This window comes from Cupriavidus sp. GW822-FHT02D05, from assembly GCF_058802485.1.
In genome coordinates, this window is sequence record NZ_JBXAOE010000018.1 from 1 (window position 1) to 57671 (window position 57671).

Sequence of the window (57671 nt, forward strand, 5' to 3'; positions counted from 1 at the left end):
TTATGTGATGGAACACGGCACGATCGTCGAGCGCTTCGCGGCTGCGGAGCTGCAGGCCAAGATGCCGGTGCTGAACGAGTTGCTTGGGGTCTGATTCGAATCGGCGCGCGGCGCTGTCATGAATCGCAGGCATTGTTTTAGGGCAGGAACGGGTGGCGTCAGGTGCCGCCGAAACTAAGGAGACAGGCAATGAAGATGACTCGGCTGGCGGTCGCTCTGGCGGCTATCGTAACGGGCGTGGCAATGGGTTCGGCATCGGCGCAGGTCTCGGGCGATACCGTCAAGATCGGCTACATCACCGACATGTCTGGCTTGTACGCCGACATCGACGGCCCGGGCGGCCTCGAAGCCATCAAGATGGCAATCGAGGACAACGGTGGCAAGGTGCTGGGCAAGCCGATCGAGCTGGTCTCGGCCGATCACCAGAACAAGGCCGACATCGCCGCCTCGAAGGCGCGCGAGTGGATGGACCAGCAGGGCCTGGACGTGCTGATCGGCGGCACCAATTCCGCCACCGGCCTGGCCATGAACAAGGTGGCCTCGGAGAAGAAGAAGGTCTACTTCAATATCGGTGCCGGCTCGGCGCGCCTGACCAACGAAGAGTGCTCGCCGTACACCGTGCACTATGCATATGACACGGTGGCGCTCGCCAAGGGTACCGGCAGCGCGGTGGTCAAGCAGGGTGGCAAGTCGTGGTTCTTCCTGACCGCCGACTATGCCTTCGGCCACTCGCTGGAAAACGATACCGCGGCCGTGGTGAAGGCCAACGGCGGCACGGTGGTGGGCTCGGTGCGCCATCCGCTGTCGGCATCGGATTTCTCGTCGTTCCTGCTGCAGGCGCAATCGTCCAAGGCGCAGATCCTCGGCCTGGCCAATGCCGGCGGCGACACCATCAACTCGATCAAGGCGGCCAAGGAATTCGGCATCACCAAGACGATGAAGATCGCCGGCCTGCTGATGTTCATCAACGACATCCACAGCCTGGGCCTGAAGAACACCGAAGGCCTGCTGATGACCGACAGCTGGTACTGGGACATGAACGACGATACGCGCAAGTTCGCCGCGCGCTTCTTCACCAAGATGAAGAAGATGCCGAGCAGCTTGCAGGCCGCCGACTACTCTGCCGCGCATACGTACCTGAAGGCGGTCGAGGCAGCCAAGACGGATGATCCGGACAAGGTCATGGCCGAGCTCAAGAAGATGAAGATCAACGACTTCTACACCAAGGGCTACATCCGCCAGGATGGCCGCGGCATCCACGACATGTACCTGATGCAGGTGAAGTCGCCGGCCGAATCGAAGAAGCCGTGGGACTACCTGAAGGTGGTGGCCACGATCCCGGGTGAGCAGGCTTTCACCACGGTGGCGGAATCGAAGTGCGCGATGATGAAGAAGTAAGCGTTTGAACTGAGTTGAGTTGCGTAGAGTTGATTGAGGTATGACGCCCCCGCCCGGGACCGTTGCATGTTGACCGGGTTCGGGAGTGGGGGCCAGTGTCTTTCTTCGCTTCATTTTGACAGCGCCTGCCTGGCGGGGAACGACGAATCCCGGCTGGTGCGCAAACGGTAACGCCTGCGATGGACATCTTCGGTATTCCTCTGCCCGCCATGCTGTCCCAGTTACTGCTGGGACTGGTCAACGGTGCCTTCTATGCGATGTTGAGCCTTGGCCTTGCGGTCATCTTCGGGCTGCTCAACGTCATCAATTTTGCCCACGGGGCGCTGTTCATGCTCGGCGCGGTCCTGGCCTGGATGGGCATGGAGTACGCCGGGCTCAACTACTGGGTGATGCTGGTGCTGTCGCCGCTGGCGGTGGCGCTGATCGGCATCGTGATCGAGCGCACCATGCTGCGCTGGATCTACAAGCTCGACCATATCTACGGCCTGCTGCTGACGCTCGGCATCACGCTGGTGATCGAAGGCATCTTCCGCTCGATCTATGGGGTGTCGGGGTTGCCGTACTCGGCGCCCGAGGCGCTGAGCGGCGCCACGGATCTGGGCTTCATGATCCTGCCGAACTACCGGGCCTGGGTGGTGGCTGCCTCGCTGGTGGTGTGCTTCTCCACCTGGTACCTGATCGAGAAGACCAAGCTGGGCGCTTATTTGCGCGCTGGCACCGAGAACCCCAAGCTGGTTGAAGCCTTTGGCGTCAACGTGCCGCTGATGGTGACGCTGACCTACGGGTTCGGCGTGGCGCTGGCGGCGTTTGCCGGCGTGCTCGCGGCACCGGTGATCCAGATCTCGCCGCTGATGGGGCAGAACCTGATCATCATCGTGTTCGCGGTGGTGGTGATCGGCGGGATGGGCTCGATCATGGGCTCGATCCTGACCGGCCTCGGCCTGGGCGTGATCGAGGGCCTGACCAAGGTGTTCTATCCCGAGGCCTCGTCCACGGTCGTGTTCTTCATCATGGTGATCGTGCTGATGCTGCGCCCGGCCGGACTGTTCGGGAGGGAGAAGTGATGAACCAACCAACCGGCGCGGCAGTGGCCGCGGGGCAGACAAGACAGGGGCGGGGCGTGCAGAAGAAACTGTTGTACGGATTGTTGCTGGCAGCGCTGGTCCTGGCGCCGATGGCCGGAGCGTATCCGGTGTTCGTGCTCAAGGTGCTGTGCTTCGCGCTGTTCGCGTGCGCCTTCAATCTGCTGATCGGTTATACCGGGCTGCTGTCGTTCGGCCATGCGGCCTTCTTCGGCGGCGCGGCCTATACGGCCGGGCATGCGATGAAGGTGTGGGGCGTCACGCCTGAGGTTGGGCTGGTGCTGGGCACGCTGGCGGGCGCCTTGATCGGCTACGTGGTCGGGTACATCGCGATTCGCCGGCAAGGCATTTATTTCTCCATGATCACGCTGGCGCTGGCGCAGATGCTGTTCTTCTTCTGCCTGCAGGTGCCGTACACCGGGGGCGAGGATGGCTTGCAGGGCATTCCGCGCGGCAAGCTGTTCGGTGTGTTGTCGCTAGCCAACGATCTGACACTGTATTACGTGGCGCTGGCGATCATCGTGGCGGCCTTCGCGCTGATCGTGCGTACCGTGCATTCGCCGTTCGGCCAGATCCTCAAGGCGATCAAGGAAAACGAGCCGCGCACCATCTCGCTGGGCTACGATACGGACCGCTTCAAGCTGATGGTGTTTGTGCTGTCTGCGGCTCTTTCCGGGCTGGCCGGGTCGATCAAGGCGCTGGTGCTGGGCTTTGCCACGCTGACCGACGTGCACTGGTCCATGTCGGGCTCGGTGATCCTGATGACGCTGGTTGGCGGCCTGGGCACGCTTTCGGGCCCGCTGGTCGGGGCTTTCGTGGTGGTGGCGCTGGAAAACAAGCTTGGCGACATCGGCACCTTCCTGGCCTCGACGACGGGCATCGAGTGGTTCAACTCACTGGGCGAATCCGTCACAATGGTGACCGGCGTGATCTTCGTGATCTGCGTATTGACGTTCCGCCGCGGCATCATGGGCGAGCTTCTTGCCCGCTTTGGGAAGGCCCGGGAGTGATCGTGGGGCGACATGCCCGATTTTGGGGCTAGGGTTTCTTCTAGCTTGCTCGAAACGCACCGCTTCGTTACATTCCATATACGGTTTTCGCAGGTTAAATGGAGGCGGAAGCGAGGAGACGACAGGCGCGCAGTCACTAGGCTGCAGTGTCAATATAAGATAAGGGCGTTGCTGGGTGATCCTCGGCAACGCCTTTTTTAATTTCCGGGTTGCATGCCCGTTCCTGGTGCGTGATGTTTTCGCCATGCGGAATCGTCGTCAAAGCCACCGATTGCGCATGCGACAATGCGGCCTTGCCACCGGGCCCGCCATGCCGTCAGATCCCCCCTCTCTAATTCCTTCCCCGCCTGAATCCGCAATGACCCCGGCCTCGATATGCCTGGCCGGTACTGGCGATGCGCAAAACCTGGGCGCCTGGCTGCAATCACGGCACGCATTGCCCGTCGCGGCGGCGCGCGCCCGGCAGGCGCTGCTGGAGGGCCTGCTTGCCCGGCCTGAGCGCGGGGCCTGTGTGGTGGCGCAGGCCAGCGCCGGCCCGGATCTGCTCGGTTGCCTGCCCGTTACGCTGATACCGCATCTCGAACTTGCCGGCCTTGCGGCGCTTGCCACCGAATGGTGGGCCGGTGACGTGCCGGCGGACAGGGGCGCCGCCTTGCTGCTGGATTGCTGTGGCCTGCTGGCCGACTGGTGCAGCGCGCATGGCGTGCGCCATCTGTTGCTGGCGCCGGCGCTGCTGACAGCGGCGCAGGCCGCACCGGCCGGCTTTGCGCCGCATGCCAGCGGCCTGTGGCATCTCAATTTGTCACCAGCCGCCAAGATGCTGGGCTGACGCTTCCAGCGCGCCTGCCGCGCTTGGTTCACCTCCTTCGCTCGTTCCCTCCGTTTTCTCTTTCTTCGTTTCCCCGCGTCCATGGAATTCGCGTTTCTTGCTGTTGCCGCTTTTCTTGCCGGCCTGATCGATGCTGTCGCCGGCGGCGGTGGCCTGGTGCAGATCCCCGCGCTGTTTTCGGCCTATCCCAACATGGCGCCGGCCACGCTGCTCGGCACCAGCAAGGTGGCGTCGCTGGCCGGTACCACCAATGCGGCGTTGCGCTATGGCCGCAGCGTGCGCATCTACTGGGGTGCGACCTTGCCGACGATGCTGTCGGCCTTCGCCTTTTCGATGGCGGGTGCCTACGCGCTCACGCTCATTCCCGCGGAGCCGCTGCGCAAGTCGCTGCCCTTTATCCTGGTGGCCCTGCTGGTCTATACGGTGGCCAAGAAGAGCCTGGGCACCGAGCACGCACCGTCGCTCTCCGGCGGCAAGGAACGCGCCGCTGCGTTGTTGGCGGGCGCCGTGATCGGCTTCTACGACGGCGTGTTCGGGCCGGGCACCGGCAGCTTCCTGATGATCGTGTTCGTGCGCGTGTTTGGCTACGATTTCCTGCACGCCTCGGCATCGACCAAGGTGGTCAACCTCGCCACCAACCTGGCGGCCTTGCTGCTGCTGGCGGCGAAGGGGCACGTCTGGTGGCAGCTCGGGCTGGTCATGGCGCTGGCTAACGTGGGCGGCAGCCAGATTGGCAGCCGCCTCGCGCTCAAGCATGGCAGCGCCTTTGTGCGGCGCGTGTTTATCGTGGTGGTGGCAGCGCTGATCGTGAAAACCGCCTGGGATGCGTTCGGCCGCTGAGCGTCGGTTCGCGGCCGTGTCGCTTGCATGCTGCGATGCGGGTTAATCCCGCTAGCCCGGCGATATGCCTGTTGCTAGACTCGCTACGCATTCCCGACCGGGCGGTCGGTGAATGAGCGGCCGGCGTGGCGCACCATGGCATTGCCTGGCGAGCCCCGCCGAGCGCCGCCGGGGATCACGCGCAGGACGGGAGATTGGGGCAGGGCGGACGCGGATTCGCCCATCGCCTCGGGGTAGCAGGCAGGCGCCGGCGTTGCGCCTGGATACGGGCCTGAAAAGCACCGAAAGGGCACCGGCACAATAAGATCCACCAGGACAAGACAGACCAGAAGAACAGAAGACCAGATTGAGGCATCCGACTGGCCGCGAGGCGGCACGGATGCCTCTTCCGTTTGCCGCAATGGAAGGAGACACGATGACATTCAAGCGCGCCAGCCTGCTGGCTCTCGCCGCCGCCAGCCTGTGCGCCGGCACTGCCAGCGCACAGGTCAAAGTCGGGGTAACGCTATCGGCCACCGGGCCCGCCGCCTCGCTGGGCATTCCCGAGAAGAACACCATCTCGCTGCTGCCCAAGGAGATCGCTGGCAAGAAGATCGAGTACATCGTGCTCGACGATGCGTCGGACACCACCACCGCGGTCAAGAATACGCGCAAGCTGATCAGCGAAGACAAGGTCGACGTGATTGTCGGCTCCACCGTGACGCCCAACTCGCTGGCCATGGTGGATGTCGTCGCCGAGAACGAAACGCCGATGATCACGCTGGCCGCCTCGGCCCGCATCATCGAGCCGATGGATGCCAAGCGCGCCTGGGTCTTCAAGACGCCGCAGAACGACTCGCACATGGCCACCGCCATTGCCGAGCACATGACCAACCACAACGTGAAGACGGTTGCCTTTATCGGCTTCGCGGACGCCTATGGCGATAGCTGGGCGCAAGAGTTCGCCAAGGTCGGCGAGATGCGCAAGATCAAGGTGGTGGCCAATGAACGCTTTGCGCGCACCGACACCTCGGTCACCGGCCAGGTGCTCAAGATGATGGGCAGCAACCCGGACGCCGTGCTGATCGCAGGCTCGGGCACGCCCGCCGCGCTGCCCGCCAAGGCGCTCAAGGAGCGTGGCTGGAAGGGCAAGATCTACCAGACCCACGGTGTGGCCAACGCCGACTTCCTGCGCGTGTGCGGCAAGGATTGCGAAGGCACCTTCTTGCCGGCCGGCCCGCTGCTGGTGGCCGAGCAGCTGCCGGACACGAACCCGGTGAAGAAGCCTGCCATTACCTACAAGACAGCGTACGAAAAGGCATTCGGCGGCCAGGTCTCGACCTTCGGCGGCCACGCCTGGGATGCCGGCCTGCTGCTGCAGCGAGCCATCCCCGAGGCGCTGAAGAAGGGCCAGCCGGGCACCAAGGAGTTCCGCAAGGCGCTGCGCGATGCCATGGAGCAGACCAAGGAGCTGCCGATCTCCCACGGCATCATGAACATGACGCCGACCGACCACCTTGGCCTGGACCAGCGCGCGCGCGTGATGGTGGAGATCGTCGACGGCAAGTGGAAGCTGCAGACCAAGTAAGCGGCACGACTGGCTGCATTGGATGCAAAAAGGGCGCATGGCCAGCCATGCGCCCTTTTTGTTGGTGCCGGCTCATGCCGGCCCACGCCATTGCGCGACTACAGGCAATCCCGCACTTGACACCGCATCCGCCATGCGAGATCTTTAACGTGTTAATGAATATGGCGTTTGCCAGGATAAGCAAAACGGGATGACGGCCATGGTGCGCTGCGGATATGCTGCACCCGGCATATGCATAGCTTCCCGCCGGCCGTGCCGATTACCGATGCGGCACTGCGGAATCTAAGGGTTCGTCGGGATTTCCGCTATGCGTAAGTTGTTTCATATTTCGTAACTCGTAATTTCACAAGCCAGCCGGCTTCCCTCCGCCGGCGGGACTCACCAACAATACGGGGAGACAATGGACCTCTCGATCGCCGCCATCCTGGCGCAGGACGGCATCACCTCGGGCGCCATCTATGCGCTGCTCGCGCTGGCCCTGGTGCTGGTGTTCTCGGTGACCCGCGTCATCTTCATTCCGCAAGGGGAGTTCGTCGCCTATGGCGCGCTGACACTGGCGGCGATTCAGTCCGGCCATGCGCCGCAAAGCAGCTGGCTGCTGCTGGTCATGGGCGTGCTCACCTTTCTCTATGAGACGGTCACCATCCTGCGCAGCGCCGAACTGCGCCGGACCGCGCCCAGGCGGATTGCGGTACTGGCTGGCAAATACCTGGTCTTCCCGCTGGCCGTGCATCTGCTCGCGCAGAACTTCGACGGGCAGTCGATGCCCATGCTGGCGCAGATCGCGCTGACGCTGCTGATCGTGATTCCGCTCGGGCCCATGCTGTACCGTCTTGCCTACCAGCCGCTGGCCGAAGCCAGCACGCTGGTGCTGCTGATTGTCTCGGTGGGCGTGCACTTTGCACTGGTGGGGCTGGGGCTGGTGATGTTCGGCGCCGAGGGCTCGCGCACCGCGCCTTTCTCCGAGGCGCGCTTTGAAGTGGGCAGCCTGACGATCTCCGGGCAGAGCCTTTGGGTGGTTGGCGTATCGGCACTGATGATCGCGGGGCTGTATTTCTACTTCGAACGCACCATCGCCGGCAAGGCGCTGCGTGCCACGGCGGTCAATCGCCTGGGCGCGCGGCTGGTCGGCATTGGCACGACGCAGGCCGGGCGCCTGTCGTTCACGCTGGCAGCGGCAATGGGCGCGCTGTGCGGGATCCTGATCGCGCCGCTGACCACGGTGTACTACGAGTCCGGCTTCCTGATCGGCCTGAAGGGCTTCGTCGGTGCCATCGTTGGCGGTCTGGTGAGCTACCCGGTGGCGGCCGCCGGTGCCATCCTGGTGGGGCTGCTCGAATCGTATTCGTCCTTCTGGGCCAGCGCGTTCAAGGAGGTCATCGTGTTCACCCTGATCCTGCCCGTGCTGCTGTGGCGCTCGCTCACCAGCAAGCATGTGGAAGACGAGGAATAAGGGACACGCCATGAACACCAACCTCAAGAACCGAATCTTCCTGCTGGCCTTCGCGGTAGTGCTGGCGCTGTTGCCCGTGCTGCCCACGCCCGAATTCTGGATCACGCTGGGCAACTACATCGGCCTGTACAGCATCGTCGCCATCGGCCTGGTCCTGCTCACCGGCGTGGGTGGCATGACCTCCTTTGGCCAGGCCGCCTTCGTCGGGCTGGGCGCCTACAGCACCGCCTACCTCACCACGCAGTTCGGGCTTTCGCCCTGGCTCGGCCTGCTGGTCGGGCTGGTGATCACGATGGCCTCGGCCTATGTGATCGGCCTGATCACCATGCGCATGTCGGGCCACTACCTGCCGCTCGCCACCATCGCCTGGGGCCTGTCGCTATTTTTCCTGTTCGGCAACCTGGAATTCCTCGGCAAGTACGACGGCCTCAACGGCATTCCCGTGCTGCACGTGCTCGGCATCGAGCTGGCCTCCGGGCGCTCGATGTTCTACCTGATCTGGGCCGTGGTGCTGGTGTCGGTGATCGCCATGCAGAACCTGCTCAACTCGCGCCCGGGCCGCGCCATCCGCGCCTTGAAGGGCGGCGGCACCATGGCCGAGGCGATGGGCGTGAACACCGCGTGGATGAAGGTGGTGATCTTTGTGGTGGCGGCGATGCTGGCCTGCATCTCCGGCTTTCTCTACGCGCATCTGCAGCGCGCGGTGAACCCCACGCCGTTCGGGCTGAACTACGGCATCGAGTACCTGTTCATGGCGGTGGTGGGCGGCGTAGGCCACGTGTGGGGCGCGGTGCTTGGCGCCGGCATCCTCACCATCCTGAAGGACGTGCTGCAAGGCGTGCTGCCCAAGCTGCTGGGCGCCAACGGCAACTTCGAAACCATCGTGTTCGGCGTGCTGATGGTGCTGCTGCTGCAATACGCGCGCGATGGCATCTGGCCGTTCATCAAGAAGCTGTTCCCCAACGGGCCGCCGGTGATGGCGCCGGCGCAAGCGCCCGCGCTGCCGTTGCGCGCCAAGCCGCAGGCCGGCGAACTGATCCTCGATGTCAAAGCCGCGCGCAAGGAGTTCGGCGGGCTGGTGGCGGTCAACGATGTGAGCTTCCAGGTCCGCGCCGGCGAGATCATCGGGCTGATCGGCCCCAATGGCGCGGGCAAGTCCACCACCTTCAACCTCGTCACCGGCGTGCTGCCCGCCACGCGCGGCGAGGTGCTGTATCGCGGCGAGCAGATCTCCGGGCTGCCCTCGCGCGAGATCGTCAAGCGCGGCATCGGCCGCACCTTCCAGCATGTGCATCTGCTGCCCACCATGACCGTGCTGGAGAACGTGGCCATCGGTGCACACCTGCGCGGCGACTTTGCGCCGCAAGGCGGCGTGACGGCAGCGATCCTGCGCATGAACAAGAGCGAGGAGGCCAAGCTGCTGCACGAAGCCGCGCGCCAGCTCGAGCGCGTGGGCCTGGCCGACTGCATGTACATGGAAGCCGGCAGCCTCGCGCTGGGCCAGCAACGCATCCTGGAGATCGCGCGCGCGCTGTGCTGCGATCCCGCGCTGCTGTTGTTGGATGAGCCCGCGGCGGGGCTGCGCTACAAGGAGAAGCAGGCACTGGCCGAGTTGCTGAAGAAGCTCAAGGGCGAGGGCATGAGCGTGCTGCTGGTCGAGCACGACATGGACTTCGTGATGAATCTGACGGACCGGCTGGTGGTGATGGAGTTCGGTACGCGCATTGCAGAAGGCGTGCCCGAGGACGTGCAGAAGGACCCGGCGGTGCTCGAGGCCTATCTCGGCGGCGTGGAGTAAGGAAACGACAATGAGCCTGATCCTGGAAGTGAAGGACCTGCACGTGCGTTACGGCAAGGTCGAAGCCGTGCACGGCGCCAACCTGAAAGTGGAAGCGGGAAAGATCGTCACGGTGATCGGCCCCAATGGCGCGGGCAAGTCCACCATGCTCAACGCCATCATGGGCGCGTTGCCGGTGAGCGGTTCGTCCACCGGCGCGGTGACCTACCTCGGCCACGACCTCGCCGGCCTGCCGGTGGAAGGGCGCGTGGCGCGCGGCATGTGCCTGGTGCCGGAGAAGCGCGAACTGTTTGGCTCGATGAGCGTGGCGGACAACCTGGTGCTGGGCGCCTATCGTCGCAAGCGTGCGGGTGAGAAGAACTTCCTCGACCAGATGGAAGTGGTCTACGGCCTGTTCCCGCGCCTGAAGGAGCGGGCGAAGCAGGACGCCGGCACGCTGTCCGGGGGTGAGCGGCAGATGCTGGCGGTGGGCCGCGCGCTGATGGCCAAGCCGCAGTTGCTGATGCTGGACGAGCCGAGCCTGGGGCTGGCGCCGCTGATCGTCAAGGAGATCTTTCACATCATCAATGACCTGCGCAAGACGGGGGTGGCGACGCTGCTGATCGAGCAGAACGCGCGGGCGGCGCTGCAGGTGGCGGACTACGGGTACGTGATCGAGACGGGGGATATGGCGATGGAGGGGCCGGCTGCCGAGCTGGCGGCTAACCCGAAGGTGATCGAGACGTATCTGGGGTTGGCGAAGAAGGCGGCTTAGGCTTTATCGATTGTCAGGATTCATATGACGAATAATGGCGGACATTGTCCGCCATTATTATTTGTGGGCCGGATTGCCAGAGGCCGACCCGGTGCGGCAATGTTCGTGATCAAAGGCTAGCGCAGCGATAGGTACGCTAAATATTCATGATAAGAATTTTAATTTACATATGAGCTGAAGTTAAATTCGTTATGGAAATACCTATGCGCCACGGAGCTATTTGCCATTCGATAGACGAAATTATTTACAAAATTCTGACTTCAATTATTTATCGGGTGAATTTACCTGGTTGGCCTGCAGCACATCGGGATCTTGCGCTGCCATGCCGAGTAGCCACGCACGAAACTTGGCAAATGCGGGATGGTCCCGCCTCTCCCTAGGCGCACACAGGAAGTACCCCCGCGTCAGCCTGATCGGCAAATCAAACGGCGCCACTACGCGCCCTGCGGCGATCTCGTCTCGTACCAGACAGCGCTGCAACACTGCCACTCCCATGTCCGCCTTGACCGCCTGGACCAGAATCGAGACCTGGTCGAAGCCCGTGGCAAGCGCCGGCGCAGCACTGGGTACGCCTGCCGCACATAGCCAGTGCTGCCAGTTGGCCGGGGCGGTGGTGTGGTAGAGCAAGGGTTCCTCGAGCAGTTCTGCCGGTTGGGACCATCGTCCGGATTCATGGCGGGCGCGGGCCCGGTCGGGATGGCAGATGGGTACCATCTCGCTGCCGATCACGTAGTCGCATTGCAGGCCCGGCCAGCGGTCCGAGGCGCCGGCGAGGATTGCGGCATCCGGCGCCGGGCCTGAGAAGTCCTCATTGCGCCGGTAGGGCACGAAGTCCAGGCGGATCTCGGGGTGGCGACGGTGGAAATCCGGCAGCCTCGGTATCAGCCATACGCTGGCCAGCGTGGGCACGGCGGACAGCGTGAGGTGATGCTGACGGTCGCGAGAGAGCAGGGCGGCGCTGGCGTTCTCAATGGCTGCCAGCGGGCCGGCTACTGAGTCGAGCAGCTGCCGGCCGGCATCGGTCAGGGTCAGGCGATGCGCATTGCGTTGGAGAAGGGGCTGGCCGAAGTGCGATTCGAGGCGGGCGATGGCGCGGCTGATCGCCCCCTGGGTGACACACAGATCCTCCGCCGCACGCGTAAAGCTGCCCAGTCGCGCTGCGGCGGCAAAGGCATGCAGTTCGGACATCGAGGGCGAGCGTAGCCGCATGGGGGGAGCCGAGAATGAGCTTTGGTAATGCAAGCGTGCAATATAGTCGTTTGTGCGGACCCGGTAAACTGCCGACACTTGGCCACCTTCCCATATAACGCCAAGGAGAAAACCCTCATGATCCGAGCCAGTTTGCCGCGCCGGCATTTCGTCCTGTCCTGCCTGGCGGCGTGCGCCAGCCTCTGCGCCGCCGGCGGCGCGCTCGCGCAGGCCAACTATCCGAACCGCCCGATCCGCCTGGTCGTACCTTTTGCCGCGGGCGGCTCGACCGACCTGTCGGCGCGCCTGGTTGCGGAGTTCGGCGGCCGCGAGTTGGGCCAGCCGATCGTGGTGGAGAACAAGGGCGGTGCCGGCGGCTCGCTCGGCATGGAGCAGGTCGCGCGCTCGGCACCGGATGGATACACCATCGGCATGGCTACCGTCAGCACGCACGGTTCCAACCCGGCCGTGTACCCCAAGCTGAATTACGATCCGATCAAGGACTTCGCGCCGGTCACCAATGTGATGGCGGTCCCCAGCGTGTTCGCGGTGCATCCCAGCGTACCGGCCAAGACCATGCAGGAGTTCGTTGCCCTGGCGCGTGCCAACCCCGGCAAGTACAGCGTTGCTTCGCCAGGTGCGGGCTCCCTGGGTCATGTGAATATCGAGAACTTCAAGATGCTGGCCAAGATCGACCTGCTGCACGTACCGTACAAGGGCGCCGGTCTGGGACTCAACGACGCGGTGGCGGGGCAGGTTAGTGCCATCACCGACAACTTGTCGTCCGCGCTGCCCCACGTGAAATCCGGGAGGCTGCGCCCGCTAGCCGTGCTGGGCTCCGCGCGTTCGCCGCTACTGCCCAACGTCCCGACCTACGCGGAACTGGGCTACAAGGAGATGGGGGATGGCGGTTGGTTCGGCATCGTGGCACCCGCGGGCACGCCGCCGGCTATTATCGAGAAGCTCAATCGCGCCATCCACAAAGCCATGCAGAACCCGGAGTTCAAGCGCAAGGTGGAAGAGTCCGGCGGCACGCTCGTGCCGACCACGCCGGATGGCTTCAAGGTACAGATCCAGCAGGCCATGACGCGCTATGCGCGCGTCGCCAAGGCCGCCAACATCAAACTGGATTGATGGCATGAACGATAGCTTCGAACCCTTTTTCCAGTCCGCGCCGCAGGCTCAGGCCTTGCCGCTGGTTTGCGATTCGCCGCACAGCGGCACGTGCTACCCGCAGGACTTCGGTGCGGCCATCCCGCTGCAGCGGCTCCGGAGCGGCGAAGACACCCACGTGGAATCGCTGTGGGAAGCTGTGCCGCGGATCGGCGGCACGCTGATCGCTGCGAATTTCCCCCGTGTCTATATCGATCCCAATCGTACGCTTGACGATCTGGATCCCGAACTGCTGGATGGCACCTGGCCTGAGCCGCTGGCGCCGGGCGAAAAGACGCGCCTTGGCTATGGGCTGATCTGGCGCAATGTGGATGCGGCAACGCGAATCTACGGTCGCAAGCTCTCGCTGCAAGAGGTACGCGGCCGGATCGATCGATACTACCGCCCCTATCATCAGGCGCTATCGGCGGCGGTGGAGGAGGCCTTTCAGCGCTTCGGTGCGGTCTGGCATCTGAACCTGCACTCCATGCCGAACAACGCCTATGAGCGGCTCAAGATCCAGAGTCCGCATCCACTGGCCGACTTCGTTCTGGGTGATCGCGATGGCACGACTTGCGAGCCGGATTTCGTCGCGCTGGTGGAATCCGAGTTGCGGGCGCTCGGCTATACGGTGGCGCGCAACGATCCCTACAAGGGTGTGCAACTGATCGCGCAGATTGGCCGACCGGCCGAACGGCGTAACAGCTTGCAGATCGAGATTCGCCGACCGCTCTATATGGATGAGGCGACGCGCGAGCGCAACGGCGGGTTCGGCCAGCTTCAGGCGGATCTGGGCCAACTAGTCGAGCGCATTGCCAGCTACTTGCGAGAGCAGGGTAGGGCATGATGCGTAGACGTTAATCCAGTCGGCATTCAAGCCGGGCCATCGAGCCCGGTTTTTTTGTTTCACGTGGAACACACCCGAGTTATTCATGCGGCATGTTTCACGTGAAACATGCCGTGGCCCAGGGAAGCCACAGCGAATGCCGCTATAATTCGGCATCCCGATTCATTTCCCGCTAGCCTCCCGGAGGAGGTGCCTCCATGCTTTACCCAAAAGAATTCGATGTCATTGTTGTCGGTGGTGGCCACGCCGGCACGGAAGCTGCACTCGCCGCGGCGCGTATGGGTTGCCAGACGCTGCTGCTGAGCCACAACATCGAGACCCTTGGTCAGATGAGCTGCAATCCGTCCATCGGCGGCATTGGCAAGGGTCATCTCGTCAAGGAGGTGGATGCAATGGGCGGCGCCATGGCGGCAGCCACGGATGAGTCGGGCATCCAATTCCGCATCCTGAATTCCAGCAAGGGCCCGGCCGTACGTGCCACCCGCGCTCAGGCGGACCGTGTGCTGTATCGCAAAGCGATTCGCGTGCGGCTGGAGAATCAGCCCAACCTGATGCTGTTCCAGCAGGCCGTGGATGACCTGGTGGTGGAGGGTGATCGTGTTGTCGGCGCTGTCACGCAGGTCGGCATCACCTTCCGCGCACGCGCCGTGGTGCTGACCGCCGGTACCTTCCTCGATGGGAAGATTCACGTGGGGCTGGATAACTACACTGGCGGCCGCGCGGGCGACCCCGCCTCGGTCTCGCTTTCGGCGCGCCTGAAAGAGCTCAAGCTGCCGCAGGGCCGCCTGAAGACGGGTACGCCGCCGCGTATCGACGGACGCACCATCGACTTCTCCGTGATGGATGAGCAGCCCGGCGATCTCGATCCGGTGCCGGTGTTCTCCTTCCTGGGTCGTGCCGATCAGCACCCGCAGCAACTGCCGTGCTGGATCACGCATACCAACAGCCGGACCCACGATATCATCCGTGGCGGCCTGGATCGCTCGCCGATGTACACCGGCGTGATCGAAGGGGTGGGGCCGCGGTACTGTCCCAGCATCGAGGACAAGATCCACCGCTTTGCCAGCAAGGACAGCCACCAGATCTTCCTGGAACCGGAAGGGCTGACGACCAACGAGTTCTATCCCAACGGTATCTCCACCAGCCTGCCGTTCGACGTGCAACTTGCCCTGGTGCACTCGATCCGCGGCATGGAGAACGCGCACATCCTGCGCCCCGGCTACGCCATTGAGTACGATTACTTCGATCCGCGCGCCCTCAAGGCCTCGCTGGAATCCAAGGCCATCAGCGGCTTGTTCTTTGCTGGGCAGATCAACGGCACCACCGGCTACGAAGAAGCCGCTGCCCAGGGCCTGCTGGCCGGGATCAATGCCGGCTGCTTCGTACGGGAGCGCGATGCCTGGACTCCCCGGCGGGACCAAGCCTATCTTGGAGTTCTGGTCGACGATCTGATCACCCGTGGGGTCTCGGAACCGTACCGAATGTTCACCAGCCGCGCCGAGTTCCGTTTGAGCCTGCGGGAAGATAATGCCGATATGCGACTGACCGAGGCCGGCCGGGAGCTGGGTGTGGTCGATGATGTGCGCTGGGATGCATTTAACCGGAAACGCGATGCTGTTTCACGTGAAACAGAGCGGCTGAAGGGTACCTGGGTGAATCCGAGCATCCTGCCGGAAGCCGATGCCGTGCCGCTGCTCGGCAAGGCGATCGAGCGCGAGTACAACCTCGCCGATCTGCTGCGCCGTCCCGCTGTCACGTATGAAGCGCTGATGGCGTTGCAGGAAGGCAAGTTCGCACCTGCCCGGGCACTCGATGCCGACCCGCTGCTGGTCGCGCAGATTCGCGAGCAGATCGAGATCGGCATCAAGTATCACGGCTACATCGCCCGGCAAGCCGCAGAGGTGGACAAGCTCGAAGCCAACGAATCCACCCGCCTGCCTGAAGATTTCGACTACACGGAAGTGCGCGGCCTTGGCATCGAGGTGGGCCAGAAGCTGAATCAGCACCGGCCCGAGACCCTCGGCCAGGCATCGCGTATTTCTGGCGTGACGCCGGCTGCGATTTCGCTGCTGCTGGTCCATCTGAAAAAGAAGGGCATGGGGCGTACCAAGTCCGACTCCAGCCAAGAGGCCGCCTGAGTGAGGAACCAACGTTACGCGGCCGTGGATGATGCCGACCAGCGCCGCCGCCTGGAGGCCGGCTTGTCCGCCATCGGCCTGGCGCTCTCCGCGAGCCAGATCGATCAGTTGTTTGCCTACCTGGCACTGCTGCGCAAATGGAACGCCATCTATAACCTGACCGCCATCCGTCATCCCGACGAGATGTTGACCCACCACATGCTCGACTCGCTGGCCGCCGTGCCGGCGCTGGCGCAAGCGGCTCGCGCCGCGGCGGTGGAGGAGGGCGCGCGTGGCCGGGTGCTCGACGTGGGTTCGGGCGGCGGCATGCCTGGTCTGCCGCTGGCCATCACGTGTCCCGACCTGTCAGTGCTGATGGTCGACATCGTGCAAAAGAAAACCGCCTTCCTCACGCAGTGCCGGGCACAGCTCGGCCTGTCCAACGCCGCTGCCCACTGGGGCCCGGTCGAAAAGCTGGAAGACGGCAAGGGGTATGCAGTCATCACGTCTCGTGCGTTTGCCGAGCTGAGCGATTTCGCATCGCTCGCCGGCCACCTGCTGGCGCCGGGCGGCAAGCTGATTGCCATGAAGGGCGTTTATCCTCAACCCGAACTCGATCGCATGGAAGCGGCCGGCCTGATGGCCGAGTGGCAGGTCGAGGCAATACCACGCCTGACCGTACCGGAACTGGACGCAGAACGTCACCTGGTGGTGCTGTCGCGCCGCTGACCCGGCCGGTGGTTGTCGCCGGCGCCCACCCCCGGCAGGTAGAAATCAAGCAGGAGCAGCAGGAACATATGGCCAAGGTATTCGTGATCGCAAACCAGAAGGGCGGCGTCGGCAAGACCACCACCACGGTGAACCTTGCCGCCGGCTTGGCGGCACAGGACCAGCGTGTGTTGCTGATCGACCTGGATCCCCAAGGCAATGCCTCGATGGGTTCCGGCATCGACAAGCAGTCGCTTGAGCACAGCGTCTACCAGGTGCTGGTTGGCTTGTCGACGGTGAGCCAGGCACGCCAGCATTCCGAATCCGGCAAGTACGACGTGCTGCCCGCCAACCGCGAACTGGCCGGCGCGGAAGTGGAACTGGTCGAACTGGACCAGCGTGAGAAACGTCTCAAGAACGCCATTGCCGAGGTCGATGCCGAGTACGATTTCGTGTTGATCGACTGTCCGCCGTCGCTGTCGCTGCTGACCCTCAACGGGCTGTGCGCGGCCAACGGCGTGATCGTGCCGATGCAATGCGAGTACTTCGCGCTGGAAGGGCTGTCCGATCTCGTCAATACCATCAAGCAGGTGCATGCCAACCTCAATCGCGACCTGAAGGTGATTGGCTTGCTTCGTGTGATGTTTGATCCACGTGTTACGTTGCAGCAACAGGTGTCGGCCCAGCTCGAGTCGCATTTTGGCGACAAGGTGTTCAAGACCGTCATCCCGCGCAATGTGCGGCTGGCAGAGGCACCGTCCTATGGCGTGCCGGGCGTGGCGTTCGATCCGTCGTCCAAAGGGGCCAAGGCCTACCTCGATTTCGGCGCCGAGATGATCGCGCGCGTCAAGCAACTCGACTGAACGCCGGGCTGAAAGTCACCGGGTTGAGAGTCACCGAATACAGGAAACCGAGATGAGCACCGCGAAGAAGAAGGGCCTGGGCCGCGGACTGGAAGCCCTGCTGGGTGGGCCAGCCGAGATCGTTGACGCCGTGAAGCAGGAGGGCGCCCCCTCTGTACTCCGTCTGGACCAGCTCCAGCCCGGCAAGTACCAGCCGCGCACGCGCATGGACGAAGGCGCGCTGCAGGAGCTGGCCGCGAGCATCCGTGCTCAAGGCCTGATGCAGCCGATCCTGGTGCGCCGCGTTGCCGAGCCGGATCGCTACGAGATCATTGCCGGTGAGCGCCGCTTCCGCGCCTCCAGGATCGCCGGACTCGAAGAGGTGCCGGTGCTGGTCAAGGACGTGGCCGACGAAGCCGCGGCCGCGATGGCGCTCATCGAGAATATCCAGCGTGAAGACCTCAACCCGCTGGAAGAAGCGCAAGGCATCATGCGCCTGGTGCGCGAATTCAATTTCACCCACGAGCAGGCAGCGGAATCGGTAGGGCGCTCGCGCAGCGCGGTGTCCAACCTGCTGCGTCTGCTGAACCTGGCCCAGCCGGTGCAGACGATGCTGATGGCGGGCGATCTCGACATGGGCCACGCCCGTGCGCTGCTCTCCGCCGACGGCGCCAACCAGATCACGCTCGCCAATCAGATCGTTAACAAACGTTTATCGGTGCGCGAGACCGAAAAGCTGGTAGCCTCCACCCTCAAGCCCTTTGACCTCAGGTTGCAGAAGCCGAACAATGGCGCGCCGGCGCGCGACGTGGCCCGCCTTGAGGAAGAACTATCCGACGTGCTTGGCCTGCCGGTACAGATCAAGCTGGGCGTGCGGGGCAAAGGCCAGCTCACCATTCACTTCACCAGCAATGATGCGCTCGACGGTGTGCTGACACGCCTGCGCGAGCCCGGCGAAAGCCAGTCACCCGCCTGAGCGGGATTTCCCAAAAATAGTGCGCGATTAACGGTCGGTGCAGCTGTACAGCGGCTTGGTGCAATTTGATGGCGGCCGCTTCTGGCTCGGCGTGCGCACGCCTGTGTAAGGTCTGTGCAAGGCCGATAAACGACCATGGTGCGCCGCCAGCCTTGGGCAGCTCAATTACCTGGTGCGTTATTGTTGGGCGTCGGCCGCGCACGCACTATGGGTTCGTGGCGATTGCAAGTGAAATGCAGACTGTTGCAAGGCGTCTGTAAGCAGATTGACTCGCATGGTGCATTCCTCGTAAAATCGTGCGGTTTGAATTCCGGCCGGTCCAGAAAAGTTCCGGGGCGGATTAAACAACAAGCAGCAACGAGCAAAGGCAATAGCAGGTGGTTTCAGATCGTCAGGATGCTGGTCGGAAAACCGACTGGCAGACGCGTGATGCCTGGGAAGACGAGGCAGAACGCGAAGAAGAGGCGGTCGATCCGCTGTCGCGCGTCGAGGCGGAAACGCTGTTCGGCGAGCGCGCGCTGCGCCCTTCGCGCATGACGCCCGGCAGGGTCGTGCTGGCGCAGGTTGCGGTTACTTTGTTGTCGGCCATTGCCTGGCGACTTTTTGCTGGCGGCAACGCCGGCGCGGCGGGTTGGTCGGCACTATTCGGTGGCACGGTGTGTTTCGTGCCCAGCGGTTTCTTCGCGCTGCGACTCTGGATGGCGCGCGAACGTCCCTCGATCAGCGGACTGGTGGTCGGCGAGGCGATCAAGGTGTTTGCCACCGCCGGGTTGTTCGTCCTGGTAGTGGTGCTGTACAGCGAGTTGCGCTGGGTACCGATGCTGGTCACGTTCCTGCTTGTGCTCAAGACTTACTGGGTCGCGCTGGCGATTCGCTGAGGTTGTGCCCCAGGGTGGGCCGGCCAGGCGCGGTAGGTCGGATAAGTGTGCTTCTCGTCGAAGTGGGGCACGAAAACAGAATATCAAGATGTTTTTGCGTGGCGCGTCACAACAGTGAAGCGCGGCGTGGATAAGGTTCAAACGAGCTTGCCCGCGGTGACCAGCAAAGTGTGCTGAAGGCGGTGCAAGAAGCGTACCGGCAAAATGCCGGCAACTGGTTTCGCAATATTACGGTTCGTTTCGACATGTCAGCTGCTCAAGGCGCCGAACAGGCCCTCACCCCCTCCGGCTATATCGCCGAACACTTGCAGAACCTCAACACGGTTGGCGGCAAGCAAGCCGCCGTCGTTGACTTCAGCGTCCTCAACTACGACACCGTGTTCTGGTCGGTGCTGTGCGGCGCCATCGCCGTGATTTTCCTGTACGCCGCCGCGCGCCGCGCGACCGCCGGCGTGCCGGGCCGCTTCCAGGCTTTCGTGGAAATGATCGTCGAGATGGTCGACGACCAGGCCAAGGGCATCATCCATGGCGACCGTTCCTTCATCGCTCCGCTGGCACTGATGGTGTTCTGCTGGATCACGGTGATGAATGCCGTCGACTTGATCCCGGTTGACTGGGTTACCGGCCTGAACGGCCTGCTGGGCATCTTCCACATCCATCTGCCGCACCACCGCGCGGTTGCCACGGCTGACCTGAACGGTACGCTGGGCATGTCGTGCGCAGTGCTGGTGCTGATGATCTATTACAGCTTCAAGATCAAGGGCGTGGGCGGCTTCACCCATGAACTGCTGTCGGCCCCGTTCGGCGCCAAGTGGTACCTGGCCCCGTTCAACCTGATCCTGAACCTGATTGAATTCCTGGCCAAGGCGGTTTCGCTGGGCATGCGGTTGTTCGGCAACATGTACGCCGGCGAACTGGTGTTCCTGCTGATCGCGCTGCTGGGTTCCATCTGGACGTTCGGTGCGGACCTCTCCGCGCTGGGCTTCGTCGGTCATGTGCTGGCCGGTACGGTATGGGCGATCTTCCACATCCTGATCGTTCTGCTCCAGGCTTTCATTTTCATGATGCTGACGCTGGTGTACATCGGCCAGGCACACGATCACCACTGATTTAAGTTTTTCGGTTTTTCGGTTTTTTGGTTCTAAGTCTCTTCTCAATTAAAGGAGTAGTCATGCAAGCATATCTCGCCAACATCCAGGGTCTGACCGCCATCGGTATCGGCATCATCATCGGTCTGGGCGCAATCGGCGCCTGCCTGGGTATCGCCCTGATGGGTGGCAAGTACATCGAAGCGTGCGCACGTCAGCCTGAACTGATGAACCCGCTGCAAACCAAGATGTTCCTGCTGGCTGGCCTGATCGACGCGGCATTCCTGATCGGCGTGGGCGTTGCAATGCTGTTCGCATTCGCCAACCCGCTGCTGGCTGTCATCAAGTAATTCTTTTCGGTCTGCATGATGCTGACGGGCGGCGCGGGCCACTTAGCCTGGCCGCCCTTGCGCATTTATCTGTAGTTTGATTACCGAAAGGAACACACCATGAATCTGAACGCAACGTTTTTTGCGCAGATGGTCGTGTTCTTCATCCTGTGGTGGGTAGTTGCCAAATTCATTTGGCCGCCGCTGGTGAAGGCGCTCGACGAACGCGCAAAGAAGATCGCCGATGGCCTCGCCGCCGCCGAAAAAGGCAAGGCTGAGCTCGAACTCGCCAACAAGCGTGTGGACCAGGCCCTGGCCGAAGCCCGCACCGAAGGCGCTCAACGCGTCGCTGACGCCGAGAAGCGCGCTCAGCTGACCGCTGACGAGATCAAGCAAAACGCCCAGGCAGAAGCCGCACGCATCATTGCCCAGGCCAAGGCCGAAGCGGAACAGCAAGTTACCCGCGCGCGCGAGCAATTGCGCGACCAGGTTGCCGTGCTGGCCGTCAAGGGTGCCGAGCAGATCCTCAAGCGCGAAGTGAACGCGCAGGTCCACGCGGATCTGCTCAATCAACTCAAGGCTGAGCTCTAATCATGGCTGAAACCGCAACCATTGCCCGTCCCTACGCCGAGGCGCTGTTCCGCGTCGCGACCGAATCGAGCGGCAATCTGGATGCATGGTCCGAGCTGGTGTCGGAAATGGGGCAAGTTGCCGCCAATCCCGACATGAAGGCGGTGGCTGGCGATCCGAACGTGCACGGCGACAAGCTGAGTGCACTGTTCCTGTCGGCCCTGAAGTCTCCGGTCAACGACGAAGCCAAGCGCTTCGTCAGCCTGCTGGTGGATAACCACCGCCTGTCGGTATTGCCGGAAATCGCCGAGCAGTTCCATGCGCTCAAGAACGACCGTGAAGGGTCGGCTGATGTCGAGATCACGAGTGCCTTCCCCCTTGAGGGCGCAAGCCTGACCGACCTCGTCGCCGCGCTCGAACGCAAGTTCGGCCGCAAGCTGCAGCCCTCGGTTGCGGTGGACCCGTCGCTGATCGGCGGCGTGCGCGTCAAGGTCGGCGACGAAGTGCTCGACACCTCCGTGCGTGCGCGCCTGGCAGCAATGCAAGTGGCGCTGACCGCATGATGCGCGAGAAGCGCACCAGCCGACGGATTGAAGAATTAGGAGCATTGTGATGCAACTGAACCCCTCAGAAATCAGCGAGCTGATCAAGTCCCGCATCTCGGGTCTTGGCGCCGACGCTGAAGTGCGCAACACCGGCACGGTGATTTCCGTGACCGATGGTATCTGCCGCGTGCACGGCCTGTCTGGCGTGATGCAGGGCGAGATGCTGGAATTCCCCGGTAACACGTTCGGTCTGGCACTGAACCTCGAGCGCGACTCTGTCGGCGCCGTGGTGCTGGGCGACTACGAACACATTTCCGAAGGCGACCCGGTCAAGTGCACCGGCCGCATTCTGGAAGTGCCGGTTGGCAAGGAACTGCTGGGCCGCGTGGTCAACACGCTGGGTCAGCCGATCGATGGCAAAGGCCCGATCAACGCCAAAGAAACCGACGTGATCGAAAAGGTTGCCCCTGGCGTGATCGCACGTCAGTCGGTCAGCCAGCCGGTGCAGACCGGCCTGAAGTCGATCGACGCGATGGTGCCGATCGGCCGTGGCCAGCGTGAGCTGATCATTGGCGACCGCCAGACCGGCAAGACCGCCGTTGCTGTCGACGCGATCATCAACCAGAAGGGCAAGGGCGTTTTCTGCGTCTACGTGGCAATCGGTCAGAAGGCTTCGACCGTGAACAACGTGGTGCGCAAGCTCGAAGAACTGGGCGCGATGGAGTACACCATCGTCGTTGCTGCTACGGCTTCGGACTCCGCCGCCATGCAGTACCTGGCTGCCTACGCTGGTTGCACGATGGGCGAGTACTTCCGCGACCGCGGCGAAGACGCGCTGATCGTTTATGACGACCTGACCAAGCAAGCCTGGGCCTACCGCCAGGTGTCGCTGCTGCTGCGCCGCCCGCCGGGCCGCGAAGCTTACCCCGGCGACGTGTTTTACCTGCACTCGCGTCTGCTCGAGCGCGCAGCCCGCGTGAACGCCGACTACGTCGAGAAGTTCACCAAGGGCGCAGTGACCGGCAAGACCGGCTCGCTGACCGCGCTGCCCGTGATCGAAACGCAAGCTGGCGACGTGTCCGCTTTCGTGCCGACCAACGTGATCTCGATCACCGACGGCCAGATCTTCCTGGAAACGGACCTGTTCAACGCAGGTGTGCGCCCCGCAATCAACGCCGGTATCTCGGTGTCGCGCGTTGGTGGTGCCGCCCAGACCAAGGTCGTCAAGAAGCTGTCCGGCGGTATCCGTACCGACCTGGCCCAGTACCGTGAACTGGCTGCGTTCGCGCAGTTCGCTTCCGACCTGGACGATGCCACCCGCAAGCAGCTGGAGCGCGGCCGCCGCGTGACGGAACTGCTCAAGCAGGCTCAATACCTGCCGCTGCAGGTGTGGCAGCTGGCCGCGTCGCTGTACGCAGCCAACAATGGCTTCCTCGACAACGTGGAAGTGAAGGACATTCTCCCGTTCGAGAAGGGCCTGCACGACCATCTGAAGACCAAGTACGCCGACCTCGTCAACCGCATCGAAGATTCCAAGGATCTGTCGAAGGAAGACGAAGCCACCCTGCGTGCCGCGATCGAGGATTTCAAGAAGTCCGCCGCGTTCTAACCGCGCAATTCCACGAAACTGCGCCGGCACCGTTGCCATGACGGTGCCGGTGCGGCACGAATGGAGAGGAAGATATGGCCGGAACGAAAGAAATTCGAACCAAGATCAAGAGCGTGCAAAACACGCGCAAGATCACCAAGGCGATGGAGATGGTCGCCGCGTCCAAGATGCGCAAGGCGCAGGAACGGATGCGCAACGCCCGTCCCTATGCTGAGAAAGTGCGCAATATCGCGGCGCACCTGGCTGCGGCCAACCCCGAGTTCAAGCACCCCTTCATGGTGGCACGCGAGATCAAGCGCGCCGGCATGATCGTGGTAACGACGGACAAGGGGCTGTGCGGCGGCATGAACACGAACGTGCTGCGCGCGGTAACCAATGAGCTGCGTGAGCTGCAAAGCCGCGGCGTGGAGGTGCAGAGCACCGCCATTGGTTCCAAGGGCTTGCAGTTCATGGGCCGCATCGGCGCCAAGGTGCTCTCGCACGTGGTGCACCTCGGTGACACCCCGCATCTGGAAAAACTGATCGGTGCCATCAAGGTCCAGCTCGACGCCTTCACCAATGGTGAAGTCGATGCTGTGTACCTGGCTTACACCAAGTTCATCAATACGATGAAGCAGGAGCCGATGGTGGAGCAGCTGCTGCCGCTCCCCGCCGACAAGTTTGCCCAGACCGAAGATGAAAAGCGCGCCTACTCGTGGGATTACATCTACGAGCCCGACGCACAGACCGTAGTGGAAGAATTGTTGGTCCGCTACGTCGAAGCGCTGGTGTACCAGGCCGTGGCCGAAAACATGGCGTCCGAGCAATCGGCGCGCATGGTGGCCATGAAGGCGGCATCCGACAATGCCAAGAACGTGATCGGCGAACTGCAACTGGTCTATAACAAGACCCGTCAGGCAGCGATTACCAAGGAACTGTCGGAAATCGTCAGCGGTGCCGCAGCCGTCTAAGGCGTCAAGTATTCAAGCTATCGGAGATACGAAATGAGTATCGGAAATATTGTGCAGTGTATTGGCGCCGTGGTGGACATCGAGTTCCCCCGCGACGCGCTGCCTAAGGTCTACGAAGCGCTCGTGCTGGAAGACAGCAACGAAGCCTCGTTCGCCGAGAAGGGCCTGACCTTCGAAGTGCAGCAACAGCTGGGTGACGGCGTGGTGCGTACCATTGCCCTCGGCTCGTCGGACGGCCTGCGCCGCGGCATGGCAGTGAAGGGCACTGGCGCCCCGATCTCGGTGCCCGTCGGTCACGGCACGCTGGGCCGCATCATGGACGTGCTGGGTCGTCCCATCGACGAAGCCGGCCCGATCGCTTCGGACGAGCTGCGCTCGATCCACCAGAAGGCCCCGAAGTTCGACGAACTGTCGCCTTCGGTTGACCTGCTCGAAACCGGCATCAAGGTGATCGACCTGGTGTGCCCGTTCGCAAAGGGCGGCAAGGTGGGTCTGTTCGGTGGCGCCGGCGTCGGCAAGACCGTGAACATGATGGAGCTCATCAACAACATCGCCAAGCAGCACAGCGGTTTGTCGGTGTTCGCCGGCGTGGGCGAGCGTACCCGTGAAGGGAACGACTTCTACCACGAAATGAAGGACTCGAACGTTCTCGACAAGGTGGCCATGGTGTTCGGCCAGATGAACGAGCCGCCGGGCAACCGTCTGCGCGTGGCACTGTCCGGCCTGACCATGGCCGAGAAGTTCCGCGACGAAGGCCGTGACATCCTGTTCTTCGTCGACAACATTTACCGCTACACGCTGGCCGGTACCGAAGTGTCCGCACTGCTGGGCCGTATGCCTTCCGCAGTGGGTTACCAGCCGACGCTGGCCGAGGAAATGGGCAAGCTGCAAGAGCGCATCACCTCGACCAAGACTGGCTCGATCACGTCGATCCAGGCCGTGTACGTGCCTGCGGATGACTTGACCGACCCGTCGCCTGCTACCACCTTCCTGCACTTGGACTCGACCGTCGTGCTGTCGCGTGATATCGCCGCGCTGGGTATCTACCCGGCAGTCGATCCGCTCGACTCGACCTCGCGTCAGCTGGACCCGCAAGTCGTGGGTCAAGAGCACTACGACGTGGCCCGTCGCGTGCAGCAAACGCTGCAACGCTACAAGGAACTGCGCGACATTATCGCGATTCTGGGCATGGACGAACTGTCGCCGGAAGACAAGCAGTCGGTGTCGCGCGCTCGTAAGATCCAGCGTTTCCTGTCGCAGCCCTTCCACGTTGCGGAAGTGTTCACGGGTTCGCCGGGCAAGTACGTCACGCTGAAGGAAACCATCCGCGGCTTCAAGATGCTGGTGGACGGCGAGTGCGATCACCTGCCGGAGCAAGCGTTCTACATGGTCGGCTCGATCGACGAAGCCTTCGAGAAGGCCAAGAAGCTCCAGTAAGCGGCGTTTTTCGCTGCCAGCGCCGTAGTGGCGGCCGCCACGGACAGCAACGTCCGGGGCGGCCACGCTTAGCCGGGCAGCGGAATACCTGCTTCCTGGCAACGGGAAGCCGAAGCTTTCAGGGACTAAAGGAATTCACATGGCAACCATTCTTGTAGACGTCGTCAGCGCCGAATCGTCGATCTTCTCCGGTCAGGCGAAGTTCGTGGCACTGCCGGGCGAGTCGGGCGAGTTGGGTATCCTGCCGGGCCATACGCCGCTGATTACGCGTATCCAGCCGGGCGCGGTGCGCATCGAGAAGGAAGACGGCAGCGAAGAGTTCGTGTTCGTGGCCGGCGGGATTCTCGAAGTCCAGCCCAAGCACGTCACCGTGCTGGCAGACACCGCTATCCGCGGCAGCGATCTCGACGAAGCCAAGGCGCAGGAAGCCAAGCGCGCCGCCGAGGAGCTGATGCAGAACCAGAGCAGCGATCTCGACCTGGCACGTGCCCAGAGCGAGCTTGCCGTGGCAGCAGCACAGCTGGCAGCGATCGCGCGCCTGCGCCGGAAACGGTAAGAAAAGCAGGGCCGCCGCAGCTGTTGTTTTTTTGGCGGCGGCGAAAAAAAGGCAGCTGCGAGGCTGCCTTTTTTTTATGCCAACGACTATTCTGTCGGCTCAGGACAAAAAAAAGCGCGCGGGCCGGGGAGGCACCGCGCGGACGGGAAAATCCCTTCGAGGGGTCAATTCGAAGGAACGGGTAAGGTCCAGGTCAACCAACAGGCGCTAACCACATTCTTGGTGGTCCAGCACTCGGTCAGGCGGTATTGATCGCATTCAGACGATCCAACCAGCCGGAACCGGCAAGCGCCAACATCATCTCAACCTGGTACACCGATCACAGGCATCGCTTGTGATCCGGTCAATCTGGGTGGGAATGCTTCCTTAGGCTTTCTTCCATGACGCCCTCCCTTTCTGTTGGGGGAGGGAACGCCTTTCACAAAAACTGATTGTGTTGAAGCATTGTGGGGGAAACTTTTGGGGATGGCAGTAACAAAATGTATCGGTTTGCAAGAAGTTGAAAGCGCGGTAACTAAATAAGCGTCTAAATCGGCATAAATAGGCACGTTAGACCACGTGCCACCGCACTTGCCACCAGGCGGCGGGAACATCACTGCGCGGCGCGGGTCCGATAGCTTTCGCTGATCCTGCCATCCGCCTTGCGGTCCGGCCAACCACTGCCATGCCGCTTTCCTTCCCCTTTCCCCCTTTTTACCGCTTTGCCCAGGCCCCCGTCGATATTGCAAGAGGCCTTGTCCAGCATAGGCTGGCGGCGCTGCTGGCCACGTCTTTCATGGCGGCTGGCCAGGCTGGCGCGGTTGAGGCGCAAGCCCCCGCTGGTGCGCTCTGGCAAGGCGAGCTCGACGGCCACATACAGGTATCGCTGACGATATTTCCGCGCGCGGGCACTGGCGGGATCGACGGCACGGCCCGTTACGATTCAATGCTTGCCTCCTCGCCGCGTCAACTCGATGGCCAATTGACATCCGACGGACGGCTGAGCGTGCGCGAGCGCGCCACCGGCCAGGCGCCTGTTGAGTATCCCGAAGCTCGCGATGGTGCACGTTTCGAGGGCACCGTCTCCTCCGATGGGTTGAGTGTCAGTGGGGAATGGATGAATACCGACGGTACCCGGCGCCAGGCATTGACGCTCACGCGCAAGGCAATCTATCGCGAGCGCGTCGTAAATGTGGCTGGCGCACGTCTTACCGAACGCTATCCCGAAACCGGCCGCCCGCACGTGGATGCCCTTATTACGTCACTGCGTGCCAGCGGCTGCGGCCAGGGCGAACAGGAATGCCGTAGCGCGATCGAGATAATGCGGCTGGATGCCGGCAACGTCGGCCTGCTGCGCACCACCTGGCGCTACAGCGGTGGCGCGCATGGCAGCCTCGACTTCGTGAGTGGCACGTGGCGGCGCCACGGCCCGGCGGGTGCGGTGGCATCCGCGCCAACTGCCCAGCCGGGCTATCGCCGGGTCGGGCTAGCCGATCTCTTGCAGCCGGGCGAGGCCTGCCTGCAAAAACTCAACGACGAGCTACAAGCCGCACTGAAGCGGCAGGGCGCAGCCGAGCCCGCGCGTGGCGTGCTTGACGCCCAAGCGCTGCAGGAGTCGCGCGTCCCGTTTACCCTGTACCGCGGTGGCGTGGTGTTGCACTATGCCCCCTACGCGGTCGGCCCATTTGCGCAGGGCGCTTACCAGGTAGCGGTGCCGTTCGCGCGGCTGGGCAGTTGTGCCCGCCCGCCCGGTACCGGCCGCGACAAGTCCCCCGAACCCTTTGAGAAGGAATCGACGTGAGCGAGATGCAGACAGCCATTCGCGGCATGCTGGCGATGAAGACGGTAGCCGTGGCCGGCCTGTCCGGGCACCCGGACCGGCCCAGCCATGAAGTAGCCGCCTACCTGCAGCGTCACGGCTATCGCATTGTCCCCGTCAATCCGCGCCATGCGGGCGAGCGCATCCTGGGCGAGACCTGCTACGCCAGCCTCGGCGCCGCCGCCGCGGCCTTGGCCAAGTCCGGGCAGCGCATTGATTGGGTCGATATCTTCCGCCGCGCCGCCGATGTGCCGCCGGTGGTCGCGGATGCCATCGCGATCGGCGCCCGCGGCGTCTGGCTGCAACTTGGCATCGTCAATGATGCGGCTTTTGCCCGGGCCACCGCCGCCGGGTTGCTGGCGGTGCAGGACCGCTGCAGCAAGATCGAGCTGATGCGCCAGGCTGCCTGATCCCGCTAAACTAGTCACCCTAGCTCCCGATCCCGCCCTCAATCCCGCCCTCAATTCAGTCCCAAGCAGCCATGGCCATCGATCCCCAGCTTCTCGATTACTACCGCCGGCTCTCCGAACGCTACGCCGGGCAGCCCGAGCCGGCCGGTGCCGCCGGCCGCCGCGCGCGCTTCGCCGAGATCGCGGCAACCTCGGTCGTGCCCGACCCGGAAGGCATCCAGTCCACCGACATGGAGCTGGCGCTACCCGGCCGCACGCTGGCGGCGCGATTGTTCCGCCCGGAAGGCGTGGCCGAGCCGCGCCTGATCGTCTATTTCCATGGCGGTGGCTGGGTGGTGGGTTCGCATGACACCCATCACAGCGTGGCAGCGCTGCTCGCCGCCGACACCGGCTGCGCGGTGGCCAGCGTGGACTACCGGCTGGCACCGGAGCATCCGTTCCCCGCGCCGTGCGATGACGCGCTGCAGGCGGTGCTGTGGTTCGCCGAGCAACGCGTCCGGTTGCGCCTGGACGCTAGCTTCCTGGCCGTGGCGGGCGACAGCGCGGGCGGGCACCTGGCCGCGCAGGCCGCGCGCTGGGCCAATGCGCACGGGCGCCCCGGCCTGGTCAACGCCCAGTTGCTGATCTATCCCGTGGCCGCGCCGGTGCTGGCCAGCGAAAGCTATCGCGCCTTTGCGGATGGCCCCGGCCTCACCCGCGACGAAATGGCTTGGTTCTGGACGGAATTCATCGGCGCCGAGCGCCTTGCCGCCGGCGCCGCCATCGAAGACACGCGCATCCACCTGATGGGCGCCGCGCCACAGCACCTGCCTCCGGCCAGCGTGGTGATGGTTGCCGCCCACGACGTGCTGCGCGACGACGGCCTGGCCTACGCTGACTACCTGGTGCGCTACGGCGCGCCGGTGATCACGCTGGAGGCAAGCGGGATGACGCACGGCTTTGCCCGCCTGCAGCCCGATGCCCCGCGCGCGCGCGAATGGATGCGCCGCGCCGCGCAGGCCTTCAAGGAACTGGCGGCGGATATCTAAGCTGCCGGCGGCGGCCGGCCATCCCGTAAAATGGCGGTCTTACGAGGATGACCATGACCGCATTGCAGAACGATACCTTCCTGCGCGCGCTGCGCCGGCAACCGACCGAGTACACCCCGCTGTGGCTGATGCGTCAGGCGGGGCGCTACCTGCCCGAATACAATGCTACGCGCGCTCGCGCCGGCAGCTTCCTGGGCCTGGCCAAGAACCCGGCCTACGCGACCGAGGTTACCCTGCAGCCCCTCGAACGCTATCCGCTCGATGCGGCCATCCTCTTCTCCGACATCCTGACCGTGCCCGATGCCATGGGCCTCGGGCTGTCGTTTGCCCAGGGCGAGGGTCCGCGCTTTGCCCACCCGTTGCGCACCGAAGGCGACGTCAAGAAGCTGGCGGTGCCCGATATGGCCTCGCTGTCCTACGTGTTCGACGCGGTCAGCGAGATCCGCCGGGCGCTGGTGCAGGACGGCCGCCAGCGCGTGCCGCTGATCGGCTTCTCGGGCAGCCCCTGGACGCTGGCCTGCTACATGGTCGAGGGTGCCGGCTCCTCCGATTTCCGCACGGTCAAGGCCATGATGTACAGCCGCCCCGACCTGATGCACCGTATCCTGGAGATCAACGCGCAAGCTGTGTCGGCCTACCTGAATGCGCAGATCGAGGCAGGTGCGCAAGCCGTGATGCTGTTCGACACCTGGGGCGGCACGCTGGCCGACGGCATGTACCAGACGTTCTCCCTGGCCTATATGCGCAAGGTGCTGGCCGGACTGAAGCGCGAGCACAATGGCGAGCAGGTGCCGGCCATCGTGTTTACCAAGGGCGGCGGATTGTGGCTGGAGGCGCTCACCGAGATCGGTGCCGATGCGCTCGGTCTGGACTGGACGGTCAACTTGGCGCAGGCGCGCCGCCGCACCGGCGGCAAGGTGGCACTGCAGGGCAATATCGACCCCAATGTGCTGTTTGCGCCGGAAGCCGCGATTCGCGAGCAGGTGCGTGGCGTGCTCGACAGCTATGCCGCCGGCGGCGGCAGCGACGGACACGTCTTCAACCTTGGCCACGGCATCTCCCAGTTCACCCCGCCCGAGAATGTGACGGTGCTGGTGGACGAGGTGCATCGCTACAGCCGGCAGCTGCGCACCGCGGCAAGGTGACAGCTGGTGCACGTCTTCCCTCCCACCCGGGGGTACCGCCTGTGCGGCGCAGCGAGCTGGCTTCGCGCGCCGCACCCGGACGGGCGGGTGCCGGGGGAGGCTTGCCCGAAGCGCTGTCAAGTAAACTATTTTGCAATATTTCGCCCTTTCGGTGCCGGTTCTCGCTTGTCAAGGCTTGACTTATGCACATCAATGGGTTTTCCGCAGTGCAAGAGCGGGTTAGTCCCTAACTCATCTGAGGGATGTCGCCAAGTCCTTGATTTACAAGGCATTGCATCTGGCCACGCACAGGCTGGAATGCCCGTGGGAGCCTTGTTTTACGGGGCTTGCCGGGAACTCCGGGCGAGTTTTCAACAAAGTTATCCACAGGCGCTGCCCGGGGCCGGGAAAACCAGCCATCTATCATCGACTTAGGGGCACATTTGAAGCGTTACTTTAAGTTGATGTTGCACCGCACACTGAATTTGTCTGGAAAGCGGCTCAGCCTCGGCCTGCACATGCATTGGGCTTGCTCGCCCCAATCTGGACCGTACCCACCGCTGCGCTGGACGATCGGCCCCGGAGGCGCGGTGTGACGTCACCGGTGATCCCCGAGCAAACCGGGCCGGCCGCGGAGCCCACCGGCGGCGCACCGCTTGCCGTTGTGCGGGTGGCGCTCGATACGCCGGCTGACGATGTCTTCGATTACCTTGCCGGCCCGGAAGTCCAGCCCGGCGAACTGGTCACGGTGCCGTTCGGCCGCCGTACGCTGGTCGGCGTGGCCGTATCGCGTTGCGCGCACTCCGATGTACCCGCGGACAAGCTGCGTTCTGTCGCACAGCGCCTGGACTGGCTGCCGCCGCTTGGCGCCCACTGGATTGCGCTGGCTGGCTTTGCCGCACGCTATTACCACCGCTGCCTGGGCGAAGTCATGCTGCCCGCGCTGCCTCCAGCCCTGCGCGAGGCCGACGGCTGGGCGCGGCTGGCACTGCGTGCCCGCAGCGAACACTACCGCGTGGCCCCGGGGCAGGGCGAGGCGCTGTTGGCGGCGGTGCCGCCGCGCGCCCGCACCGTGCTGGCGCTGGCTCAGGCACTGGTGGCAGCCGCCGGGGAAGGGCGAGCGGTATCCGCCGCCGAGGCGCGCGTGCTATGCAGCGCGGCGCCCTCGCGCCTGGCGCAGTGGGCCGAGGCCGGCTGGGTGATCTCCGAGCGGGCCGACCAGCCCTTGCTGGGCGCGCCCTCGGCTGCCGAGCCGTCCACCGCGCCGCCGCTGCATGAAGAGCAGCGTGTGGCCGTGGAAGCGATCGGGCAGGCCAAGGGATTCGCGCCGTTCCTGCTCCACGGCGTCACCGGCAGCGGCAAGACCGAAGTCTACCTGCACGCCATGGCCGACGTGCTGGCGCGCGATGCGCAGGCGCAGGTGCTGATGCTGGTGCCTGAAATCAACCTCACGCCGCAGCTGCAGGGCCGCATTGCCTCGCGCTTTCCCCATCTGCCGCTGGCGGTGCTGCATAGCGGCCTGGCCGACCAGGAGCGCACGCTGCAATGGCTGGCCGCGCACCGCGGCGAGGCCCGCATCGTGCTGGGCACGCGGCTGGCGGTGCTGGCCTCGCTGCCACACCTGGCGCTGATCGTGGTCGACGAGGAACACGACACGTCCTACAAGCAACAGGAAGGCCTGCGCTACTCCGCGCGCGACCTGGCCGTATGGCGGGCCAAGCAGCTCGGCGCGGCCGTGGTGCTAGGTTCCGCCACGCCGTCCATGGAGTCCTGGTGGCGTGCGGAGCAGGGCACCTACCGCAAGCTGGTGCTGCGTGAGCGCGCCCAGACCGATGCCACGCTGCCCACGGTGCGGCTGATCGACATCAACCAGGAACGCCAGCGCCAGCGTGCCCTCTACGAAGGGCTGTCGGTGCCGTTGCTCAACGCCATCGAGGCCCGCCTGCAGCGTGGCGAGCAGAGCCTGCTGTTCCTGAACCGGCGCGGCTACGCCCCGGTGCTGGCCTGCGATAGCTGCGGCTGGCTCTCCGGATGCCCGCGCTGCTCGGCCTATATGGTGCTGCACCGGCCGGAGCGCCGCCTGCGCTGCCACCATTGCGGGCTGGAATCCTCGGTACCACACCATTGTCCGGATTGTGGAAATGTGGATGTTGCACCACTTGGACGAGGCACCCAGCGTATCGAGGAGGCCTTGGCGGCACGCTTCCCGCAAGCGCGCATCGCCCGCATCGATGCCGACTCCACGCGCCGCAAGGGCAGCGCGCAGGCCATGTTCGATGAGGTTCACGCGGGCGAGGTCGACATCCTGGTCGGCACGCAGATGGTGGCCAAGGGGCACGACTTCCAGCGCGTGACCCTGGTCGGCATCGTCCATCCGGACGCCGCCATGTTCAGCCACGATTTCCGCGCGGCCGAGCATTTGTTTGCCTCCCTGATGCAGGTGGCCGGACGGGCCGGGCGGGCAGGGCTGGCGGGCGAGGTGCTGATCCAGACCCGCTATCCCGATGCATCGGCATTGCAGGCATTGGTACGCCATGACTATGATGGATTCGCGGCTACCCAGTTGCGCGAGCGTCGCCAGGCCGGGTTGCCCCCGTTTGCCTACCAGGTGCTTGTCACGGCCGACCATGCCGAACTGGAGCGTGCGCTGGCCTTCCTCCAGAGTGCGCGGAATCGGGCTGATGCGTGCCGGATGGCGCCGGAGGTGCAACTCCATGACCCGGTGCCGATGTCGATGGTGCGGGTGGCTAACCGGGAGCGCGCGCAAATGCTGGTGGAAAGTACCTCGCGCATTGCACTGCAAAGATTTATCAGCGAGTGGGTGCAAACTTTTGGCGAGGCGCTGGGCGATGCCAAGGGCGTGCGCTGGCAGTTGGAGATCGATCCTTTGCGTATCTGAGTGGATACCTGAGTGGGGTCCGGTTGCGCCAGGGGCAGCCCAGCACAAGGTGCGGTGCAACCATTTTTCCTGATGTATCTGAGTGGTTGTACCTAGTTGCACCTTTGGTTTGCCCGGGAGTATGATCGCGCCAATCTGCCGGTTTCCCCGCAGTCAGGAAGCCGGTGTCCGCGTCTTACGGAGAATCAAGCGCATGGCCACCACCACCCTCGGCGTCAAACTCGACGACGCCTCCCGCGAGCGCCTAAAGCGCGTTGCGCAGTCGATAGACCGCACACCGCACTGGCTGATCAAGCAGGCAATCTTCACGTATCTGGAGCAGGTCGAACGGGGCAACATCCCGCATGAGACCAGCGCCACCGGTACGGGGAGCGAGGGTGCGGCGGACGGTGCCGACACTTTTGACGGCGCGACTGGTGATGGCGCGATACAGCCTTTCCTCGAGTTTGCGCAGAGCGTGCAGCCGCAATCGGTGCTGCGCGCGGCCATCACCGCCGGCTATCGCCGCCCGGAGTCCGAGTGCGTGCCGGTGCTGCTTGAGCAGGCTCGCCTGCCACATCAGCAGGCCGAAGCCGCTCTCGCCATGGCCCGGACCCTGGCCACGCGGTTGCGCGAGCGCAAGGTCGGCACCGGCCGTGAAGGGCTGGTGCAGGGCCTGATCCAGGAATTCTCGTTGTCCTCGCAGGAAGGCGTGGCGCTGATGTGCCTGGCCGAGGCGCTGCTGCGCATTCCCGACAAGGCTACCCGCGACGCGCTGATCCGCGACAAGATCAGCGGCGCCAACTGGCAGTCGCACCTGGGACAGAGCCCGTCGGTGTTCGTCAATGCCGCCACCTGGGGCCTGTTGTTCACGGGCAAGCTGGTGGCCACGCATACCGAAGCCGGCCTGTCCAAGGCGCTGACCCGCATCATCGGCAAGGGCGGCGAGCCGCTGATCCGCAAGGGCGTGGACATGGCGATGCGCCTGATGGGCGAGCAGTTCGTCACCGGCGAGACCATTTCCGAGGCGCTGGCCAACGCGCGCAAGTACGAGGCCGAGGGATTCCGCTACTCCTACGACATGCTGGGCGAAGCGGCCATGACCGAGGCCGACGCGCAACGCTACCTGGCCTCCTACGAGCAGGCCATCAACGCCATCGGCCAGGCTTCGCGCGGGCGCGGCATCTATGAAGGCCCCGGCATCTCGATCAAGCTCTCGGCGCTGCATCCGCGCTATAGCCGCGCGCAGCATGAGCGCGTCATCAGCGAGCTGTACGGCCGCCTCAAGTCGCTGACCTTGCTGGCCCGCCAGTACGACATCGGCATCAATATCGACGCCGAGGAAGCCGACCGCCTGGAAATCTCGCTCGACCTGCTGGAGCGCCTGTGCTTCGAGCCCGAGCTGGCCGGCTGGAACGGCATCGGCTTCGTGGTGCAGGGCTACCAGAAGCGCTGCCCGTTCGTGATCGACTACCTGATCGACCTGGCCCGCCGCAGCCGCCACCGCCTGATGATCCGCCTGGTCAAGGGCGCGTACTGGGACAGCGAGATCAAGCGCGCCCAGGTGGACGGGCTGGAGGGCTATCCGGTCTACACGCGCAAGGTCTATACCGACGTGTCATACGTGGCCTGCGCGCGCAAGCTGCTGTCGGTGCCGGACGTGATCTACCCGCAGTTCGCTACCCATAACGCCCACACGCTGGCGGCCATCTACCAGATCGCCGGCCACAACTACTACCCCGGCCAGTACGAGTTCCAGTGCCTGCACGGCATGGGCGAGCCGCTGTACGACCAGGTGGTCGGCCCGCTGGCTGACGGCAAGTTCAACCGCCCGTGCCGGATCTACGCGCCGGTCGGCACGCATGAGACGCTGCTGGCCTACCTGGTGCGCCGCCTGCTGGAAAACGGCGCCAACACGTCCTTCGTCAACCGCATCGCCGACGACACCATCTCGCTGGACGAACTGGTGGCCGACCCGGTGGCCGTGGTCGAGCAGATGCACGCCGATGAGGGCGCGCTTGGCCTGCCGCATCCGCGCATTCCGCAGCCACGCACGCTGTATGGCGAGTCGCGCGCCAATTCTGCCGGCATCGACCTCTCCAACGAGCATCGCCTGGCCTCGCTGTCGTCCGCGCTACTGGCCGGCACGAGCGAGGCGGTCAGCGCCGTGCCGCTGCTGGGCACGGAAACCGCCGCTGGCGAGGACGCCAATCAGCCGGCACCTGTGCGCAACCCGTCCGACTTGCGCGACGTGGTCGGCCATGTCACCGAAGCCAGCATGGCCGAGGTGGAAGCCGCGCTGCAGGCCGCAGTGAACGCCGCGCCGATCTGGCAGGCGACCCCGGCCGATGTGCGCGCCGCCGCGCTGGAGCGCGCCGCCGAACTGATGGAAGCGCAGATGCAGTCCCTGATGGGCATCATCGTGCGCGAGGCCGGCAAGACCTTCTCCAATGCCATCGCCGAAGTGCGCGAGGCCGTGGACTTTCTGCGCTATTACGCCGCGCAAGTGCGTGAGACCTTCTCCAGCGACACCCACCGCCCGCTCGGGCCGGTGGTCTGCATCAGCCCGTGGAATTTCCCGCTGGCCATCTTCACCGGCCAGGTCGCGGCCGCGCTGGCTGCCGGCAACACCGTGCTGGCCAAGCCCGCCGAGCAGACCCCGCTGATTGCCGCCCAGGCCGTGCGCTTGCTGCGCGAGGCTGGCGTGCCGGCTGGCGCCGTGCAGTTGTTGCCGGGCCGCGGCGAAACCGTGGGCGCCGCGTTGGTAGGCGACGCTCGCGTCAAGGGCGTGATGTTCACCGGCTCCACCGAAGTGGCGCGCCTGCTGCAACGCAGCGTGGCCGGCCGGCTGGACGCGGCTGGCCGCCCGGTGCCGCTGATCGCCGAGACCGGCGGCCAGAACGCGATGATCGTGGACTCCTCCGCGCTGGCCGAGCAGGTGGTTGGCGATGTGGTCAACTCCGCCTTCGACTCGGCCGGCCAGCGCTGCTCCGCGCTGCGCGTGCTGTGCCTGCAGGAAGAAGTGGCCGACCGCGTGCTGGAAATGCTCAAGGGCGCCATGGATGAGCTCACCATGGGCAACCCGGACCGTTTGTCCACCGATGTCGGCCCGGTCATCGACGAAGAGGCGCGCGGCAACATCGTGCGCCATATCGACGCCATGCGCGCCAAGGGCCGCCGCGTCCACCAGGCCGACCCGAACGGCGCGGCCAGCGCGGCCTGCCGCAATGGCACGTTTGTGTCGCCAACGCTGATCGAGCTCGACAGCATCGAAGAGTTGCAGCGCGAAGTCTTTGGCCCCGTGCTGCACGTGGTGCGCTACCCGCGAGCCGGCCTCGACACGCTGCTTGCGCAGATCAACGGCACCGGCTACGGCTTGACCATGGGCATTCACACCCGTATCGACGAAACCATCGAGCACATCGTCGAGCGCGCGGAAGTGGGCAACCTCTACGTCAACCGCAATATCGTGGGCGCGGTGGTGGGCGTGCAGCCCTTCGGCGGCGAAGGCCTGTCCGGCACCGGCCCCAAGGCGGGCGGCCCGCTGTACCTGCACCGCCTGTTGTCAGTCTGCCCGCAGGACGCCGTGGCCCGCGTGGTGCGCGCATCCGACACCCTCGGCGGCGCCGACGAGACCGGCCCGGTGCGCCGCACGCTGACCGAGGCACTGGGTACGCTCAAGGAATGGGCGCAGCGCGAGAGCGCGGCGCTGCCCGGGCTGGCGGCGGCGTGCGAGCGCTTTGCCGCGGCCTCGGCGGCCGGCCTGTCGGTCACGCTGCCCGGTCCCACCGGCGAGCGCAACACCTACACGCTGCTGCCGCGCGCCGCCGTGCTGTGCCTGGCCCAGCAGGAGACCGACCTGGCCGTGCAGTTGGCGGCCGTGCTGGCGGCCGGCAGCCAGGCCGTGTGGGTTGAAAGCCCCATGGCCCGGGCCCTGTTTGCGCGCCTGCCCAAGGCAGTACAATCGCGCGTCAGCCTGGTGGCCGACTGGTCGGCCAGCGATACCAGCTTCGACGCGGTTCTTCACCATGGCGACTCGGACCAGTTGCGCGCTGTGTGCGAACAGCTGGCCACGCGCCCCGGCCCGATCATTTCGGTGCAAGGCCTGGCACATGGTGAACCGAATATCGCCATCGAGCGTTTGTTGATCGAGCGTTCGCTGTCCGTCAATACGGCGGCAGCGGGCGGCAATGCGAGTTTGATGACGATCGGCTAACCGCCGGGCGTCGATCGAAGCGACGCGAGGCAGCGGTGATCCCGCAAACCTCGCGTATTTGAAAATCGGGGAGCGTTTCGCGCCACACCCGGACGCGTCCAAAAACGCAGCAAAGGCTATAGAGAATAGCTACCAAGGAGAACAGATGAACTCGACTTTCCACAAGACGGCCCTCACCGTCGCCCTGTCCGTTGCTGGCCTGTGCGCCACCTCGGCCGCCTTCGCCCAGGCGCAGGAAATCAAGCTGGGCTTTGCCGCGCCGATGACCGGCGGCCAGGCGCAATACGGCAAGGACATGCAGAACGGCGTTGTCCTCGCCATCGAGGAAATGAACGCGACCAAGCCCAAGATTGGCGGCAAGGACGTCAAGTTCGTACTGCTCTCTGAAGACGACGCGGCCGACCCCAAGACCGGCTCGGTGGTCGCGCAAAAGCTGGTCGACAACGGCATCCAGGGCATGCTGGGCCACTTCAACTCGGGCACCAGCATCCCCGCGTCGATGGTCTACAACCGCGCGGGCATTCCCCAGATCGCCATGGCAACGGCACCTGAGTACACCCGCCAGGGCTTCAAGACCACCTTCCGCATGATGACTTCCGACACCCAGCAGGGCTCGGTGATCGGTGCCTTCGTGGTGAAGAAGCTGGGCGCCAAGAACATCGCCATCGTCGACGACCGCACGGCCTACGGCCAAGGCCTGGCCGACGAGTTCGAGAAAGCCGCCAAGGCCGCCGGGGGCAAGATCGTGCGCCGCGAGTTCACCAACGACAAGGCGGTGGACTTCAAGGCTGTGCTGACCAACATCAAGCGCAGCAACCCGGACGTGATCTTCTTTGGCGGCGCAGAGACGCAATCCGCGCCGATGGCCAAGCAGGTCAAGGAACTCGGCATGAAGTCGCCGGTGGTGTCGGGCGAAATGTCGAAGACCGACAACTTCCTCAAGCTGGCCGGTCCTGCCGCCGAGGGCACGGTCGTCTCGCTGGCCGGCCTGCCGCTGGAGCAGATGCCCGGTGGCACCACCTACGAGAAGAAGTACGAGAAGCGCTTCGGCAGCAAGGTGCAGACCTACTCGCCGTACGCCTATGACGGCGCCACCGCCTTGATGACCGCCATGATCAAGGCGGGTTCGGCCGATCCGGCGCGCTACCTGCCGGTGCTGGCGGCCACCAACATGCAAGGCGTGACCACCAAGACCCTGGCCTACGACGCGCGCGGCGACCTGAAGGACGGCGGCATCACCGTCTACAAGGTGGTTGGCGGCAAGTGGACCGTGCTGGAGACGGTTGGCGGCAAGTAAGCTATTGCGCCCGCCAAGGCACCATTAGCGTCCTGCATCTGACGCCATCCCAGTGGGATGGCGTTTTTTGTTTTGCGGCAGGCGAATTCGCCATGCGCCGTCAGGCGGCAAGACGTGGGCGGCCTGGCGCCAAGTCACGGTCGTCCTTGTGCGATGCGGTTTCGAGCCTCTTCGATCACGCGGAGTGCGGTGATGTCATTGGGCACACCCTGTGCCAGGCCGGCGAGCCGTTGTTGAGCAGCCTCCATCTGTCCGCGCTGTGCCAGGATACGGATCACCTGTTCCGCCGAAGGGGAAGCGACAATCGCGATAAGTCCACGCGGATCTGCATCCTCTCGCATGACAAGCGTGGCAATGTGATCCGCCGCCCCTCCGCCTGAAAGCCTTGCTTCGATCGCGGCGGTGGCGGACAGCCAGTCGTTGTAGCGAGCTAAATCGAGAAAATCAATCGAGCCGGTGTCGTTGGCGAAAGTCGGCTGGCCTTGCGTGAGGAGTTCCTGGAGCGGGCGCAGGGTCTCCAGGTGGAGCGACGAAAGCGCATGCGGCAACAGGACCATAGCGGCAAGCTCCTCAGCCAGGAGCCCACTGGGTACACCTGCATGCCCAATGGCCTGCAGTGCCTGACGCTGAGCCTTGGGTTCCTGGATCAAGGGCAGGAGGAAACCCAGTTCCTTCGCGTACTCGGCTCGGCTTATGGTGCCGCCTGACAGAGCGGCGTTCAAGATGGGGATGCTATCGGGGAACAAGCCTAGTCGCGCATATTGCATGACCGCCTGATGTGCAATTTCAGTGTCAGATGAGCGGGCCGCCTTTGCGAGCATGGCTGCGACCTGAGGATTAGCCCCGAGGCGAGATTGCTCGGCGGCAGACAAGGCCAGGTCGGTTTCATATTGCGATGCCATCAAGTTGACCAGAGCGCGTTTGACCTGCTCGGCGTGGACGGTCCCATACAGACTGGCTTCAATCCGCAACGCCGTTCTGGCACTGGGCGGAAGTGGCAACAATCTGATCGTATCCAACAAGTACTGGGCACTTGTCGGGCTAAGGCGAGTGGCCTCGAAGTCACGCCAAAGCCAGTCGAATTTTTGCTCGGGTGTGAGGCTTGCATCCGAGACAATGCGTTGCGTATAGCGCTGAAGGCTTTCAAGATCGGCCCTCTCGCCAAGGGCGGCCTGATTCGACACCGGCTTCGCGACAGCCATTTGCCGTGGGGGCGTGGCAGGTGCACCCAGCACCGATTGCCGTTCCGTCAAGGTCTGAGTGTTGGGTTGTTCGGACGAGTCTTCAGCGGACAACGCGCGTATTCCGACTAACACCACAATGACGGCAAGTCCGCCCACGGTGAGTCGTATTAATATATTTTTCTGCATTTCCTACTTCTTCTTTAGCTCAACGCCTCTCTCGCTGAGCATAGTGAAGAGATTCTCTGGGGTCGTAGACTTGAACAGGCTAGTCCACAGAGTTGGGTTTCCACTGCTGAGCGGCACATAGGCATCGACAACAAATTTGTCGCAACGATATAGCCCACGAATCGGCGGACGATAGCTGGCGCACATCGGAGGCCGGCATGCCGGCCGCGCAGAAACATAGCCATCCGTTACCGTGTAGTCGGCGCCAACCAGTCCAATGAGCCTGGCGTTGTGGACGATGGCGTGCTTCATACTAAGGTTGACCAGATAAGAGCATGCTGCATCGCTACACAAGCGTTGTTGCGGAAGCTTGTCCAGGCCGGCAACGGAAGCAGCTCCCCAATATCGCGTTCTCGATTTGAAGTCGGCCAGACTATTCGTCTTGATGGCATTTCCGGCGACGTTGAGCGCTTCGATGACATGGCTGCCACTCCAGATGCCGACATGTCCTACGCCTCCAAGGCCCCATATATCCAAGTTTCTCCCCACAACGTCCGCGGCATCTGCAGGGTCCCAGCCGATCTTCGCCGGCATGGCCGGGGGGCGCTTCCATTGTGCCTGGGCCGTCGCGGCCATAATCAGGCTCGGCAACAGTGCGAGCAGCAGAGTTTTCGGATATCCGAATATACGCATTGAAACCTCCCCAGATAGGCTGACGGGCATTTTCGCGAACTTGGCCGGTGCGGCGGGATCGGTGCCATGCGTACAAAGTAGTTGAGTTGCCCGGGTTACCTCAATCGGCACTTTCTGAAATTGGGGCAGGAAATTTCTGCTTGGTGCAGGTGCGGCTTCCAGGCGGCGTGAGGTCGGGTGCCGGCTGGTCTACCTGGTCCGCGACAACGAAAACCCGACAGATATCCTCGTTCTGGCGGCTGGCCGGAAGGTGGCGTTGCCGTTTCTGCATACATTGGGGCAAAGCCGTTGTCCAGCGTTGCGGCTGGGATGGGAATCGCCCCTTTTTCTCACGAGCAGGAGGGGGCCACGATGGCGCATAATCCCGCACTCGCACATCCACCCCGAAGGAGCAGTCCGTGTCCGTGCAGGAAGTCAGCTACGACCACGCCATCGAGCTAGCCAACGCAGAGCGCTACGATGAAGCGCTGGTCATTCTCGACCAGCTTTCGCAGGCGCAGCCTCAAGTGGTGGATTTCGACTGCCTGCGGGCACGCCTGCATTTTGACCGCGGCGACGCGCAGGCCGCCTTTGCCGTGCTCGATGCGGCGCTGGCCAAGCTGCCCGGGCTGCCGCTGCACCCGGCGCACCGCTGGTCCTCGCGCGGCGTGATCGCGCATCGCTACGGCATGCTGCTGATGGGGATGGAGCGCTTGCAGGAGGCGCTGCCCTGGCTGGAAGAGGCCGCGCTGCGCAACGGCTTGTCTTCCGGCGAGTGGAGCGCCCGCCTGCATGCGGGGCTGGTGCATTACCGGCTGGGCAATTTCGCCGCGGCCGGCGCTTACTGGTATGACCTGCTTTATCGCGCGCCGGATCTTGGCGCCGAAGACATCCTGGGCCAGGCGCTGGCCCACGTGAATGCCGCCGGCGACAAGGCTGAGCCGATGCTGCGCCTATGCCTGGCGCGGATCGGCCTGGACAACCCCGACCTGCTGGAGCTCGACGAGGCTGCGGGCGATGCCCTGGCCGCCGAGCAGGCCGCCATCGTGCTGGCCAGCCAGCCGGACCACCCGCACGCCCGCCGCATCCGCGCGCCGCTGCGCTACCGCGCGGGCGAGCTCGATGGTGCCTGGGACGATTTCGCCACCTACCAGCGCAAGGCGCCGGACCCCAAGGCGCAGGTGCGCGAGCTCGAATGGCGCCACCAGTCCGGCGAGGCCGAGCCTTGGCTGCGCTTTGCCTTTGTCGAGGGCGCGACGGATGCGACCGGTTACTACAACGCGGGCGTGGCGCTGGCTGAGTTCATGGACGCGGTGCCGGCCGCCGAGGCGGCGCTGATGCCGCACCTGATCAAGGCCTATCGCCTGGGCCTGGCGCGCTTCGAAGCCTACTTCGCCACCGGCGAGGGCGGCTACGACGACGCCGATCCCCATATCTACTCGTTGCTGTGCCACAACCTGGCGACCCGGCTGGAAGGCGACGGCAACCGCGCGGAGCGCATCGCGCTGCACGAGAAGGGCATCGCGGTCAGCGAATTCATCGAGCACTGGATCGACCTGCTCGAATGCCTGGAGGCAGCCGGCCAGCACGGCAAAGCCGTGGAAGTCGCGGGCGACGTGCTCAACCGCTATCCGCTGGAGCGCGATCCCGCCAACGTGGGCTGGATCTTCAGCCGGTTGGTGAGCACCTGGAAGGCCATCGGTGGCACGGAAGTGACGTCGGCGGCCCGTGACGCGCTGGCGCACATGGATGCGCGCGCCGACGCCTTGCCGGTGGAGGAACGCAGCCAGACCGCGCACGCGCTGGCGCACGCCCGCGCGCACTTCGCGGGGCTGCTGCGCAATGCCATGGACAGCATGGACCAGCACGACCGCACCGACGCGCAGGCCGAGATCGAGGCCCTGCAGCGCCGCGCGCTGCTGATCGAGGACGCGTGGCTGTGCAACCAGTTCGGCATGATCTGGCGCGGCCTGGGCGCGCCGGAGCGCGCGTTGCCGCTGTTCGAGCAAGCCATCGCGCTGACCTCGGACGATGCTGCGGACCAGGCTTTCCCGCGCCTGCAGCGCGCGCTGATCCGCAACGGCGAGAAGCAATACGCGCAAGCGCTGACGGACTTCGAGGCGGCATTTGCCGCGCGCAACGGCTGGGACGGAGAGGCCTACCTCGGCGCCGTCGAGGCCGCGCTGGGCCTGGAGCAGCGCGAGACCGCGCTGGGCTACTTCGACAAGGCGCGCGCGAGCGGCGCCGCGCAGGGCAAGACGCGCTCACTCTATGCCCGCATGGAAACCGGCCTGCGGGCGACGCGTCCGGGATGGAAGTTCTGGGGCGTGTAGCCGGCGGGGCGGGCCGCATCCTCGGCCCAGCCACGATAAAAAAACGCCATCCCTGTAAGATGGCGTTTTTTTACGTGTGAACGCGTCATGTTGACAGCAAATTCCGTGCCTCTGTCGGACAAACTCCGACATGGAATGTCATGTGGCTCCGTTACCATATAGCCCATGAATGGACTGAGCCAATTGTTTCCAAGCCTGCCCCTGGCACCGGGCGGGCTTTTCTGGGTCGGGCTGGCGCTGGTGGGCGCCGGCCTGGCGGGCGAGGTATGCCGCATATACCTGCGGCTGCCCCGCATCGTCGGTTACGCGGCCACGGGCCTCGCGGCTGGCATGCTCGGCCGCGGCATCGTGGACGAGGACATGATCGCGCAGACCCGCATCCTGATCGACATGGCGCTGGCGCTCGCCCTGTTCGAGCTCGGGCACCGGCTCTCGCTCACCTGGCTGCGGGCCAATCGCTGGCTGCTCTTCACCAGCGCCTTTGAAAGCCTGCTGACCTGGGGCCTGGTTGCCGCCGTGCTGCAATGGATCGGCGTGAGCCCGGCGGTTGCCATCCTGGCCGGCGGCATTGCCGTGAGCACCTCGCCCACCATCGTGCTGCAGCTCAAGAACGAGCTGCGCGCCGAAGGGCAGGTGACCGAGCGGCTGCTCGCCATGGCCGCGCTGAACAGCATCTACGCCGCCGCCATCGTCCAGGTCGCCACCGGCTGGCTGCATTCCGAATATGGCAACCTGGGTGCGGCGCTGCTGCATCCTCTCTATCTGCTGGTGGGTTCCTGCCTGCTGGCCTGGGGCGTTGGCAAGCTCGGCCACGCGATCTATGCGCGCATGGAAACGGACGATCACTACAGCTTCCTGGTGCTGGTAGGGCTGGTGCTGTTCACGCTGGCGCTCACGCGCTTGCTCAAGCTGTCGATGCCGCTTACGCTGTTGCTCGCCGGTGTGGTGTTCAAGCACCAGGACAGCCAGCCGCGCGTATGGCCGGCGCACTTCGGCAGTGCGGGCAGCTTGCTGATCATCGTGATGGTGGTCTCGCTCGGCCTGCCGCTGACGGCGCACGACTGGGCCATCGGCGGCGGCGCTGCCTGTGTGCTGGTACTGCTGCGTCATATTGCCAAGCTGGTGGGTGTTGTCTCGCTGGGTTCGTTCTCGGGCCTGAGCATGAAGCAGTGCGTGGCCCTCGGGCTTGCGCTGGCACCCATGTCGGGCCTCGCGTACTTGCTGATGAGCGATATCGCGCTGCTGTATCCCGCCACGGGTGAGCCACTGGCAGCCATCATCCTGTGCACGCTGGCGGTCGAGCAGTTGCTTGGGCCTACGCTGGCGGGCTGGGCACTTCGCTATGCGGGCGAGGTCAGAAGCAATGGAGGAGGGCGCTGATGTCACTCGAACCGTTCAAGCATTCCGAGGCGCTGACGTTTGGCGTGGAACTGGAACTGCAGCTCGTCAACCGGCATGACTACGACCTGGCGCCGTTCGCGCCGGATTTGCTGCGTGCGCTGAAAGGCGCGCAACATGCCGGCGACATCAAGCCCGAGATCAGCCCCTCGATGATCGAGATCAGCACTGGCATCTGCAAAAGTCATGCACAGGCGCTGGACGAACTGGGCACCATGCGCGACCTGATGGTCGACGCCTCGCGCTCGCTCAACCTCGGCATCTGCGGCGGCGGCACACACCCGTTCCAGCAATGGGCCGACCGCACCATCTCCGATTCGCCGCGCTACCAGTACATTTCCGAGCTCTATGGCTATTTGGCCAAGCAGTTCACGGTGTTCGGCCAGCACGTGCACATCGGCTGCCCGAGCGCCGACGAATCGCTGTTCCTGCTCCACGCCATCGGCCGCTACGTACCGCATTTCATCGCGCTGGCCGCCTCCTCTCCCTATGTGCAAGGGGTGGACACCGGCTTCGCCTCGGCACGGCTGAATTCCGTCGCCGCCTTCCCCATGAGCGGGCGCGCGCCGCATCTGCTCACCTGGGACGCCTTCACCGCGTATTTCAACAAGATGCGCAACACGGGCGTGATCGAGAGCATGAAGGACTTCTACTGGGATATCCGTCCCAAGCCGGAGTTCGGCACCATCGAAGTCCGCGTGATGGACACGCCGCTGACCGTCGGGCGCGCCTGCGATATCGCCGCTTACATCCAGGCGCTCGCGCGCTACCTGCTGCTGTCGCGCCCCTTCATGCCGCAGGAAGACGATTACCTGGTCTACACCTTCAATCGCTTCCAGGCTTGCCGTTTCGGGCTGGAAGGCGAGTACGTGCACCCCAACGAGTTGACCCGGATGCCGATCGCCGACCACATCATCTCGATCTGCGACGCACTGGTGCCGCATGCCGAAGCGCTGGGCTCGCTTGATGCGCTGGCCAACATCCGTGCGCTGGCGCAAAGCCGCAACGGCGACGCGGAGCGCGTGCGCCAGATCGAAAGCACCACGCGCAGCCTGCGCGAAACGGTGCGGCAGACCTGCGACAGCTGGGCTGGCTGACTACGCCTGCGCGCCCACGTACACCGGCTCGCAGCGCAGCTCCGACTTCACCGAGTTGGCAATGAAGCAGGCCTCGTGTGCCGTGTGATGCAGGTGCGCCAATTCCTCCCGGGTCGGCTGGCGCTCGCCGCAGAAGGTGACCTCCGGCCTGAGCGTGACCACCGTCATGGCCATCCGGCCTTCCGCGTTCTTCGCCATGGTGCCGACAGCGGCATCGAAGTAGCGGTCCACGCAGAACTTGTGCTTGGCGGCGATGGAAAGGAACCACAGCATGTGGCAACTGGAGAGCGATGCAACGAAGGCTTCTTCGGGATCCACGGCTGCGGCGTCCGACATGGGCAGGGGAACGACATGGGGCGATGAGGATCCGGGTACTTCCACGCCGCCGTCGAAGCGCAGCATGTGCTTGCGGCTATAGCGATTGCCGAGGAAATCCTGCTCGCCACGTTGCCAGAGGATTTCTGCGGTGTAGTGGGCCATGTCTTCTCTCTCTCCATTAAATTGACTGCGAAGGCTGGATACCGGATACCGGATACCGGAGACCAGTTACCGATTGCCTATCGCTTCGCACGCGTGCGTCACGCCCCGTGCGGCACGCTTTCGCCATCCCGCAGCCCGAGCCGCTGGTTGGCGGGGACCGCCACATCGATCAGCTTGGGCTTGGGCAGGTTCAGCTGCCCCATCATCTCGATGAACTGGGTACGCGTGCGCCCGGCCACGCGGCTGTTGTTGGCGCGCTCGAAGCCGATGGTGGATGCGGTGCGGCCCTTGTAGTCGTGGGCGGGGTAGACCACGGTGTCGTCGGGCAGGGCGAAGAGTTTCTGCGTGAGGCTGTCGTACAGCGTGCCGGCGTCGCCGGACTGGAAGTCGGTGCGGCCGCAACCGTCGATCAGCAGCGCGTCGCCGGTGAAGACGCGGCGCACCGGGCCGGCAGGCGTGGGCTCTTCCCACAGGTAGCTCATGCTGCCGGCGGTGTGCCCCGGCGTATGGATGGCGCGCAGCGTCTGCGTGCCGAACTGCAGCGTGTCTGCGTCGATCAGCTGCTTTTGCGCGGGTTGGATGTCGCAGCCCGAGGGGGCTGCGGTACGTGCGCCGGTTTGCAGTGCAACATGGCCGGCCGAGGTGATGTGGTCCGCATGGGCATGGGTCTCGACCACCCACGCCAGCGTGGCGCCGCAGGCCTGCAGCAGCGCCATGTCGCGTTCCAGCTGGTGGTCCACCGGATCGATCAGCAGCGCCTGGCGCGTGGCGGCATCGATCAGCAAATAGGTGTAGGTGGACGAGGTTTCGTCAAACAGCTGATGGAATGTCTGCATGGCCATGCCCGCTTGTGGGTAAACACTACATGATAGCGCCGCCAGCGGGCGCTATCAGCCGATCGTCAGCACTTCGCTGATCTGCATCACGGGAACCGCATCGGTGTAGTTGGGGATATCGAGCTGCAGCTCGTTGCCGGCTGCCTTGGCGGCGGCCACGAAGTCAGGCACGGACTCGAACAGGAAATGGCACATCACCGTGAAGGCCGGATCGGAACCCGGCGCGCCAGCGCCCAGACCGCGTTCCACCGCCACGCCGCGATAGCCTGGGTGCGCGCCAAACAGCGCGACTGCGCGCGGCATGTGGCGCTGCAGGTAGTAATCCATGTCGAACTTGCCGCCCTTGCTGTGTGGATAGAGAAAGCTGATCTTGACCATGCCGGACTCCAGTTGGATCGGATTGGATTGGGATGAATGCCCGGCAAGCGTAGCAGAAAGCGCGCATTCGCTTGCGCTGGCGGGCCGGCCTCAGCACTCCACGATATTCACCGCCAAGCCGCCACGCGCCGTTTCCTTGTACTTGGTTTTCATGTCGGCGCCGGTCTCGCGCATGGTCTTGATCACGGAGTCGAGCGACACATAGTGCATGCCGTCGCCGCGCAACGCCATGCGCGCGGCGTTCACGGCCTTCACCGAGGCCATGGCGTTGCGCTCGATGCAGGGAATCTGCACCAGCCCGCCGACCGGGTCGCAGGTCAGCCCGAGGTTGTGCTCCATGCCGATCTCGGCCGCGTTCTCCACCTGCTCCGGCGTGCCGCCCATCACGGCGGCCAGGGCGCCGGCGGCCATCGAGCAGGCCACGCCGACCTCGCCCTGGCAGCCGACTTCGGCGCCGGAGATCGAGGCATTGAGCTTGTAGAGCATGCCGATGGCGCCGGCTGTCAGCAGGAAGTCGATCACGCCCTGCGGGCTGGCGCCGGGCACGAAGCGGTCGTAGTAATGCAGCACGGCCGGGATGATGCCGGCGGCGCCGTTGGTGGGCGCGGTGACCACGCGGCCGCCGGCCGCGTTTTCTTCATTGACGGCGATCGCATACAGGTTGACCCAGTCGATCACCGAAAGCGGATCGGCCAGCGCGCGCTCGGCGTGCTCGGTGAGGTTGCGGAACAGGTCGTGGGCGCGGCGCTTGACCTTGAACGGCCCGGGCAGCTCGCCGTCGGTGCGGCAGCCGCGTGCCACGCAGGCTTGCATCACGGCCCAGATCTGCAGCAGGCCGGCGTTGACCTCGGCCTCGCTGCGCCACACGCATTCGTTTTCCATCATCAGCCGCGCAATGCTCTTCTTGCTGGCGGCTGCCATCTCCAGCATCGCGCGCCCGCTGCGAAACGGATGCGGCAACTGCTGGTCAGCCTCCAGGATATGCGTATTGGCTGCACCGGCGGTGATGATGAAGCCGCCGCCCACCGACAGGTAGCGCCCTTCGCGGATGCGCTCGCCGCCAGCATTGAAGGCGTGGAACTTCATGCCGTTGGGATGCTCGGCCATGGCCTCGCGGCGGTAGAAGACGATGTGCTCCTTCTCCACGAAGGGCACGGGATGCGTGCCCAGCAGCGAGAGCGTGCGGCTGGCGCGCAGCGCGGCTAGCCGCAAGTCGATGGTGTCGGGGTCGATGGTGTCGGGCGCTTCGCCCAGCAAGCCGAGGATCACGCCCTTGTCGGTGCCGTGGCCGCGGCCGGTGGCGCCGAGCGAGCCATACAGCTCCACGCGCACGCTGGCCACCTGCGGCAACAGGCCGTCGCGCGCCAGGCCCTGGGCGAACATCAGTGCGGCGCGCATCGGACCAACGGTGTGCGAGCTTGATGGGCCGATGCCCACCTTGAACAGGTCGAAGACGCTGACAGCCACGGTAGGCTCCTGGGGTTGGCTCGCGCCGGGATCAGACCGGCGCGTCCGTGTCCTGATTGATGGGGGCGCGCCACAGCGAACCCGCCGCATTGGGCGGCGCGGGTGGCGCGTCTTTCTTTACCAGCACGCTGATGGTGCCGTCGTTCTCGAGGATCGCGAAATGCACATCGGCAACGCGCTCGCACCCCGCATGGCGCAGTGCCTTGCGCAGGTCGTCGCGGGTCACGAAAGCGCGCTTCATCACGTCACCGAAGACCATGCCGTCGTGGATCAATACCTGCGGGCGCCCCTCGACGACGTTCTCGAAGCGCCGGCTGCGCCAGCTCAGCCAGGCCAGTACAAGGTTGGCGCCGACCAGCGTCACCGCCAGGATCAACCCGGCCGTGACGGAGTTGTCCCCGGCGTTCATGGAGTTCTGCACGGCGTTGGACAGCACCAGCAGCAGCACCAGGTCGAGCGAGGTGAGCTGCCCGATCTGGCGCTTGCCGGACAGCCGCAGCAGCACCAGCAGGCTGCCGTAGACGATCAGTCCGCGCAGGACGAATTCCCACCATGGGGCGCTGAGATTCCACATGCGTGCTCCGTATTCCGGGCACGGCCGGGTGGCCGCGCATCCACACAGAGCATAGCGCGAGGGCGATGCGCCGGGGCCGCCGCAACGCGCGGTGGCCCCGGCCTCATGCCAGCTTACTCTTGTGCGTACTCGCTCATCGGCACGCAGGCGCAGAACAGGTTGCGGTCGCCGTACACGTTGTCCGCACGGCCAACGGGCGGCCAGTACTTCTGCGTGCGCAGCGCGGCCACCGGGTAGGCGGCTTCCTGGCGCGTGTACTTGTGTTCCCACACGTCGGCGGTGATCACCGCGGCGGTGTGCGGCGCATTCTTCAGCGGGTTGTCCTCGCGGTCGAAGGTGCCGTCTTCCACGCGGGCGATCTCGGCGCGGATGGCGATCATCGCGTCGATAAAGCGGTCCAGCTCGTGCAGGGCCTCGCTCTCGGTCGGCTCGATCATCAGCGTGCCCGGTACCGGGAAGCTCATGGTGGGGGCGTGGAAGCCGTAGTCCATCAGGCGCTTGGCCACGTCCTCGTTGGAGATGCCGGTGGTCTTTTGCAGCGCGCGCACGTCCAGGATGCACTCGTGCGCCACCAGGCCGTGCTGGCCGGTGTAGAGCACGGGGAAGTGCGGCGACAGGCGGCGCGCCACGTAGTTGGCGGCCAGGATGGCGTTCTCGGTGGCGGCGGTCAGGCCGGCCGAGCCCATCATGGCGATGTACATCCACGAGATCGGCAGGATGCTGGCCGAGCCGAACGGCGCGGCGGACACGCCGCCGATGCCATGGTCGTCGCGGCGATAGCCCACGCTGTCCTGGTTGGGCAGGAAGTCAGCCAGATGCGCGCCGACCGCCACCGGGCCAACGCCCGGGCCGCCACCGCCGTGGGGGATGCAGAAGGTCTTGTGCAGGTTCAGGTGGGACACGTCGCCACCGAACTGGCCCGGCGCGGCGGTGCCGACCATGGCGTTCATGTTGGCGCCGTCCACGTAGACCTGGCCACCATGCTTGTGCACGATGTCGCAGATCTGCTGCACGCCCTGCTCGAATACGCCGTGCGTGGACGGGTAGGTGATCATGATGGCGGCGAGGTTCTTGCTGTGCTGCTCGGCCTTCTTCGCCAGGTCTTCCAGGTCGACGTTGCCGTTCTCGTCACAGGCCACCACCACCACCTTCATGCCGGCCATCTGTGCCGACGCCGGGTTGGTGCCGTGCGCGGAGGAGGGGATCAGGCAGATGTCGCGGTGGCTTTCGCCACGGCTGGCGTGGTACGCATGGATGATCAGCAGGCCGGCGTATTCGCCTTGCGAGCCGGCATTGGGCTGCAGGCTCACCGCGGCGTAGCCGGTGGCGGCGCACAGCATGGCTTCGAGCTGGTCGATCATCTCGCGGTAGCCGACCGTCTGGTCCAGCGGCGCGAACGGGTGGATCTTGCTGAATTCGGGCCACGTCACCGGGATCATTTCGCTGGTGGCGTTGAGCTTCATGGTGCACGAGCCCAGCGGGATCATGGTGCGGTCCAGCGCCAGGTCCTTGTCGGCCAGCATGCGCAGGTAGCGCAGCATTTCGTGCTCGGCGTGGTGCGTGTTGAACACCGGGTGCGTCAGGTAGGCGCTCTGGCGCGCCAGGCCGGCCGGGAACGCGTCTTGCGCGGCGGCTTCGAGTGCATCGAAGCTGGGCACCGGCTTGCCGTGGGCGAAGATTTCCAGCAGGGCGACGACGTCCTCGCGCGAGGTGGTCTCGTCCAGCGAGATGCCGATGCGGGTGGCGCCGGCGTGGCGCAGGTTGATGCCGCGCGCGGTGGCCGAGGCGTGGAGGGCTTCGGTGTTGAAGCCGGTTTCCAGCGTCAGCGTATCGAAGAAGGTGGCGTTGGTGCGCGCGTAGCCCAGTTGTTCCAGGCCGCCGGCCAGCGTGGCCGTCAGGCGGTGCACGCGCTGGGCGATGCGCTTGAGGCCTTGCGGGCCGTGGTACACGGCGTACATCGAGGCCATCACAGCCAGCAACACCTGTGCCGTGCAGATGTTCGACGTCGCTTTCTCGCGGCGGATATGCTGCTCGCGCGTTTGCAGGGCCAGGCGGTATGCCTTGTTGCCTTGCGCGTCGATGGTCACGCCCACCAGGCGGCCGGGCATGGAGCGCTTGAAGGCATCCTTGACCGCCATGTAACCGGCGTGCGGGCCGCCGAAGCCGAGCGGCACGCCAAAGCGTTGCGAGTTGCCCACTGCCACGTCGGCGCCCCACTCGCCGGGCGCGGCGATCAGGGTCAGTGCCAGCAGGTCGGCGGCAGCCACCACCAGGCCACCAGCGGCGTGCACCGCGTCGGCGATGGCGCGGTAGTCGGCCACATCGCCGTTCACGCCGGGGTACTGCAGCAGCACGCCGAAGGCATGGGCACCGGCCGCTTCGGCAGCGGGGCCGACCTTGACTTCGATGCCCAGCGGCAGCGCGCGGGTGCGTACCACTTCCAGCGTTTGCGGCAGCACGTCATCCGCGACATAGAAGGTGGTGGAGGCGTGTTTGTTGACGCGCTGCAGCAGCGTCATGGCTTCGGCAGCCGCCGTGCCTTCATCCAGCATCGACGCATTGGCGATGTCCAGGCCGGTCAGGTCGGTCACCATCTGCTGGAAGTTCAGCATGGCTTCCAGGCGGCCCTGGGAGATCTCGGGCTGGTAGGGCGTGTAGGCGGTGTACCAGGCCGGGTTCTCGAAGATATTGCGCAGCACCACGCCCGGGGTCAGCGTGTTGTAGTAGCCCTGGCCGATAAAGCTCTTGAGCACGCGGTTCTTGCTGGCCAGCCCACGCAGCTTGGCCAGCGCGGCTTCTTCGGTCAGCGGCGCGGTGAACTCGCCCAGCGGCATGCCGTCGCGGCGGCGGATGGCGGCGGGGATGACGGCGTCAATCAGCGCGGCGCGGTTGTCATAGCCCAGCACCTTGAGCATGTGCTGTTGTTCGGCGGCGTCGGGGCCGATATGGCGGGAGGCGAAGGCGTCGCGCGCCTCCAGTTCGGCCAGCGTGGGCCGGGCAACTTGGGCGGCAGTCATGGGCAGGGGGGCGTTCATGGCAAGAATCTCGTGAGAGCGGTGCGGCGGGTGGTCGGCCCGGTCCGCGTCGCGGCAGTCTTTATCCGTCATTCCCGTGGCGCGGGAATGACGATCTGGCATCAGGCGCCGACGTTGGCCTTATAGGCGTCGGCCGACATCAGGCCGTTCACGTCGTCGCTGTTGGCCGGCTTGAGCTTGAACAGCCAGGCGTCGAAGGCGTCGGCATTGACGCTTTCCGGAGAGGCGGCGGCGGCGTCGTTGATGGCGATCACTTCGCCTGCCACCGGAGCGTAGATGTCGGATGCGGCCTTGACCGATTCCACCACGGCCAGCGCGTCGCCGGCGCCGACCGACTTGCCCACTTCCGGCAGTTCCAGGAAGACGATGTCGCCCAGCGCGTCCTGCGCGTGGTCGGTGATGCCGATGGTCAGCGTGCCGTCGGCTTCGACGCGCACCCACTCATGGGACTCGGTGTATTTCAGGTCGGCGGGGAAATTCATGGGATTGCTCCAGATTCAATTTGTTATTCAGCGCCCGCCGGGGGGTGTCGATGTTCGACGGGGTAACCGCCGGCGGGCGCGCTGTGACCGGTGCGAGCGTTCAGCTCACGAGTGCCTTGCCATTGCGCACAAACGGCAGTTTAACCACAGTCGCGGCGAGTTTGCGGTCGCGGATCTCGACCTGCACCTCGGCGCCGAGCGCAACGTCGAGCGGCACGCGGGCAAAAGCGATGGATTGGGACAGCGATGGGCTGAAGGTGCCACTGGTGATTTCACCTTCGCCAGCAGGGGTGATGACCTTCTGGTGGGCGCGCAGCACGCCGCCCGCTTTTCCGTTGGCCGGGCGCAGGATCAGCCCGACGAACTGCTGGGTCTTGCCGCCGGCGACCAGGGCCGCCTTGCCGGTGAAGTCGCGTTCGCTTTGCAGGTCCACGGTCCAGGCCAGGCCGGCGTTGAGCGGCGAGGTGTGGATATCCATGTCCTGGCCGTACAGGTTCATGCCGGCCTCCAGGCGCAGCGTGTCGCGTGCGCCCAGGCCAGCCGGGCGCACGCCCTCGGCGATCAGCTTTTCCCACAGGCCGGCCACGTTCTCGGCTGGCACCACCAGCTCGAACCCGTCTTCGCCGGTATAGCCGGTGCGTGCCACCATGACTTCGCCAAGGGCGGGGTCCTGCACCACGACGGCGTTGAACGGCTTCAGGGCTTCGCTGGGCTGGGTCGCGGGGAAAGCGCTCCACACCTTGGCGCGGGCGTTGGGACCTTGCACGGCAACGATGGCCAGCGGGGCCACGCCGCCGGGCGCATTGTCGCCGCGGCGCGGCGTGATTTTCACGCCGCTATTGGTGGCGGCATTGCGTGCGGAAATCCACTCGATGTCATGGTTCGCGGTGCCGGCGTTGACCACCAGGCGGAAGTAGTCCTCGGCGAAGAAATAGACGATCAGGTCGTCGATGACGCCACCCTTCTCATCCAGCATGCAGGAGTACAGCGCCTTGCCCGGCGTTTGCAGCTTGTCGACGTTGTTGGCCAGCAGGCCGCGCAGGAAGGGGCGCACATTGGCGCCCTTGAGGTCGACCACGCACATGTGGGAGACGTCGAACATGCCGGCATCGCTGCGCACAGCATGGTGTTCCTCGATCTGGGAGCCGTAGTTGACCGGCATGTCCCAGCCGCCGAAGTCGACCATGCGGGCGCCGAGGGCGCGGTGGATAGCGTTGAGGGGCGTGGCCTGGAGCGTCATGGAATCCTCGGGGGAAGGCAAATCTCGGTTCGAAAACGAAAAAGGGCCATCCGCCGCAGGATTCGGCGCGCCATAGCGCTGCCAGATCCGCTGCGGCGGATGACCCCTCTGTCCTCGATACCTGAGAGATTACAAGGCGGGATCCCAATTGCTGGAAACCCAAACCTTGCGCGCCCCTTCGGTGGGCACGCTCACCAAGGCTGTCGACGGAATCGATCAGTGGCGGGTGCCGCTCTCCAGAGTACGGCGTGCATCGTGTGCATGTTGCAAGCCGATCCAACCAGTCCATGGTGCCTGAGAGTTTTCGGGTGATACCCCTTCGGCGGCGCAAGATCTGCGCGCTCTCCCGGTCGGATGGCGCGACTCTACAGCCAGCCTCGGGGGCTTGTCAACGCGCTCGCGCGCCAGCCCGGGCGCAGCCGCGGGCCGGCTGGCCGGCGTGTTAACATCTGCGGCTCCGATGGCTTTTGCTGTGCCGCAGGCTTCACCCGCGGCCTTGGCCGCGCCAATGCATGTGCTGCCTTTGCCATGCGTAAAAGCCCGCGCCCGCCTTGCCGGCCATCCCGCCACCCAGCACCACCACCAGCCCTCGCATGACCCACGGACTCAACCCTGCCCAATCCGAAGCCGTTCGCTACCTCGACGGCCCCTGCCTGGTGCTCGCCGGCGCCGGCTCGGGCAAGACCCGGGTGATCACGCAGAAAATCGCGCACCTGATCGAGGACAAGGGCTTCCAGCCCAAGCACATCGCCGCGGTGACCTTCACCAACAAGGCCGCCAAGGAGATGCAGGAGCGGATCGCCAAGCTGATGGAAGGCAAGACCACGCGCGAGGGCAAGCGCATCCCCATCAAGCAGATCACGGTGAGCACCTTCCACTCGCTGGGCGTGCAGATCCTGCGCGCCGAGGCCGAGCACGTGGGCCTGAAGCCGCGCTTTTCCATCATGGACTCGGACGATTGCTTTGGCATGGTGCAGGAGCAGCTCGCCTCCACCGACAAGAAGCTGATCCGCAGCGTGCAGAGCACCATCTCGCTGTGGAAGAACGGCATGGTCGATCCCGAGACCGCCATCGCCCAGGCCGACAACCCCGACGATCACCAGGCGGCGCTGATCTACCGCAACTACGTGGCCACGCTGCATGCCTACCAGGCGGTGGACTTCGACGACCTGATCCGCCTGCCGGCCGAGCTGTTCGCGCGCAACGAAGAGGTGCGCCTGCGCTGGCAGAACCGGCTGCGCTACTTCCTGGTGGACGAGTACCAGGACACCAACGCCTGCCAGTACCAGCTGCTCAAGCAGCTCGCTGGCGGCTCGCACCTGCGCGCGCCGGCCTTTACCGCGGTGGGCGACGACGACCAGGCCATCTACGGCTGGCGCGGCGCCACGCTGGACAACCTCAAGCTGCTGCAGACCGATTTCCCCGACCTGAAGGTGGTCAAGCTGGAGCAGAACTACCGCTCCACCGTGCGCATCCTGGAGGCCGCCAACGCGGTCATCTCCAACAATCCCAAGCTGTTCGACAAGAAGCTGTGGAGCGAGCACGGCATGGGCGACCCCATTGCCGTCAACCCGATGAACGATGAGGAGCACGAGGCGGAGTCGGTCGTATTCCGCCTGTCGGCCCACAAGTTCGAGCGCCGCGCGCAGTTCCGCGACTACGCCATCCTGTATCGCGGCAACCACCAGGCGCGGCTGTTCGAGCAGATCCTGCGCCGCGAGCGCATTCCTTATGTGCTCTCGGGCGGGCAGAGCTTCTTTGACAAGGCCGAGATCAAGGACATCTGCGCCTACCTGCGCCTGATCGCCAACCCGGACGACGATCCCGCCTTCATCCGCGCCATCACCACGCCCAAGCGCGGCGTGGGCAACACCACGCTGGAAGTGCTTGGCACCTTCGCTGGCCAGGCCAAGGTGTCGTTGTTCGAAGCGGCCATGATGGGCGGCATCGAAGGCAAGCTCCAGCCGCGCCAGCTGGAGCCGCTGCGGGTGTTCTGCGAGGCCATGGTGCGCCTTGCCGGGCGCGCGGCCAGCGATCCCGCCACCCAGGTGCTCGACGACATGATGGAAGGCATCCACTACGAGGCCTACCTGTACGACACCTTCGACGAGCGCCAGGCCCAGTCGCGCTGGACCAACACGCTGGAATTCCTCGACTGGCTCAAGCGCAAAGGCACCAAGCCCGAGGCCACGGGCGAGGGCGAGGGCGAGGAGGCTACCGGCTTCGACACCGCCGATGGCTTTGGCGACGAGGGCAAGAACCTGCTGGAGCTGACCCAGACGGTGGCGCTGATGAGCATGCTCGAAGGCCGCGAGGAAGATCCCGACGCGGTGCGCCTGTCGACGCTGCACGCCTCCAAGGGGCTGGAGTACCCGCACGTGTTCCTGGTCGGGGTGGAAGAGGGCATCCTGCCCCACTGCCGCGAAGACGAAGACATGAGCGATGAGAAGATCGAGGAAGAGCGCCGCCTGATGTATGTAGGCATCACGCGTGCGCAGCGCAGCCTGCACCTGAGCTGGTGCAAGAAGCGCAAGCGCGCCCGCGATACCTACTCTTGCGAGCCGTCGCGCTTTATCGGCGAGATGAAGCTCGAAGAGGCCCCCGCGATCAAGGACGAAACGCCCGCCATGAGCCCCAAGGACCGCTTGGCCGGGCTCAAGGCCTTGCTCGGAACGCCCGGTACGCCAGGCAAGACCTCCGCGTGACCGGCGCCGGCAGGCGTTTCGTGCCCCATCCCGGTGCCAATCGTACAAAGTCGATACATTAGCCTACAAGCGGGACATGACCCTCGCCCGATGTCTGTCTAACATCGCCGGTGCCTGGCCCGACGTATGGACCAGGCGCCGCGCCGTTCCGTCCCTTCGGAGTGGCGTGGCCGGGCAGCACGCCCGACTTCTTCCCTGTTCAGCGCCTCCGCACTTGGGTCCGGGGGCGTTTTTTTTTAGGGAATCCGCCAGATCCCGTGGCCGTCAGGCGCGCGCGATGCCCAGGGTGAATTCGCCTTCCAGCGTGCCGGCCGCGTCCCGCAGGCGGCGTACCCGCAGCAGGTTGGGGCG

47 protein-coding genes, 1 pseudogene and 2 riboswitches (1 of these 50 running past the window's edge) are annotated in these 57671 nt (G+C 64.7%); of the genes and pseudogenes, 36 read left to right on the plus strand and 12 right to left on the minus strand.

Annotated features, from left to right (window positions below; all coding sequences use genetic code 11):
- The 10 genes and pseudogenes from AC1RQK_RS23190 to AC1RQK_RS23235 form a co-directional block, all read left to right on the plus strand.
- Window positions 1–94: pseudogene (locus tag AC1RQK_RS23190) on the plus strand (ABC transporter ATP-binding protein); the annotation flags it as partial.
- A 95-nt stretch (window positions 95–189) separates the two neighbouring features.
- A complete protein-coding gene (locus AC1RQK_RS23195; protein ID WP_441635794.1) occupies window positions 190–1398 on the plus strand; it encodes an ABC transporter substrate-binding protein in 1209 nt (402 codons plus the stop codon).
- Between the two features lie 179 nt (window positions 1399–1577).
- Window positions 1578–2462, plus strand: a complete 885-nt coding sequence (locus AC1RQK_RS23200; protein ID WP_043350832.1) for a branched-chain amino acid ABC transporter permease — start codon at window positions 1578–1580, stop codon at window positions 2460–2462.
- Window positions 2462–3490, plus strand: coding sequence for a branched-chain amino acid ABC transporter permease (locus AC1RQK_RS23205; protein ID WP_492375615.1), 1029 nt, complete (start codon window positions 2462–2464; stop codon window positions 3488–3490). Before AC1RQK_RS23200 ends, AC1RQK_RS23205 begins: the two co-directional genes overlap by 1 nt.
- 358 nt (window positions 3491–3848) lie before the next feature.
- Window positions 3849–4319 carry a hypothetical protein gene (locus tag AC1RQK_RS23210; RefSeq protein ID WP_492375614.1) on the plus strand — a complete coding sequence of 157 codons (471 nt, stop codon included), beginning with the start codon at window positions 3849–3851 and terminating at the stop codon, window positions 4317–4319.
- 81 nt (window positions 4320–4400) lie between these two features.
- Window positions 4401–5159, plus strand: a complete 759-nt coding sequence (locus AC1RQK_RS23215) for a sulfite exporter TauE/SafE family protein (protein WP_492375613.1) — start codon at window positions 4401–4403, stop codon at window positions 5157–5159.
- 415 nt (window positions 5160–5574) lie between these two features.
- Complete coding sequence (locus tag AC1RQK_RS23220) at window positions 5575–6726, plus strand: ABC transporter substrate-binding protein (protein ID WP_183034091.1); 1152 nt, start codon at window positions 5575–5577, stop codon at window positions 6724–6726.
- Window positions 6727–7126: 400 nt separating this feature from the next.
- Window positions 7127–8179: a branched-chain amino acid ABC transporter permease gene (locus AC1RQK_RS23225; protein ID WP_150987529.1), complete on the plus strand. Its 1053-nt coding sequence runs from the start codon at window positions 7127–7129 to the stop codon at window positions 8177–8179.
- A 10-nt stretch (window positions 8180–8189) separates the two neighbouring features.
- Window positions 8190–9977, plus strand: coding sequence for a branched-chain amino acid ABC transporter ATP-binding protein/permease (locus AC1RQK_RS23230; protein ID WP_492375612.1), 1788 nt, complete (start codon window positions 8190–8192; stop codon window positions 9975–9977).
- Window positions 9978–9987: 10 nt separating this feature from the next.
- Complete coding sequence (locus tag AC1RQK_RS23235) at window positions 9988–10731, plus strand: ABC transporter ATP-binding protein (protein ID WP_174426825.1); 744 nt, start codon at window positions 9988–9990, stop codon at window positions 10729–10731.
- Window positions 10732–10995: 264 nt separating this feature from the next.
- On the opposite strand, the gene AC1RQK_RS23240 is transcribed toward AC1RQK_RS23235, so the two are convergent.
- Complete coding sequence (locus AC1RQK_RS23240) at window positions 10996–11940, minus strand: LysR substrate-binding domain-containing protein (RefSeq protein ID WP_492375611.1); 945 nt, start codon at window positions 11938–11940, stop codon at window positions 10996–10998.
- A gap of 117 nt (window positions 11941–12057) precedes the next feature.
- Here AC1RQK_RS23240 and AC1RQK_RS23245 point away from each other — a divergent pair, with 117 nt between their 5' ends.
- The 22 genes from AC1RQK_RS23245 (at window position 12058) to AC1RQK_RS23350 (ending at window position 39274) form a co-directional block, all read left to right on the plus strand.
- Complete coding sequence (locus tag AC1RQK_RS23245) at window positions 12058–13053, plus strand: Bug family tripartite tricarboxylate transporter substrate binding protein (RefSeq protein ID WP_492375610.1); 996 nt, start codon at window positions 12058–12060, stop codon at window positions 13051–13053.
- A 4-nt stretch (window positions 13054–13057) separates the two neighbouring features.
- Entirely contained in the window at window positions 13058–13918 is an 861-nt protein-coding gene (locus AC1RQK_RS23250) for an N-formylglutamate amidohydrolase (RefSeq protein ID WP_492375618.1), read from the plus strand.
- 197 nt (window positions 13919–14115) lie between these two features.
- On the plus strand, window positions 14116–16056 hold the full coding sequence (mnmG, locus tag AC1RQK_RS23255; protein ID WP_492375609.1) for a tRNA uridine-5-carboxymethylaminomethyl(34) synthesis enzyme MnmG: 1941 nt from the start codon (window positions 14116–14118) through the stop codon (window positions 16054–16056).
- A complete protein-coding gene (gene rsmG / locus AC1RQK_RS23260; protein ID WP_253929173.1) occupies window positions 16057–16764 on the plus strand; it encodes a 16S rRNA (guanine(527)-N(7))-methyltransferase RsmG in 708 nt (235 codons plus the stop codon).
- A gap of 68 nt (window positions 16765–16832) precedes the next feature.
- On the plus strand, window positions 16833–17606 hold the full coding sequence (locus AC1RQK_RS23265; protein WP_150987514.1) for a ParA family protein: 774 nt from the start codon (window positions 16833–16835) through the stop codon (window positions 17604–17606).
- A gap of 52 nt (window positions 17607–17658) precedes the next feature.
- Window positions 17659–18561, plus strand: coding sequence for a ParB/RepB/Spo0J family partition protein (locus tag AC1RQK_RS23270; protein ID WP_043350783.1), 903 nt, complete (start codon window positions 17659–17661; stop codon window positions 18559–18561).
- A 377-nt stretch (window positions 18562–18938) separates the two neighbouring features.
- A complete protein-coding gene (locus AC1RQK_RS23275) occupies window positions 18939–19439 on the plus strand; it encodes an ATP synthase subunit I (protein WP_043350778.1) in 501 nt (166 codons plus the stop codon).
- A 245-nt stretch (window positions 19440–19684) separates the two neighbouring features.
- A complete protein-coding gene (atpB, locus tag AC1RQK_RS23280) occupies window positions 19685–20548 on the plus strand; it encodes a F0F1 ATP synthase subunit A (RefSeq protein WP_006157245.1) in 864 nt (287 codons plus the stop codon).
- Window positions 20549–20610: 62 nt separating this feature from the next.
- Window positions 20611–20877, plus strand: a complete 267-nt coding sequence (atpE, locus tag AC1RQK_RS23285) for a F0F1 ATP synthase subunit C (RefSeq protein WP_006157246.1) — start codon at window positions 20611–20613, stop codon at window positions 20875–20877.
- A gap of 99 nt (window positions 20878–20976) precedes the next feature.
- Entirely contained in the window at window positions 20977–21447 is a 471-nt protein-coding gene (locus AC1RQK_RS23290) for a F0F1 ATP synthase subunit B (RefSeq protein ID WP_043350775.1), read from the plus strand.
- 2 nt (window positions 21448–21449) lie between these two features.
- Entirely contained in the window at window positions 21450–21989 is a 540-nt protein-coding gene (locus AC1RQK_RS23295) for a F0F1 ATP synthase subunit delta (protein WP_006157248.1), read from the plus strand.
- A 49-nt stretch (window positions 21990–22038) separates the two neighbouring features.
- Entirely contained in the window at window positions 22039–23580 is a 1542-nt protein-coding gene (gene atpA / locus AC1RQK_RS23300) for a F0F1 ATP synthase subunit alpha (RefSeq protein ID WP_150987510.1), read from the plus strand.
- 74 nt (window positions 23581–23654) lie between these two features.
- A complete protein-coding gene (atpG, locus tag AC1RQK_RS23305) occupies window positions 23655–24530 on the plus strand; it encodes a F0F1 ATP synthase subunit gamma (RefSeq protein WP_006157250.1) in 876 nt (291 codons plus the stop codon).
- Window positions 24531–24563: 33 nt separating this feature from the next.
- Entirely contained in the window at window positions 24564–25967 is a 1404-nt protein-coding gene (gene atpD, locus AC1RQK_RS23310; protein ID WP_150987508.1) for a F0F1 ATP synthase subunit beta, read from the plus strand.
- Between the two features lie 139 nt (window positions 25968–26106).
- On the plus strand, window positions 26107–26523 hold the full coding sequence (locus AC1RQK_RS23315) for a F0F1 ATP synthase subunit epsilon (RefSeq protein WP_043350759.1): 417 nt from the start codon (window positions 26107–26109) through the stop codon (window positions 26521–26523).
- Window positions 26524–27187: 664 nt separating this feature from the next.
- Window positions 27188–28303, plus strand: a complete 1116-nt coding sequence (locus tag AC1RQK_RS23320) for an RsiV family protein (RefSeq protein ID WP_492375608.1) — start codon at window positions 27188–27190, stop codon at window positions 28301–28303.
- A 5-nt stretch (window positions 28304–28308) separates the two neighbouring features.
- The gene (locus AC1RQK_RS23325; RefSeq protein WP_492375617.1) at window positions 28309–28731 is read left to right on the plus strand and encodes a CoA-binding protein; all 423 of its coding nucleotides are present in this window, start codon (window positions 28309–28311) and stop codon (window positions 28729–28731) included.
- A gap of 71 nt (window positions 28732–28802) precedes the next feature.
- Window positions 28803–29759 (plus strand): alpha/beta hydrolase, encoded by a 957-nt coding sequence (locus AC1RQK_RS23330; protein ID WP_492375607.1) that lies wholly within the window; start codon window positions 28803–28805, stop codon window positions 29757–29759.
- 47 nt (window positions 29760–29806) lie between these two features.
- Window positions 29807–30904, plus strand: coding sequence for a uroporphyrinogen decarboxylase (gene hemE, locus AC1RQK_RS23335; protein ID WP_492375606.1), 1098 nt, complete (start codon window positions 29807–29809; stop codon window positions 30902–30904).
- Window positions 30905–31487: 583 nt separating this feature from the next.
- Window positions 31488–33782: a primosomal protein N' gene (locus tag AC1RQK_RS23340; protein ID WP_492387242.1), complete on the plus strand. Its 2295-nt coding sequence runs from the start codon at window positions 31488–31490 to the stop codon at window positions 33780–33782.
- 193 nt (window positions 33783–33975) lie between these two features.
- Window positions 33976–37977 (plus strand): trifunctional transcriptional regulator/proline dehydrogenase/L-glutamate gamma-semialdehyde dehydrogenase, encoded by a 4002-nt coding sequence (gene putA, locus AC1RQK_RS23345; protein ID WP_492373535.1) that lies wholly within the window; start codon window positions 33976–33978, stop codon window positions 37975–37977.
- Between the two features lie 145 nt (window positions 37978–38122).
- Window positions 38123–39274 carry a branched-chain amino acid ABC transporter substrate-binding protein gene (locus AC1RQK_RS23350; RefSeq protein WP_492373534.1) on the plus strand — a complete coding sequence of 384 codons (1152 nt, stop codon included), beginning with the start codon at window positions 38123–38125 and terminating at the stop codon, window positions 39272–39274.
- A 134-nt stretch (window positions 39275–39408) separates the two neighbouring features.
- Here the strand turns inward: AC1RQK_RS23350 and AC1RQK_RS23355 are convergent, their stop codons facing one another.
- Together AC1RQK_RS23355 and AC1RQK_RS23360 are read right to left on the minus strand one after the other, a co-directional pair.
- Complete coding sequence (locus tag AC1RQK_RS23355; RefSeq protein ID WP_492811422.1) at window positions 39409–40644, minus strand: hypothetical protein; 1236 nt, start codon at window positions 40642–40644, stop codon at window positions 39409–39411.
- Between the two features lie 3 nt (window positions 40645–40647).
- Window positions 40648–41316, minus strand: a complete 669-nt coding sequence (locus AC1RQK_RS23360) for a hypothetical protein (RefSeq protein WP_492373532.1) — start codon at window positions 41314–41316, stop codon at window positions 40648–40650.
- Window positions 41317–41714: 398 nt separating this feature from the next.
- On the opposite strand from AC1RQK_RS23360, the gene AC1RQK_RS23365 reads away from it, so the two are divergent.
- The 3 genes from AC1RQK_RS23365 to AC1RQK_RS23375 all read left to right on the plus strand — a co-directional run bounded on the left by AC1RQK_RS23365 (window position 41715) and on the right by AC1RQK_RS23375 (window position 46123).
- Entirely contained in the window at window positions 41715–43628 is a 1914-nt protein-coding gene (locus AC1RQK_RS23365) for a tetratricopeptide repeat protein (RefSeq protein ID WP_492811425.1), read from the plus strand.
- Between the two features lie 165 nt (window positions 43629–43793).
- The gene (locus tag AC1RQK_RS23370; RefSeq protein ID WP_492373530.1) at window positions 43794–45008 is read left to right on the plus strand and encodes a cation:proton antiporter; all 1215 of its coding nucleotides are present in this window, start codon (window positions 43794–43796) and stop codon (window positions 45006–45008) included.
- Window positions 45008–46123, plus strand: a complete 1116-nt coding sequence (locus tag AC1RQK_RS23375; protein WP_492373529.1) for a YbdK family carboxylate-amine ligase — start codon at window positions 45008–45010, stop codon at window positions 46121–46123. The genes AC1RQK_RS23370 and AC1RQK_RS23375 overlap by 1 nt, the downstream gene beginning before the upstream one ends.
- Here AC1RQK_RS23375 and AC1RQK_RS23380 read toward each other — a convergent pair whose 3' ends face one another.
- The 8 genes from AC1RQK_RS23380 to gcvT form a co-directional block, all read right to left on the minus strand.
- The gene (locus AC1RQK_RS23380) at window positions 46124–46603 is read right to left on the minus strand and encodes an OsmC family protein (protein ID WP_492373528.1); all 480 of its coding nucleotides are present in this window, start codon (window positions 46601–46603) and stop codon (window positions 46124–46126) included.
- Between the two features lie 98 nt (window positions 46604–46701).
- On the minus strand, window positions 46702–47439 hold the full coding sequence (locus AC1RQK_RS23385) for an MBL fold metallo-hydrolase (RefSeq protein WP_043352461.1): 738 nt from the start codon (window positions 47437–47439) through the stop codon (window positions 46702–46704).
- A 54-nt stretch (window positions 47440–47493) separates the two neighbouring features.
- Complete coding sequence (locus AC1RQK_RS23390; protein ID WP_492373527.1) at window positions 47494–47817, minus strand: EthD family reductase; 324 nt, start codon at window positions 47815–47817, stop codon at window positions 47494–47496.
- A gap of 90 nt (window positions 47818–47907) precedes the next feature.
- A complete protein-coding gene (locus AC1RQK_RS23395) occupies window positions 47908–49284 on the minus strand; it encodes an L-serine ammonia-lyase (RefSeq protein ID WP_492811429.1) in 1377 nt (458 codons plus the stop codon).
- 31 nt (window positions 49285–49315) lie between these two features.
- Entirely contained in the window at window positions 49316–49858 is a 543-nt protein-coding gene (locus AC1RQK_RS23400; protein ID WP_492373526.1) for a DUF421 domain-containing protein, read from the minus strand.
- A 113-nt stretch (window positions 49859–49971) separates the two neighbouring features.
- Window positions 49972–52893, minus strand: coding sequence for an aminomethyl-transferring glycine dehydrogenase (gene gcvP, locus AC1RQK_RS23405; RefSeq protein WP_492373525.1), 2922 nt, complete (start codon window positions 52891–52893; stop codon window positions 49972–49974).
- Between the two features lie 101 nt (window positions 52894–52994).
- Window positions 52995–53375: a glycine cleavage system protein GcvH gene (gcvH, locus tag AC1RQK_RS23410; protein WP_150987481.1), complete on the minus strand. Its 381-nt coding sequence runs from the start codon at window positions 53373–53375 to the stop codon at window positions 52995–52997.
- 100 nt (window positions 53376–53475) lie between these two features.
- Complete coding sequence (gene gcvT, locus AC1RQK_RS23415; protein WP_492373524.1) at window positions 53476–54615, minus strand: glycine cleavage system aminomethyltransferase GcvT; 1140 nt, start codon at window positions 54613–54615, stop codon at window positions 53476–53478.
- A gap of 98 nt (window positions 54616–54713) precedes the next feature.
- Window positions 54714–54865: riboswitch (glycine riboswitch) on the minus strand.
- A 21-nt stretch (window positions 54866–54886) separates the two neighbouring features.
- Window positions 54887–54974, minus strand: a riboswitch (glycine riboswitch).
- Between the two features lie 234 nt (window positions 54975–55208).
- Here gcvT and AC1RQK_RS23420 point away from each other — a divergent pair.
- Window positions 55209–57320, plus strand: coding sequence for a UvrD-helicase domain-containing protein (locus AC1RQK_RS23420; RefSeq protein WP_492373523.1), 2112 nt, complete (start codon window positions 55209–55211; stop codon window positions 57318–57320).
- Between the two features lie 264 nt (window positions 57321–57584).
- Here the strand turns inward: AC1RQK_RS23420 and AC1RQK_RS23425 are convergent, their stop codons facing one another.
- On the minus strand, window positions 57585–57671 hold the final stretch of the coding sequence (locus AC1RQK_RS23425) for a dioxygenase family protein (RefSeq protein ID WP_492373522.1). 699 nt of this gene lie beyond the right edge of the window; the window shows 87 of its 786 coding nt (coding positions 700–786); its start codon lies off the right edge, out of view; its stop codon occupies window positions 57585–57587.

Bases quoted from the DNA above. Each gene is read 5' to 3' on its own strand.
- hemE (WP_492375606.1), top strand. From the start codon at position 29,807: ATGACCATGACCGCATTGCAGAACGATACCTTCCTGCGCGCGCTGCGC.
- AC1RQK_RS23250 (WP_492375618.1), top strand. From the start codon at position 13,058: ATGAACGATAGCTTCGAACCCTTTTTCCAGTCCGCGCCGCAGGCTCAG.
- AC1RQK_RS23315 (WP_043350759.1), top strand. From the start codon at position 26,107: ATGGCAACCATTCTTGTAGACGTCGTCAGCGCCGAATCGTCGATCTTC.
- AC1RQK_RS23325 (WP_492375617.1), top strand. From the start codon at position 28,309: ATGCAGACAGCCATTCGCGGCATGCTGGCGATGAAGACGGTAGCCGTG.
- AC1RQK_RS23225 (WP_150987529.1), top strand. From the start codon at position 7,127: ATGGACCTCTCGATCGCCGCCATCCTGGCGCAGGACGGCATCACCTCG.
- atpA (WP_150987510.1), top strand. From the start codon at position 22,039: ATGCAACTGAACCCCTCAGAAATCAGCGAGCTGATCAAGTCCCGCATC.
- mnmG (WP_492375609.1), top strand. From the start codon at position 14,116: ATGCTTTACCCAAAAGAATTCGATGTCATTGTTGTCGGTGGTGGCCAC.
- AC1RQK_RS23195 (WP_441635794.1), top strand. From the start codon at position 190: ATGAAGATGACTCGGCTGGCGGTCGCTCTGGCGGCTATCGTAACGGGC.
- AC1RQK_RS23215 (WP_492375613.1), top strand. From the start codon at position 4,401: ATGGAATTCGCGTTTCTTGCTGTTGCCGCTTTTCTTGCCGGCCTGATC.
- AC1RQK_RS23330 (WP_492375607.1), top strand. From the start codon at position 28,803: ATGGCCATCGATCCCCAGCTTCTCGATTACTACCGCCGGCTCTCCGAA.
- AC1RQK_RS23380 (WP_492373528.1), bottom strand. From the start codon at position 46,603: ATGGCCCACTACACCGCAGAAATCCTCTGGCAACGTGGCGAGCAGGAT.
- AC1RQK_RS23270 (WP_043350783.1), top strand. From the start codon at position 17,659: ATGAGCACCGCGAAGAAGAAGGGCCTGGGCCGCGGACTGGAAGCCCTG.
- atpB (WP_006157245.1), top strand. From the start codon at position 19,685: ATGTCAGCTGCTCAAGGCGCCGAACAGGCCCTCACCCCCTCCGGCTAT.
- AC1RQK_RS23400 (WP_492373526.1), bottom strand. From the start codon at position 49,858: ATGTGGAATCTCAGCGCCCCATGGTGGGAATTCGTCCTGCGCGGACTG.
- AC1RQK_RS23295 (WP_006157248.1), top strand. From the start codon at position 21,450: ATGGCTGAAACCGCAACCATTGCCCGTCCCTACGCCGAGGCGCTGTTC.
- AC1RQK_RS23290 (WP_043350775.1), top strand. From the start codon at position 20,977: ATGAATCTGAACGCAACGTTTTTTGCGCAGATGGTCGTGTTCTTCATC.
- AC1RQK_RS23370 (WP_492373530.1), top strand. From the start codon at position 43,794: ATGAATGGACTGAGCCAATTGTTTCCAAGCCTGCCCCTGGCACCGGGC.
- atpD (WP_150987508.1), top strand. From the start codon at position 24,564: ATGAGTATCGGAAATATTGTGCAGTGTATTGGCGCCGTGGTGGACATC.
- AC1RQK_RS23200 (WP_043350832.1), top strand. From the start codon at position 1,578: ATGGACATCTTCGGTATTCCTCTGCCCGCCATGCTGTCCCAGTTACTG.
- AC1RQK_RS23420 (WP_492373523.1), top strand. From the start codon at position 55,209: ATGACCCACGGACTCAACCCTGCCCAATCCGAAGCCGTTCGCTACCTC.
- putA (WP_492373535.1), top strand. From the start codon at position 33,976: ATGGCCACCACCACCCTCGGCGTCAAACTCGACGACGCCTCCCGCGAG.
- AC1RQK_RS23240 (WP_492375611.1), bottom strand. From the start codon at position 11,940: ATGCGGCTACGCTCGCCCTCGATGTCCGAACTGCATGCCTTTGCCGCC.
- AC1RQK_RS23210 (WP_492375614.1), top strand. From the start codon at position 3,849: ATGACCCCGGCCTCGATATGCCTGGCCGGTACTGGCGATGCGCAAAAC.
- AC1RQK_RS23390 (WP_492373527.1), bottom strand. From the start codon at position 47,817: ATGGTCAAGATCAGCTTTCTCTATCCACACAGCAAGGGCGGCAAGTTC.
- gcvT (WP_492373524.1), bottom strand. From the start codon at position 54,615: ATGACGCTCCAGGCCACGCCCCTCAACGCTATCCACCGCGCCCTCGGC.
- AC1RQK_RS23230 (WP_492375612.1), top strand. From the start codon at position 8,190: ATGAACACCAACCTCAAGAACCGAATCTTCCTGCTGGCCTTCGCGGTA.
- AC1RQK_RS23360 (WP_492373532.1), bottom strand. From the start codon at position 41,316: ATGCGTATATTCGGATATCCGAAAACTCTGCTGCTCGCACTGTTGCCG.
- atpE (WP_006157246.1), top strand. From the start codon at position 20,611: ATGCAAGCATATCTCGCCAACATCCAGGGTCTGACCGCCATCGGTATC.
- gcvH (WP_150987481.1), bottom strand. From the start codon at position 53,375: ATGAATTTCCCCGCCGACCTGAAATACACCGAGTCCCATGAGTGGGTG.
- AC1RQK_RS23355 (WP_492811422.1), bottom strand. From the start codon at position 40,644: ATGCAGAAAAATATATTAATACGACTCACCGTGGGCGGACTTGCCGTC.
- AC1RQK_RS23235 (WP_174426825.1), top strand. From the start codon at position 9,988: ATGAGCCTGATCCTGGAAGTGAAGGACCTGCACGTGCGTTACGGCAAG.
- AC1RQK_RS23320 (WP_492375608.1), top strand. From the start codon at position 27,188: ATGCCGCTTTCCTTCCCCTTTCCCCCTTTTTACCGCTTTGCCCAGGCC.
- AC1RQK_RS23375 (WP_492373529.1), top strand. From the start codon at position 45,008: ATGTCACTCGAACCGTTCAAGCATTCCGAGGCGCTGACGTTTGGCGTG.
- AC1RQK_RS23385 (WP_043352461.1), bottom strand. From the start codon at position 47,439: ATGCAGACATTCCATCAGCTGTTTGACGAAACCTCGTCCACCTACACC.
- AC1RQK_RS23350 (WP_492373534.1), top strand. From the start codon at position 38,123: ATGAACTCGACTTTCCACAAGACGGCCCTCACCGTCGCCCTGTCCGTT.
- atpG (WP_006157250.1), top strand. From the start codon at position 23,655: ATGGCCGGAACGAAAGAAATTCGAACCAAGATCAAGAGCGTGCAAAAC.
- AC1RQK_RS23245 (WP_492375610.1), top strand. From the start codon at position 12,058: ATGATCCGAGCCAGTTTGCCGCGCCGGCATTTCGTCCTGTCCTGCCTG.
- AC1RQK_RS23220 (WP_183034091.1), top strand. From the start codon at position 5,575: ATGACATTCAAGCGCGCCAGCCTGCTGGCTCTCGCCGCCGCCAGCCTG.
- AC1RQK_RS23205 (WP_492375615.1), top strand. From the start codon at position 2,462: ATGAACCAACCAACCGGCGCGGCAGTGGCCGCGGGGCAGACAAGACAG.
- AC1RQK_RS23265 (WP_150987514.1), top strand. From the start codon at position 16,833: ATGGCCAAGGTATTCGTGATCGCAAACCAGAAGGGCGGCGTCGGCAAG.
- gcvP (WP_492373525.1), bottom strand. From the start codon at position 52,893: ATGAACGCCCCCCTGCCCATGACTGCCGCCCAAGTTGCCCGGCCCACG.